43 protein-coding genes are annotated in these 47,139 nt (G+C 61.8%); 18 read left to right on the top strand and 25 right to left on the bottom strand.

The genetic code is table 11. From position 1 onward, the window contains the following. The 3 genes from AB4Y85_RS17545 to AB4Y85_RS17535 all read left to right on the top strand — a co-directional run. A partial coding sequence (locus AB4Y85_RS17545; protein ID WP_441986210.1) for a hypothetical protein occupies positions 1 to 593 on the top strand: 593 nt, incomplete at its 5' end. 147 nt (positions 594 to 740) lie between these two features. Beyond that, complete coding sequence (gene gspD / locus AB4Y85_RS17540; protein WP_441986209.1) at positions 741 to 2,795, top strand: type II secretion system secretin GspD; 2,055 nt, start codon at positions 741 to 743, stop codon at positions 2,793 to 2,795. A 120-nt stretch (positions 2,796 to 2,915) separates the two neighbouring features. Further along, positions 2,916 to 5,690 carry a cadherin domain-containing protein gene (locus AB4Y85_RS17535; RefSeq protein ID WP_441986208.1) on the top strand — a complete coding sequence of 925 codons (2,775 nt, stop codon included), beginning with the start codon at positions 2,916 to 2,918 and terminating at the stop codon, positions 5,688 to 5,690. Between the two features lie 41 nt (positions 5,691 to 5,731). Here the strand turns inward: AB4Y85_RS17535 and AB4Y85_RS17530 are convergent, their stop codons facing one another. From AB4Y85_RS17530 to AB4Y85_RS17460, 15 genes are all read right to left on the bottom strand, one after another. Next, a complete protein-coding gene (locus AB4Y85_RS17530) occupies positions 5,732 to 6,571 on the bottom strand; it encodes a hypothetical protein (protein WP_441986207.1) in 840 nt (279 codons plus the stop codon). Between the two features lie 12 nt (positions 6,572 to 6,583). Continuing rightward, on the bottom strand, positions 6,584 to 7,033 hold the full coding sequence (locus AB4Y85_RS17525; protein WP_441986206.1) for a hypothetical protein: 450 nt from the start codon (positions 7,031 to 7,033) through the stop codon (positions 6,584 to 6,586). After that, positions 7,030 to 7,587 (bottom strand): type II secretion system protein GspM, encoded by a 558-nt coding sequence (gspM, locus tag AB4Y85_RS17520; protein WP_441986205.1) that lies wholly within the window; start codon positions 7,585 to 7,587, stop codon positions 7,030 to 7,032. Before gspM ends, AB4Y85_RS17525 begins: the two co-directional genes overlap by 4 nt. Next, on the bottom strand, positions 7,584 to 8,636 hold the full coding sequence (locus tag AB4Y85_RS17515) for a hypothetical protein (RefSeq protein ID WP_441986204.1): 1,053 nt from the start codon (positions 8,634 to 8,636) through the stop codon (positions 7,584 to 7,586). Before AB4Y85_RS17515 ends, gspM begins: the two co-directional genes overlap by 4 nt. After that, positions 8,633 to 9,280, bottom strand: coding sequence for a type II secretion system protein (locus tag AB4Y85_RS17510; RefSeq protein ID WP_441986203.1), 648 nt, complete (start codon positions 9,278 to 9,280; stop codon positions 8,633 to 8,635). Before AB4Y85_RS17510 ends, AB4Y85_RS17515 begins: the two co-directional genes overlap by 4 nt. Continuing rightward, positions 9,280 to 9,669, bottom strand: coding sequence for a hypothetical protein (locus AB4Y85_RS17505; RefSeq protein WP_441986202.1), 390 nt, complete (start codon positions 9,667 to 9,669; stop codon positions 9,280 to 9,282). The genes AB4Y85_RS17510 and AB4Y85_RS17505 overlap by 1 nt, the downstream gene beginning before the upstream one ends. Further along, positions 9,662 to 10,111 (bottom strand): prepilin-type N-terminal cleavage/methylation domain-containing protein, encoded by a 450-nt coding sequence (locus tag AB4Y85_RS17500; protein WP_441986201.1) that lies wholly within the window; start codon positions 10,109 to 10,111, stop codon positions 9,662 to 9,664. Before AB4Y85_RS17500 ends, AB4Y85_RS17505 begins: the two co-directional genes overlap by 8 nt. Further along, positions 10,089 to 10,556 (bottom strand): type II secretion system major pseudopilin GspG, encoded by a 468-nt coding sequence (gene gspG / locus AB4Y85_RS17495; protein ID WP_441986200.1) that lies wholly within the window; start codon positions 10,554 to 10,556, stop codon positions 10,089 to 10,091. Before gspG ends, AB4Y85_RS17500 begins: the two co-directional genes overlap by 23 nt. Then, entirely contained in the window at positions 10,553 to 11,779 is a 1,227-nt protein-coding gene (locus AB4Y85_RS17490) for a type II secretion system F family protein (RefSeq protein WP_441986199.1), read from the bottom strand. Before AB4Y85_RS17490 ends, gspG begins: the two co-directional genes overlap by 4 nt. Then, the gene (locus AB4Y85_RS17485) at positions 11,779 to 13,500 is read right to left on the bottom strand and encodes a GspE/PulE family protein (protein WP_441986198.1); all 1,722 of its coding nucleotides are present in this window, start codon (positions 13,498 to 13,500) and stop codon (positions 11,779 to 11,781) included. The genes AB4Y85_RS17490 and AB4Y85_RS17485 overlap by 1 nt, the downstream gene beginning before the upstream one ends. Next, a complete protein-coding gene (locus AB4Y85_RS17480; RefSeq protein WP_441986197.1) occupies positions 13,488 to 13,979 on the bottom strand; it encodes a prepilin peptidase in 492 nt (163 codons plus the stop codon). Before AB4Y85_RS17480 ends, AB4Y85_RS17485 begins: the two co-directional genes overlap by 13 nt. 2 nt (positions 13,980 to 13,981) lie before the next feature. Continuing rightward, the gene (locus AB4Y85_RS17475; protein WP_441986196.1) at positions 13,982 to 16,288 is read right to left on the bottom strand and encodes an autotransporter outer membrane beta-barrel domain-containing protein; all 2,307 of its coding nucleotides are present in this window, start codon (positions 16,286 to 16,288) and stop codon (positions 13,982 to 13,984) included. Positions 16,289 to 16,763: 475 nt separating this feature from the next. Then, positions 16,764 to 17,177 (bottom strand): hypothetical protein, encoded by a 414-nt coding sequence (locus AB4Y85_RS17470; protein WP_441986195.1) that lies wholly within the window; start codon positions 17,175 to 17,177, stop codon positions 16,764 to 16,766. 171 nt (positions 17,178 to 17,348) lie between these two features. Continuing rightward, entirely contained in the window at positions 17,349 to 17,630 is a 282-nt protein-coding gene (locus AB4Y85_RS17465; protein WP_441986194.1) for a hypothetical protein, read from the bottom strand. A 171-nt stretch (positions 17,631 to 17,801) separates the two neighbouring features. Further along, the gene (locus AB4Y85_RS17460; protein ID WP_441986193.1) at positions 17,802 to 18,533 is read right to left on the bottom strand and encodes a Crp/Fnr family transcriptional regulator; all 732 of its coding nucleotides are present in this window, start codon (positions 18,531 to 18,533) and stop codon (positions 17,802 to 17,804) included. Positions 18,534 to 18,838: 305 nt separating this feature from the next. On the opposite strand from AB4Y85_RS17460, the gene AB4Y85_RS17455 reads away from it, so the two are divergent. The 3 genes from AB4Y85_RS17455 to AB4Y85_RS17445 all read left to right on the top strand — a co-directional run bounded on the left by AB4Y85_RS17455 (position 18,839) and on the right by AB4Y85_RS17445 (position 21,455). Beyond that, entirely contained in the window at positions 18,839 to 20,260 is a 1,422-nt protein-coding gene (locus AB4Y85_RS17455) for an amidase (protein WP_441986192.1), read from the top strand. Positions 20,261 to 20,491: 231 nt separating this feature from the next. Then, on the top strand, positions 20,492 to 21,247 hold the full coding sequence (gene trhO / locus AB4Y85_RS17450) for an oxygen-dependent tRNA uridine(34) hydroxylase TrhO (protein WP_441986191.1): 756 nt from the start codon (positions 20,492 to 20,494) through the stop codon (positions 21,245 to 21,247). Continuing rightward, positions 21,240 to 21,455 (top strand): SlyX family protein, encoded by a 216-nt coding sequence (locus AB4Y85_RS17445; protein WP_441986190.1) that lies wholly within the window; start codon positions 21,240 to 21,242, stop codon positions 21,453 to 21,455. Before trhO ends, AB4Y85_RS17445 begins: the two co-directional genes overlap by 8 nt. A gap of 35 nt (positions 21,456 to 21,490) precedes the next feature. Here the strand turns inward: AB4Y85_RS17445 and AB4Y85_RS17440 are convergent, their stop codons facing one another. Further along, on the bottom strand, positions 21,491 to 21,712 hold the full coding sequence (locus AB4Y85_RS17440; RefSeq protein ID WP_441986189.1) for an alkylphosphonate utilization protein: 222 nt from the start codon (positions 21,710 to 21,712) through the stop codon (positions 21,491 to 21,493). Positions 21,713 to 22,145: 433 nt separating this feature from the next. Between AB4Y85_RS17440 and AB4Y85_RS17435 the strand changes: the two genes are divergently transcribed. Next, positions 22,146 to 23,234: a TRAP transporter substrate-binding protein gene (locus AB4Y85_RS17435; RefSeq protein ID WP_441986188.1), complete on the top strand. Its 1,089-nt coding sequence runs from the start codon at positions 22,146 to 22,148 to the stop codon at positions 23,232 to 23,234. A 161-nt stretch (positions 23,235 to 23,395) separates the two neighbouring features. Beyond that, positions 23,396 to 24,394: an LLM class flavin-dependent oxidoreductase gene (locus AB4Y85_RS17430; protein ID WP_441986187.1), complete on the top strand. Its 999-nt coding sequence runs from the start codon at positions 23,396 to 23,398 to the stop codon at positions 24,392 to 24,394. Between the two features lie 249 nt (positions 24,395 to 24,643). On the opposite strand, the gene AB4Y85_RS17425 is transcribed toward AB4Y85_RS17430, so the two are convergent. The 6 genes from AB4Y85_RS17425 to AB4Y85_RS17400 form a co-directional block, all read right to left on the bottom strand. Continuing rightward, the gene (locus tag AB4Y85_RS17425; protein WP_441986186.1) at positions 24,644 to 25,480 is read right to left on the bottom strand and encodes an ABC transporter permease; all 837 of its coding nucleotides are present in this window, start codon (positions 25,478 to 25,480) and stop codon (positions 24,644 to 24,646) included. After that, the gene (locus AB4Y85_RS17420; RefSeq protein WP_441986185.1) at positions 25,477 to 26,421 is read right to left on the bottom strand and encodes an ABC transporter permease; all 945 of its coding nucleotides are present in this window, start codon (positions 26,419 to 26,421) and stop codon (positions 25,477 to 25,479) included. Before AB4Y85_RS17420 ends, AB4Y85_RS17425 begins: the two co-directional genes overlap by 4 nt. A 212-nt stretch (positions 26,422 to 26,633) precedes the next feature. Further along, on the bottom strand, positions 26,634 to 28,115 hold the full coding sequence (locus AB4Y85_RS17415; RefSeq protein WP_441986184.1) for an ABC transporter substrate-binding protein: 1,482 nt from the start codon (positions 28,113 to 28,115) through the stop codon (positions 26,634 to 26,636). A gap of 265 nt (positions 28,116 to 28,380) precedes the next feature. Further along, positions 28,381 to 29,130 (bottom strand): glucose 1-dehydrogenase, encoded by a 750-nt coding sequence (locus AB4Y85_RS17410; RefSeq protein ID WP_441986183.1) that lies wholly within the window; start codon positions 29,128 to 29,130, stop codon positions 28,381 to 28,383. A 159-nt stretch (positions 29,131 to 29,289) separates the two neighbouring features. Then, positions 29,290 to 30,762: an aldehyde dehydrogenase family protein gene (locus AB4Y85_RS17405; protein ID WP_441986182.1), complete on the bottom strand. Its 1,473-nt coding sequence runs from the start codon at positions 30,760 to 30,762 to the stop codon at positions 29,290 to 29,292. Positions 30,763 to 30,774: 12 nt separating this feature from the next. Next, the gene (locus tag AB4Y85_RS17400) at positions 30,775 to 32,385 is read right to left on the bottom strand and encodes an ABC transporter ATP-binding protein (protein ID WP_441986181.1); all 1,611 of its coding nucleotides are present in this window, start codon (positions 32,383 to 32,385) and stop codon (positions 30,775 to 30,777) included. A gap of 300 nt (positions 32,386 to 32,685) precedes the next feature. Between AB4Y85_RS17400 and AB4Y85_RS17395 the strand changes: the two genes are divergently transcribed. Continuing rightward, entirely contained in the window at positions 32,686 to 34,113 is a 1,428-nt protein-coding gene (locus AB4Y85_RS17395; RefSeq protein ID WP_441986180.1) for a coniferyl aldehyde dehydrogenase, read from the top strand. 15 nt (positions 34,114 to 34,128) lie between these two features. Here the strand turns inward: AB4Y85_RS17395 and AB4Y85_RS17390 are convergent, their stop codons facing one another. Beyond that, positions 34,129 to 36,204 carry a sensor histidine kinase gene (locus AB4Y85_RS17390; RefSeq protein ID WP_441986179.1) on the bottom strand — a complete coding sequence of 692 codons (2,076 nt, stop codon included), beginning with the start codon at positions 36,202 to 36,204 and terminating at the stop codon, positions 34,129 to 34,131. 107 nt (positions 36,205 to 36,311) lie between these two features. Here AB4Y85_RS17390 and AB4Y85_RS17385 point away from each other — a divergent pair, with 107 nt between their 5' ends. The 3 genes from AB4Y85_RS17385 (at position 36,312) to AB4Y85_RS17375 (ending at position 40,459) form a co-directional block, all read left to right on the top strand. Then, positions 36,312 to 38,123, top strand: coding sequence for an ABC-F family ATP-binding cassette domain-containing protein (locus tag AB4Y85_RS17385; RefSeq protein WP_441986178.1), 1,812 nt, complete (start codon positions 36,312 to 36,314; stop codon positions 38,121 to 38,123). Between the two features lie 103 nt (positions 38,124 to 38,226). Then, a complete protein-coding gene (locus tag AB4Y85_RS17380; RefSeq protein WP_441986177.1) occupies positions 38,227 to 39,192 on the top strand; it encodes a DUF6454 family protein in 966 nt (321 codons plus the stop codon). A 151-nt stretch (positions 39,193 to 39,343) separates the two neighbouring features. Beyond that, on the top strand, positions 39,344 to 40,459 hold the full coding sequence (locus AB4Y85_RS17375; RefSeq protein ID WP_441986176.1) for an NADH:flavin oxidoreductase/NADH oxidase: 1,116 nt from the start codon (positions 39,344 to 39,346) through the stop codon (positions 40,457 to 40,459). A 15-nt stretch (positions 40,460 to 40,474) separates the two neighbouring features. On the opposite strand, the gene AB4Y85_RS17370 is transcribed toward AB4Y85_RS17375, so the two are convergent. Continuing rightward, a complete protein-coding gene (locus AB4Y85_RS17370) occupies positions 40,475 to 40,693 on the bottom strand; it encodes a dodecin (RefSeq protein WP_441986175.1) in 219 nt (72 codons plus the stop codon). Positions 40,694 to 40,734: 41 nt separating this feature from the next. Beyond that, positions 40,735 to 41,754: a fumarylacetoacetate hydrolase family protein gene (locus tag AB4Y85_RS17365; RefSeq protein WP_441986174.1), complete on the bottom strand. Its 1,020-nt coding sequence runs from the start codon at positions 41,752 to 41,754 to the stop codon at positions 40,735 to 40,737. 70 nt (positions 41,755 to 41,824) lie between these two features. Here AB4Y85_RS17365 and AB4Y85_RS17360 point away from each other — a divergent pair, with 70 nt between their 5' ends. The 6 genes from AB4Y85_RS17360 to AB4Y85_RS17335 all read left to right on the top strand — a co-directional run. Continuing rightward, positions 41,825 to 42,913, top strand: a complete 1,089-nt coding sequence (locus tag AB4Y85_RS17360; RefSeq protein WP_441986212.1) for a TRAP transporter substrate-binding protein — start codon at positions 41,825 to 41,827, stop codon at positions 42,911 to 42,913. Positions 42,914 to 42,916: 3 nt separating this feature from the next. Continuing rightward, positions 42,917 to 43,918: an endonuclease/exonuclease/phosphatase family protein gene (locus tag AB4Y85_RS17355; RefSeq protein ID WP_441986173.1), complete on the top strand. Its 1,002-nt coding sequence runs from the start codon at positions 42,917 to 42,919 to the stop codon at positions 43,916 to 43,918. Positions 43,919 to 44,157: 239 nt separating this feature from the next. Further along, positions 44,158 to 44,658: a MarR family winged helix-turn-helix transcriptional regulator gene (locus tag AB4Y85_RS17350; RefSeq protein ID WP_441986172.1), complete on the top strand. Its 501-nt coding sequence runs from the start codon at positions 44,158 to 44,160 to the stop codon at positions 44,656 to 44,658. Beyond that, positions 44,655 to 45,281 (top strand): maleylacetoacetate isomerase, encoded by a 627-nt coding sequence (gene maiA / locus AB4Y85_RS17345; RefSeq protein WP_441986171.1) that lies wholly within the window; start codon positions 44,655 to 44,657, stop codon positions 45,279 to 45,281. Before AB4Y85_RS17350 ends, maiA begins: the two co-directional genes overlap by 4 nt. Before the next feature lie 86 nt (positions 45,282 to 45,367). Next, complete coding sequence (gene hppD / locus AB4Y85_RS17340; protein ID WP_441986170.1) at positions 45,368 to 46,483, top strand: 4-hydroxyphenylpyruvate dioxygenase; 1,116 nt, start codon at positions 45,368 to 45,370, stop codon at positions 46,481 to 46,483. 504 nt (positions 46,484 to 46,987) lie between these two features. Further along, positions 46,988 to 47,139, top strand: a 152-nt coding sequence (locus AB4Y85_RS17335) for a porin (RefSeq protein ID WP_441986211.1), incomplete at its 3' end; no start/stop codon positions are given.

Here is a 47,139-nt window from a genome sequence, read left to right as displayed (position 1 = left end):
GGGAAGGGTGGAGCTACACCTATACCGGCCTCGACGAGCTCGCCACCGCGACACCGCTCGGCACGACGGGCAAGGCGCAGAGCTTCGCTTACGACAAAGCGGGCAACATGACCGCCAACACCGGCATGGTTTATGCCTATCCCGGTCTGGACAAAGCGCACCCGCATGCGCCGACGCGCGTGGGCACCAAGACCTACAGCTACGACGGCAACGGCAACCTGTTGACCGGCGGCGACCGCACCTACACCTGGGATGCGGAGAACCGCCCGATCCGCGTCGATGTGGGGTCGGTTCGGACGGATTACGTTTATGCGCCTGACGGCTCACGCCTGAAGAAGATCGCCAGCGGTGCAGCGGGCGTGCGCACGAGCGTGTATCTCGGCCCCGATCTGGAGCGCACGCCGGAGGGCTTCTGGCGCAAATACCCGCATCCCGAGATCCGCCTGTCGACGGAGGGCGTGACGCGCAAAGTGCTGGTGCTGCACAAGGACCATCTCGGTTCGGTGCGCCTGATGACCAACGCGCTGCAGGTGGTGCGGCGCGATGCGGCCTACGACCCGTATGGCGAGACGGGCCTGACCACGATGACATAGCGTAAGCTAGAGCCGCCCATATCCCTCTACGAGCACCCCCATTCCAAAACAACCTGTGGATGACGTTGTCGGCCTCTATGCCATGCCCGGCCCTGCTACTGTAGGGATACATTAATACAAAATATATCTTTTGGTTGTGGGGCATTCATGAGGGGCAGGTTTTTGGCCATCGCTTTGGCGTTGGCTGCCTGTGGTTGCACATCGTCCGGCTCTTCCGACGTGGCGGGGACGCGCACGAGCATTCTTGGGCCGGGGGCTGCGTTCATCACGTCGGGGCGGCCCGAGCAGGGCTCGTCCGAGGCGCTGGCGAGCGATCAGGGAGATCGCCGTCGCGCGTTCACGGATATCGGCCAGGGCGGTTCTGCTGCGCCCACGGGTCCGGATTCCGGCGAGCAGGTGCAGGTTACAGACAACGGCACGAAGGTCATGCTCAACTTCGTGAACGTGGAGCTTCAGAGCTTCGTGCGCGTGGTGTTCGACGACATCCTCAAGGAAAACGTGATCGTCGATCCCGAACTCTCTGGGCGCATCACCCTGCGCACCACGGACCCTGTCTCGCGCAAGATGGCGATCAATCTCGTGCGCAACGTGCTGCAGCTCAATGGCGGCACATTGGCGAAGAGCGACGGCGTGTTCCGCGTGGCTTCGCGCGGTGCGGGCAATGCGCGCGGCCAGTTCGGCGAGAATATTCGCGTGGTCCCCGTGCGCTATCTCAACGCGGAGCAGGCGAGGGTGGCGCTGCAGCCTTTCTCGAACACGGGCACGGAAGTCACGGCCAACAACGAGGGCCGCTATCTCGTGATCTCGGGCATTCCGGGCGACCTCGATGCGATGACGCAGGTTCTGCAATCCCTCGATGTGGACCAGATGCGCGGCATGTCTTTCGCGCTGGTGCCGCTCAAAGATGCGAATGCCGCCTCCGTGTCGGACGAGATCGGCCAGATGTTCGCGCAGGGCGGCGCGCCGAACCTGAAGGTCATGCCGATCCAGCGCATGAATGCGGTTCTTCTCATGACCAGCGTTCCCGAAAGCCTGGACCGGGCGAAGTCCTGGATCGCGAAGCTCGACATGTCGGGCAACGACACCAAGCAGATCCGCGTCTTTCCGGTGCAGAACCGGCGGGCGACTGACGTCGCCGACATGTTGAGCGGCATCCTCGGCGGGGGAGGCGGGCGTTCAAGGAAAACGGACGATTCCCCCACCGCGCCCTCCCTGACCCCAGGCGTGGCGAGGAGCGATGCGGGTGGCGCGCGCGTGCAGGCCGCAAGCGTCAGTGACGCCACGGGTGCCATCGGCGATGAGCTCGGATCCGTGCTCGATGGCATCCATGTGCGCGCCGACGTTTCCACCAACTCCCTCGTAGTTCGCGCGGAGCCCGAGCAATACAGGCTGATCGAATCCACCATCAGGCGCCTCGATGTGCTGCCGACCCAGGTGCTGATCGAGGCGACCATTGCCGAGGTTTCCCTCAACGACGCCCTGCGTCACGGTGTGCGCTGGTATTTCCAGAACGGCCATCACGGCGTGGCGCTGAGCGATGCGGGTGGCGGCAATGCGTCGAGCCTGCTCTCCGGGTTCAATTATGTCTTCAGCGTTCCCAATGGCCGGCTGGTGGTGAACGCGCTGGAACAGGTGACGAACCTGGAGGTGATTTCCTCGCCCGCGCTCACCGTCCTCGACAACGAGACCGCCTCGCTGAAGGTCGGCGATCAGGTGCCCATCGCCACGCGCTCGGCGCGCACGGTGACGGCGCCGGATGCGCCCGTGGTCAACGATATCGAGATGAAGGATACGGGCATCATCCTGTCCGTGACGCCGCGTGTGAATTCCAGCGGCATGGTGATGCTCGATATCAGCCAGGAAGTCAGCGACGTGGTGGCGACGGCGACCTCCAATATCGACTCGCCCACCATCCGCCAGCGCAAGATCAACAGCTCGGTCGCCGTGCAGAGCGGCGCCGAGATCATCTTGGGCGGCCTCATCTCGACCAATCGCCAGAAAGGCAGCCAGGGTGTGCCTTTGCTGAAGGACATTCCCATTCTCGGTGCCGCTTTCACCAGCGATGCGACCAAGGAGCAGCGCCGGACCGAGCTGATGATCATCATCCGCCCGACCGTGATCGCAAACCGGCTCGACGTGGCCCGGGTGACCGAGGAGATCAAGGCCGGAATGGTCGGGATCTCTCAATCGCTGAGGCGCTGAGGTGCATGAAAACAGCCTGATCCGATACGGCTCACAGCCATTCACACTTCGCAAATCACGGGTGACGAGGCGTCGATTGAGCGCGGCCCGATTGCTTAAGAGAACTTGAGGGTGCTTACGATGAACATGAAGGTCGCAGACACATTTCTCCCGATGGCGGACCCCGAGCCTGGTACATCAGGGCGCGACAACATTCGGGTCACCGTAGATTTGCTCGAAGGGGCGACGCTGGATGGCGGGGGCGATATCGATACGCTGACCCTCGATGAAGGCGGCGAATTCGATTTGAGGACCGTCGATACCTTCGCCAATATCGAGTTCATCAAATGCGGCGGGGCGGACGACACGCTTGTGATGAATGTCGAGCAGCTGGACGGCGTCTTCACCATCGAAGGCGGCGGGGATGATAGCAAGCTTTTCCTCCATGGCGATGAGTTCGACCTGACGGGGCTCGTCATCAAGGATTTTGGGGAGATTCATCTGGAAGCGGCGACCTGGGGCGTGGAAGCGGACGTCTCCGACAAGGACACCGCCTTTCTTCTGCATCTGCATGGAGAGGGCGCGAAAAGCCTGACCCTTCGAGGGGATGTATTTTCTGAGGACGAGCGAAAGCAGCTCTTCGAGCGCGGCGTTACCACCATCATCGACGATGATGGCATGTATGAGAATAAATTGCCGGAACTGCAAAATCTCCCCGAAGCCGTCATGGTCGCTCCGGCCGGCTCGGTCATCCTCGATGCCGATGGGGACGCTCTCGTCGAGGACGACGGTGAGACACTGGCGTCGCTCAGCGTGGACCTGTCCTCGCTCTCCGGCGATGCGGAGACCGATAGTATCGGCATCACCTCGAACAATATCGTGGAGCTGCTGGGAGAGATGGAAATCGACACTGAGATCGAGGTTGACGGTGTTGTCATTGGAACAATCACCAACCTGACCGCGACCGGATTTTTCATCACCTTCAATGCGCAGGCCACTCAGGACCGGGTGTCCGAGCTGCTCCGGGTGATTTCGTACAAGAATACATCCACCGACACGGAATATGTGGGCCAATGTGCTGTCACGATCACCGTGACGGATCGCGGGCAGCAGAGCTCGAGCGTCATGACGACGGTCTCGGTGGCGCCTGTCGATGCGCTGGCTTTGACGGAGAACGAAGACCACCTGACGGGCACAGTTGCCGATGAAATGTTCATCGCGGATAGCCTGACTTTCACCGAAGACGACGTCATAGACGGCGGCGATGGAACGGATATCTTCCAGTCGCGCGGTGGGGATTTCGATCTGCGCTCCGCAGGAAAGCTCTCCAATTTCGAAATCCTGCGCGGTTCCAAAACCGCGGCGGATGCCATCACGCTCGATGCGGAGAGCGCGGGCTGGTTCAGTACGATCGATGGTGGAGGCGATATCTCCGAGAACACCCTCTTTCTCTCTGGCGCCGGCATCGACCTTCGCGGCAAGACCGTGCAGAACTTCCAGTCGATCACTCTGGACAGCGACACGGATGTGACGCTCGACAACAAGGATATCATTCTCCACCTTCAGGGGCATCTCAGCACAAACGACCACGTCATCCTGGAAGGCGACGTCTTCACGGAGGAAGAGCGGAACAAGCTGCTTGAGCAGGGCATCGACCAGATCACCGATGACAGCGGCACTTATTCCAATGACGTTCTGGCCGTCTCGGACCTGAACGGAGATGTCATCCGTACATTCTCGGGTCGTGTTGTCCTGATCGATGCGGGATCCAATGCCAGGATCTCCGGCGTCGTCCCTTTGGCGAGCCTCCTCGTGGAGATCACCCTGGGCTATAAGGATTCAGTGGACTCGCTCGGCCTGGACCTCTCGGGACGCGTTTCTCTCTCGAACGGGCTGCGCATCGGCAGTGACGTCCTGGTCGGCGAGACGGTGGTAGGGACCTTCGTCTGGGCCGAGAACGCAGGTTTCGAGATCGAGTTCGGCCCGGATGCCACGAGAGATCTGGTGCAGGATGTCTTGCGCGCCCTGACATACCGGAATGGCAATCCGGAAAGCACGCTTCTGAATGCCCATGAGGTGAGTATCACCCTGACCGGTCTCGATGGGCAGGAGGTCGTCTCCAAGACGACCATCGAGCAATATGTGTATCAGAAGCCGAGCCAGATCCTGCTTGATCGAAGCGATGTCAATGAGGCCTCCGTCAACGGCACCGTCGTCGGAACGCTGAGGGCAATCGATCCCGATCTGGGGGTGCAGGATACGTTCACCTATACACTGCTCAGCGATGCCGGGGGGCGCTTCGCGCTTCAGGGCGACCGTCTGGTGGTGGCCAACGGAAGCAAGCTCGATTTCGAGCAGGCCCAATCTTATTCCGTCATGGTCCGCGTGACCGACAAGGCTGGCCTGACCCACGATCAGCTTCTGACGATTACCGTCGGCGATGTTGCGAATGAGCGGGCCGTGGGATCCCCTGACAACGATCTCCTCATTGGCGGCTCGGGCCGGGACACGCTGGACGGTGGCCTGGGGAACGACACGCTCAATGGCGGCTTCGGCAGCGATGAGCTGACGGGAGGTGCTGGCGGGGATGTGTTCAACTTCAAGGACAAGCTATCCGCGAAGGAGAATCTCGACAGGATCGCGGACTTCAAGCCGCGTGAAGACAAGCTCTGGCTCGACAACGCCATCTTCAAGAAGCTCGGCAAGGCCGGTTCAGAGATGGCGCCTGCCAAGCTGAACAAGAAATACTTCAAGATCGGCACGCAGGCCGAGGATAAGGACGACTATCTGGTCTACAACAAGAAGACCGGCATCCTCTCCTATGACGCGGATGGCTCCGGCAAGGGCAAGGCCGTTGCCTTTGCGCAGCTTCCAAAGAACTTGAAACTGTCCGCTGCGGACTTCTTCGTGATTTGAGCCATCACACGGACAGGGGTGTGCCGGCACACCCCTGTCCGTCAATCCGCTGCTGGCCGGATGGATTTCCGCAAGACATCGCGCCACAGGATGATCCGAACCCGTCCCATGGCAGCGTCATGCAGAACCAGGGCCTCTCTTTCGATCTTGGTGTTCGCTCGAAGAACGCTTGCCCGGAGACGATAGATGGGCCGCTCTCCATCAAGGAGCGGGGAAAAGCGCGTTTTGATGGCCGACAATTCAGCGCCGGTCTTCTGTGTCTGACGTGCATTCGTGAGAGCGAGCAGATCAGCCTCCGTCATTCCTGGAACCTGGCGCAGGATGAGATCCGAGGCGGCGAGAGGGTCGATGCCTCGTGCGCCGGACAGGGTCGTGAAGATCTGCTCTAGGATCACGGCAATCTCATCGAACCTCTCTGCCGGATCGAGAAGAGCTTCCGTGGTCTCGATAATCCTGCCGTTTCTTCGAAAATCCGCCCATCGGGTCAGGAGGCGTTCCGCCTGCGCGCGATCCTTCACGGCGGCAAGCATGACGTTGCGCACAAGCTCCGGCTGACCGGAATTGAGATCGACCTTTCCCGCTTCACGGATCAGGCCGAGCTGGAGATCCGTGTCGGCGTAGCGCCACGAGACGGATGGCGCTTCCAGAAGGGATATGAGGAGAGGATCATCCTGACGCTCGATGGATGCGCGTATCCGGGCGATGCCTGCATCGGCAAGCGCGCGGGCTTCGATGGTTCCGACTTCCGTATCTGTGCTGCGTACATGCGCCCTCGTGACGATGGCCGCCGCGATGGTCAGAGCCGAGATGACAGCAGTCACGACGAGAACGGAGAGAAGCACGAAGCCATTCTGCGGGGAGGATGATGGAGCCGGGCGCATCGGGTCGCTGCCTCACTCGCCCTCGGAGGGCGGGTCCAGCGGATAGATCACGGCTTGTCCTTGGCTGGTGAGCGTCAATTGGCGCGGCTCGATGGCGGTGACGGCCCATCCGTCGATTTCCTCGCCTTCGCCGAGCCGTACGAGCGGCATGTCCGGGCGCTCGATGAAGGCGATCTTGGCGTCCTCGCTCAAAAGCACGCCGACCAGCCTGATGCCCGGTGCGGATGTTTCGGCCTGCGAAGAGGATGAAGCCTCGGGTGCGGTCGAGCCGGAATGGAAGAGGGGCCGCGTGAGGCTGGGCATGGCAATCTCCCGCGAAGGCAATGCGCCGTCGGAAGCAGCGGCAGATTGCCCGGCTTCCTTCGAAACGGGGAGAGAGGGCAGAGGCAGCCACAGGCAAAGGCCGATCAAGGCTGCGAGGGCAGCATTGATTCCGATCAGGACGGCGCGGGTTCTGGTCATGGCGCTGCCTTCTCGGGCAAGATCACATAGGCGCGGATGGTGCCTGTCATGGCCAGCGACGCGTCCTGAGGGCTCGTATCCTGCGTTGGCATGCCTTGAAGGCGGAGCATGTCGAAGAAGAGAGCAGGAGAGCCAGTTTCCAGCTGATGCAGGAGCTCGATGGCCCCGTCCAAGGGAACGCGAGCGCTGACCGAGGCCGTGAGAACTTGGAGCCCCATGTCCTGACTGCCCGCTGCCGGTCGAAAGACGAGGCTGTCGCCGCCTGTCGCTCGCAAAGCATTCAGGAGATATGTCTCAATCTTCCGGTTCGCCTCCGCAACAGTTGAGGCCGGGAGGAGGCCGGATTGCTCCGCATCCAGCTCTTGCGATGCTGGGAACGACGAAGCCGAAACGGAAGAGCGCTGAGTTGCCAGTTGCTCCAGCCGTTCGCGATAGGCAAGAATCTCGGCATGGTTGCTGAGGAGCTTCTGCGTCAACGGCCATACGAACCCGCCCAGGACGAACAGGATGGCGGCCGCCGAGACCGCGAGTGCGCGCGGGTCGGGACGTTTCATGGCCGGCCTTCCTCGATCTTGAACGTCACTATGATCGGCCTTCCTGCCTGAGCCGGAGCGAGCCTGATGTCCGACAGCGGCTCGGCGGCCTGAAGGGCTTGAAGAAGATCGGAAGCCTCCGCGCCTTCGATCGCCATCGAGCCCTTTTCGCCGGAAAGATCGAGGCTCGTTATGAAGGATGATCCGGGCAGTCTTTCACCGATGGCTCCGATGATATCCACCATGGCCGACTTGGCGTTGCGGTTGCGGGCGATGACGGTCTGGCGTGCGGACAGTTCATCCAGGCGCTTGCGCTCGGCATCCTCTTTTTTCCAAAGATCCAGTTCGTGCCGCAGGGAGCGCTGATAGAGCGACAGCTCCATGTTCTGTCGCCACACGAGAGCGCCCGGCAGAATCAGGATCAGCGCCACGGCGGTTGCCGCGAGAGCCATGTCCGTTCGGCGTTTCCAGGCAAGGCGCCTGCTCTTCGTTTGCGCAATCGGAGCGGACCATTCACCCGCCGGGTCGAAGACGATCCGGTCTGGCGCAAAACCCAGTTCGGCGGCCTTGTCGATCAGGGAGGAGACTTGCGATCGCAGGACATATTTAAGATCGACCGAAACCTGCTGACCATCGGACGATGCAATGCGCGCCGCGACCGCGACCTCATCTGGCGTGAAGGGACTCCAGGTCGAGAGGCCATAGGCAATGGCCTCCTGCAGGTTTCTCTTTGCGGCAAGCGGCAGGAGAATGCGTTGCCGAAGCACGAGATGCTCGGGAACCTGAAGGGATACGAGCATGTCGTGTGCCAAGGCTTGAAGCTTGCTCATGGCATCGTGTTCAAGCCAGTCGTGAAGATCCTGCGACCAGATTGCGTGGATGAGCCTGCCATTCTCGTCGTGCGAGGTCTGAAAGCGCAGCATCGATCCTTCTGCCGTGACGAGGATGTGCCGTTTCCTGAAAAGGGCTCTGACGCATCCGGGCACGAGAGGCTGCATCTCGCGCCACCACCACTGAAGCGCATTGAATGACGTTCGGGCCAAGTCATCGCCGGCAAGGGATATCTTCATGGCTGCCTCGCCGAGCAATGAATGCGATGGGGATTGCGGATGCATTCGACGGCCAGGTCGGCCCGCAAAGGCATGACGATTTCTAGAGGGGCCTGCAGCGCCGAAGGCCGCAGGGTCAGCCTGATCGCCTCCAGGTTCCTCGCTGACGCATCCCAGTTCGGCTGCCATGCCCTGACGCCGTCTCTCTCCATTGCGCCGAAATAGGCGAATTCCGCGCCATCGATGAGGCTGCCCAGCGCCTCGCGGCGCTCATGGCCGGTGCGGGTTTCCTTCCAGCTCAACACCATCCGTTTCCGCTGGCCCTCGTTCTCGCTCTTCAAGGTGAACAAGGCTGGGCGTGCAAGGCTCAGGACGCGCGGACCGAGGCTCGGTATCGTGAAGGCGGAAGCCGTGCCGTGAGGATGGATGATGCCTTCGGCCTCTCGCGGGGACAGATGGGCTTCCTCCGTCAGGCTGCGGAAAACAGATCCTATCGCGACGAGATCGTCATGGATCTCCACCTGGGCACGGGCGCGCTCGGCGTCTCTCTCGATAAAGGAGAAAAGCCCGATCAGAAGAGAACCGGCAAGGCCCGTGACCGTCATCGCGACGAGCATGTCAATGAGCGTGAATCCGCTCTCGTTTTCAAGGGTGCGAGCACTCATCACGGGGAAGGCCCCAGGAGAGTGCGAAGCGCGACAATCGAAGCTTCGTTATCCGGCCCGACACGAACCTGCACATCGAAAAGAGCGAGTGGATGCGCGGTTGCCGATGCGGCTTCGCCCCTATAGGCCTCGATGCGCAAGGACCATCGCCGCCCATTCGCGAGTGCGCCGTTTGAAATTCCAGCCTGCAGCGGGATATCCCGCCCAAGACGGTCGAGCAGCGAACGCGCTTCGATCATCGCGATCAGCTTGGCATGGCTTCTCGCCTGGGCTGCTCGCATCGCTCCGAGGAGGGAGAGAACGGAGGCGGTGACGCCGGTGAGGATCGCAAGCGCGATCAGCGCTTCGAGCACCGTAAAGCCGGATTGGTCGTAGAGGCGTCTAGTCACGGCGCGTACGTCCCGTTACCCAATCGACCCGAAGCCTGCTGCCATAGGGGCCACTTGCAATGGCAATCTCCGCTCCCGAACTCGATCCGTCGGGCAGAAACACCAATGCAGGACGTCGCGCAGTGCCGACCTCCTGCGCCGAGACGATGGTGATGCGCACATCCTTGGAGACGCCAAAGGCTAGCCGTGTTCCCTCGAGATGCACGCGATGGGCATCGAGATCGAAGGTGACGCGCCGAGCGACAGCGGAGCGGCGCGCCTCAGCCTGCGCCTCCACGAGAAGGCTGACGATGCCGGATTCCGTGCGCGTCAAGGCCGTGCGCTCCTGCGCGCCGGGAAGCGCGATGCCGACGATGGTGACCGCAAGGGAAAGGATCGTGATCACGACGAGAACCTCCAGCAGCGTGAAACCGGCTTCCTCATTCGGTCCAGTTCGTGACATCGCTGTTCTCGCTCTCGCCGCCCGGCTGGCCATCGGCGCCAAGGCTCGCGAGGTCGTATTCGCCACGGGTGCCGGGTGAGCGGTACTGATAGGGGTGCCGCCAGGGATCGGACAGGTTGGCTTTCGCCCGCAGGTAGGGCCCACGCCATGTGGCCGTGCCTGCGGGCCGCTCCACGAGCGCCGCCAAACCTTCCTGAGTGCTCGGCAGGCGGCCGACATCGATGCGGTAGAGATCGAGCGCGGTCATGATCTCCTGGATCTGAAGCCGTGCCGTGTCAGTTCTCGCGCGGCCGAGATAACCCATGAGCTGGATGGAGCCGAGGGTTGCCAGCAAGCCGAGGATCACCATGACCACGAGGATTTCGAGCAGGGTCATGCCCGCTTCGTCGGTGCTCAATCGTTTCAGGCGTGAGTTTAAAGAGAGTGTATTCGAGGTCGTGTTCATGGCTGCGAGGCGAGATCGTTGATGCTGAGGATGGTGGAAAGCATGGCGTAGATGATCAGGCCGGCCAGAAGGCCGAAGCCGATCGTCAGGACAGGCGTCAGAATGGTCGTCAGAGCCTTGAGGCGGCGCGCGGCTCGCCCTTCGTACAGGGTCGCCGTGCGGCTGAGCGCGGCATCGAGCTGGCCGGTTCGCTCGCCCATGCGGATGAGGCCGATGGCGTCCGGCGGGATCGTCTCGGATCGGGCGATGGCATCGCCGATGCCCGCGCCGATGAGAATGGCCTCGTGAGCTTCCCCAAGGCGTTGGCGCATGGCTCTGTTCGAGACGGCCTGTATCGCCAGCGGCATGCCGCGCGGGACGGTCACCCCGCCCTTTAGCATGGCTCCGAAGATGCGCGTGAAGCGCGCCGTCTCGATGGTTCGGACGAGAGGGCCAAGAACCGGCAGACGAAGCAGAAGACCGTGAAGTCGGAAGCGCCCTTTGTCGGTCTGCGCGAACGCCGTCAGGCCTGCGGTCAGGATGAACAGAGCGAGCAGCAGCACCAGCCCGTCTTCCCTCAGCGCATGACTGATGGCGATCACCATATGGGTTGCAGCGGGCAGGGTATCGTAGCTGCGTGGACCGAGCAGGCCCTCGAGATTGGGCACCACGACGACCAGCAAGGTGGTGATGCCGATAAATGCCGTGACGAGGAGAAAGGCCGGGTAGAGGAGGGCATTGCGGATATCCTCCATGACGCCTCTTTGCGCGGCAAGGTCATCCGCCAGCCGCACCAGCGTACTGCTCAACGAGCCGGATGTTTCGCCGGCCTGAACAAGGCTGACATATGTCGCCGGAAAGCAGCGGGGGTGACGAGCCAGCGCCTCGTATAAGGCGAGACCTTCCTTCACATCTTCCCGCACGCGCTCCAGAACGGCACGGGCCGGCGCGCGCGCGGTCTCGATCAGAAGACTTAGGGATTCCTCGACGCTGATCCCGGCTTCGAGAAGGCCCGCCCATTCCTGCGTCGTCGCGGCAAGCTGTGGGGCTGTCAGCGGCGAGCGGACGGAGACGTCCTGATTGAGGAAAGCCCAAAGGGCTGCAAGTCGGGATGTCTTTCGGATGCGGATGACGAACAGGCCTTTGGCCCGAAGCTCCGCAGCTGCATCCTGATCCGACGACGCATCGATCCATCCCGAGCTTCGCTCGTTGGCCGCTGTTGCCGCGAGGTACCTGAAGCGCATCACGAGGCTCCGGCCACGCGCAAGACTTCCTCGATGCTCGTCAGGCCGGACGCCGCCTTCTTCAGACCGTCCTCCAGCATCGAGACCATGCCGGCCTGCCTTGCAAGCGACGAGAGCTCGCTTTCATCCGCCTTCTCGATGAGGCGGCTGCGGATGCCATCGGTCATCGTCATGATCTCGGCAATCGCGATACGCCCCGCATAGCCCGTGCCCTGGCAGGCCTCGCATCCCATGGCCTCGTAGCAGGCATCGATATCCGCACCGCCATAGAGATGCCTTTGCCAGGGTGCGAGCGCGCTCTTGCGGCGGCAATGGGAACAGAGCTTGCGGACAAGGCGCTGCGCCATCGTGCCCCTGATGGTCGAGGCCAGGAGATAAGGCTCGACGCCCATGTCGACGAGCCGGGGCAGGGCCGCCGCTGCCGTGTTCGTGTGGATCGTCGCCAGCACGAGATGGCCCGTCAGCGCCGCCTGGTTCGAGACGGCAGCGGTCTCCTGGTCGCGGATCTCGCCGACCATGATGATGTCGGGGTCCTGGCGCAGCACCGCGCGAAGAGCGCCCGCGAAATCGAGCCCGATCTTTCGGTTCACCTGGATCTGGTTGATGCCGTCGAGCTGGTACTCGATGGGATCTTCGACAGTGATGATGTTCCGGTCCGGCGTCGCAATCGCCTGGAGCGCCGCATAAAGTGTCGTGGTCTTGCCGGAGCCTGTCGGTCCGGTGACGAGAAGGATTCCATACGGCTCGCGCAGGATGCGGTCGATGGAGGCGATATGCGGCTGCGAGAAGCCGAGTGACTCGAAATCGAGCGTGACGGAGGAACGGTCCAGCACGCGCAGGACGACGCCTTCACCGTTCATATGCGGCATGGTCGCCACGCGCAGGTCGATCTCCCGGCCACGCCATGCGATGCGGATGCGACCATCCTGCGGCAGGCGGCGCTCGGCGATGTCGAGACCGGCCATGATCTTGATGCGGGAGACGAGAGCCTGATGCAGCTCGGCGGGCGGCGGTTCCGCATCCCGCAGCAGGCCGTCGATGCGGTAACGGATCCTCAAGCCAGAGCGCGAAAAGGAGATGTGCAGATCCGAAGCGCCAAGCTCGATGGCACGGTCGATCAAGCTGTTGGCGATCCGCACTACCGGCGCATCGCTTGCCCTGTCGCGCAGGCGCTCGATATCGAGGGTAAGCGCGGTATCGGTTCCGGAAATGCCGTTGTCGTCCGGAGCGGCATTTGCTCGCCCGTAGAGTCTTTCGAAAGCCGCATTGAACTCACCGGGACGGGCAAGGCGGCGCGTCACTTTCAAACCCGTTTTCGCGGCAATGGCTGCGGGCGTGAAGACATCCAGCGCGTCGATGACGGCAAGGTCCAGCTCATCGCCCTTGCTGGCCAGGGGAAGTACGCGGGCATGAGCGAGAAAGCTTGACGCCAGGCTGTCGCGGAGGATGGGTTCTGCCGGATAATCCGTCGCTTCCGCAACCGGCAGGCCGGTCGTGCTCGCCCATGCCGATGTGAGGGCGTGGTCCGTGACGAGCCCCAGCTTGTTGAGCACCGCATCAAGCCGCTCATGGTTTTGCTCGGATGCGCGCCGTCCGCGGGTGAGGGATTGCGGCGTCAGGGAGCCATTTTCGATCAGGAGATCGATGACGCTCTGGACGATGGCCGAGGAATCCTGTCGGGCGATTGCCGCGCCGGTCTCGGAAGCCGTTAGAGCATCCATGGCGCGTCTCCGAATTCCTGCCAGCACCACACAGTCAGCGTGGCAAGGCTCAGGAAGGGAGCAAAGGGTATTCTGGTCGTTGGCAGGATCGGGGAGCCCTTCGCTTGCTGAAGGGCGGCATAGGCGAGGGCGGATGAAGATGCGGCGAAGATCAGCGGCGCAAGCCCCTGCCATCCGACCCAGGTGCCCGCGCCGATGATGAACTTGGTGTCCCCAAGACCGAGGCCGTCATAATGGCGGGCACGTTTGAACAGCGCGGCAAGAGTGAGAAACAACGCGCCGCCAATCAGGCCGCCGAGAATTTGGATGGGAAGCGAATGCCGCGCCGACAGCGCGGCGAAGGCCAACGCGCCTGCGAGGCTCGCCATGTTCGCCGCGTTCGGAACGATCATCCGCCGGATGTCGACCCAGGTGCAGACCAGAAGAACGACAGCCAGATACCCTGTGGCGAGAAGGGTGAGATGATGAGCGGTCATCATCGTCAGAAATTCCAGGTCAGGTTGCCTTTGACGGCATGTTCCTGCGTCCGCGCGCCCATTTGACCCTGATAGGCGACGCCGAAGCTGATGTCGGACGAGGCCTGCAAGTCTAGGCCGATTTCCGCGACGAGGGTGTCTTTCTCGAGCGCAAGGCCGGACGTGATGAAGGTGCTTGATCCGACCTGGGCGCCGAGCAGCACCTCAGGCGCCAGATCGCCATAGGCGCGCCGCCAGCCCAGCATCGCATTCAGCGTGATGGGCGCCTCCGGATTCGTCTGCGCTCGTAGGCGCATGCCGAGCGTCGATGTCAGCAGGTTGTAGTCTTCGCTGTATCCGTTCAGGGCCGAAGGGCCGCCATCTTCACGGAAATTGCCCATATGCAGACGCAGCGCCGATGCACCGGCGAAGGGCTCGACCTGGAAGTCCTCGGTGCCGAAAACGTAACCGGCCTCGCCGAACACCTGACGGGTGATGCCGTCATAGGATGTTTGCGGCACCTCGGTATAGCCGGGAAGGGTGACCGTGCGCTTGGCATCGATATCCTGATAGGCAAGCGACGCACCGAGGCTCAGCCGGAAGGCATTCCATTCCAGCTTGCCGTAGGCGATGCCGAACAGGCTTTCGTTCTCGCCGGATGAAGCTTGCATATCGATATCGTACTCGGAGCGGGAGAATCCGCCGGCGATGCCGAACGTGGTGAGCGGAGAAGGCCGCGCTTCCGCGCCGATCACGAAGCCGCCGATGGTTCGGTCGAGACTCGGCGCGCGGGAATCCCGGCGCAGCGTGCCCCAAGAGTTGAAGCTCTCGCCCCAAAGGCTCCCATCCGTGCCGGACCATTCCGTTTGATCCGTGGAGAAGCTGTTGGAGCGGGCCAGTCTTGAGAGGATCACTCCCTGCAGCACCGATGCATCGGCATAAGCGCTGGTGGCGGTTGAGCCGTGCAGATCCGCCATCGTGTTCTTCGGCACAAGCGTCAGGGTGACGGTCTTGCTTGTATATTCGAGCGTAGGTTCCAGGAAGGGGGGCAGAACCTCCTCGATCTTGTTGAACCTGCCTCTGATCCTCCTCTTGGATTTGAGAATGACATAGGGCACCGCAGCCTGAAACTGGCCGTCGATGAGAGACAGCTCCAGCGTCACGCGCGGCGAGATGCGGATGTAGCCGCTGGCCTGAATCCGGTCCGAGCGTCCGCTTCCATCGACATCGATCGCATATGTCGTGCGTCGGCCCAGAACGGCATCGCCTCGCACGGTAATCTGTCCGATAGCCTTGCCGGTGGAATTGCCTGGTGAAATCACTGAGCCGGTTTCCGTCAGCAATCCGCCGACGATTCCGTCGCCTGAGAGTCCTACGCCTCTGCCGATGGTCACGACAGATGACGGCAGGGCGCCATCGAGCATCAAATCGCCCGACTGAATGTAAGTCGGGCCGGTCAAAGGATGCGTTCCGGTGAGAGTCAGGTCGCCTTTCCCGATCTTCGTGAAGGTGCCGTTGCCGGAAAGAATGTTTTTGAACGTTCCATCCTCATTCTGATCGAGAATGAGATTACCCTGGTTGAAAATGTGGCCTTTGCCGAAGCTCTCGGGTGTGCCGATGAGTGTTCCGGATTCGATGGTCGTGCCGCCGGAATAGGTGTTTTTGCCAAGCAGAACGAGAAGGTTTCCGCCTCTGACCGTCAGGCCACCTTGACCGACGATGTTTCCGGACATCGTGACCGTGCCAGCCGTTGTCGTATCGACGATGGCGCCGGTATCCAGAAGTGTGACAGGTTGTGCAAACACGGTTGCCGTGGTGGGCCGAAGAATGCCGCCGTCGAAGACGATGAATTCGCCGCGGGCGCGACTGTCCGTCTCGACGAAGTAGGTCTTCGATTTGTCGATCCAGCATGTCGTCGTCAGCGCGATGCAGCCCGGTCCATCGAGCGCGAAGGTGAAGGGCGATGTCCCCAGGCTGAAGATGCCGAGATAGGAGTAGACGGCACCGGCCTTAAGGTGAAAGCTGACCGTCGTCGTGTTGCCGTTCTGGGTGAAGACGAGAAAGTCCGACAGGGGTGTTGCCGGCGTGCCCTCGGAGGGAGAGAACAGGTTTCTCAGGAGATAGATACCGTTCTGGATTGCCGAGCTTTCGAGGGTGGCCGTATAGACGCCGGATAAATTTACCGAAAAACCGCCCGTTATGTACTGGAAGGGCTCATCGCTATAGCCGGTGAAACGCGTGATGGGGGCGCCGATGGGAAAGACCGGCTCGGGCACGTTCGACATCGGCGTGTCGGCGTTGACGGAGCCGCCGATGGTTTCCGTATCCGCCAAGGCAGGGCCTGTCCCCATGAGGACTGCGAAAGCGCCGGCGAGGGCAATGGAAGTCCGCTTGGGATACGCAGAAGGAGGGACCCTGCCGGACCGGATGTCCAGAGTAGTTTTATTGGCTTTCGACACCACGGAATCGAATTCTCAGAGCACGGATCTGGGAGATCCGTGGAAGCGGAGGGAAACGCGAAACAAGCGAGCGGTGAGATTGTCGGACACGCATAAGGTGCGTGACTGATGCGACCTCAACCCTGCGTAGGATTAGGATCAAACGCGCTGCTTCGACAATCGTGCCTCTAGAACAATGTAACGATTTGGTGAGGGTGTCGTAAAACTACAACATATAGTTGCGTTGATGTCTCTCGGCCCACTTAATGGGCATTCATCCCAAAGGGGCAGCCCAATAGGGCGCCGCTAGACCTGCTATTGAAGGATCGGAAGCCTCTTTTCGGCTCCCGATCCTTTAAGCGCCGGCTCCTTAATCTGGAACAGCGGTACGCTCCGGCTCCGGCTGCGGAGTGAGATGTTCGATGGAGACCCAGTTGGTGCATGACCTCAGGATGGGGGCCAGGTAAGCCTTGCTGCCTTCGATCTCCACCACGCGGCAGGGATAAGCGCGCCGGTCTCCCGGCGGGCGATAGACGACTGTGGATCCTGGCTTAATCTCATCCGTCGCGATCGCTGGAGGCGCTGCGTCTGCATTGTCTTGGACGACGGTGCGGGGCTGAGAGGTGCGGAAGCGGTCGAGAGCTTCGATGGCAGCACGCGCGCGATCACGATAGCGATCCGAGACGACACGTAGGATGGACCCCTTTTCACGTCCTGGGTACCAAGCAACGCCACCGATCTTAGCAAGTTCTTCTGCGACAACTTCGATTTCTTCTTCGGTCATTGTCTTCATTCCCTCGGAATTAGGAATAACGCTCAGATCTTATGATGGTGAGCACTTAATCTGGTACTTATCGCATCTTGGCCCCAGTAATTCGATATTTATCCTTTAAGTCGATCTAATGTCGACTCTTGGTTGTCCATGCACCTCAAGATTGAGGGGAATGTTGTGTGATCACTTCCTTGAGACAATCTGTTCTTGCAGCATTGCGAGTTGCTGTAGATAAGGTTTGCGTCTCGCTTCATGTTGAAGGTTCAGCCTTTCAAGAACCCGAATTCTCAATTTGATGTCGGGAGAGGTTTTACTAATTTTCTCGCACTCGCATTCATAGGCAAAGTCTATGTTAGCCAACGTTGAAAGCAGAGATTGGAGGAGAGGCTGTAAAGATGAGGAATACATTCTGGCGGAAGGGCTTTCAGGGTTCTGCTTATTGTTATGCAATTCAGTATCGTTCATGCGCATCCTCGCAGTAACTTTGCATTAACTGCTCAGACGATACTGACGTAGGGTTACTCCGTCTGTTGGAAACCCGACAAAGCTACAAAATCTTTTTACGGTAGCCCTTTTGATCCGACGGTTGCCATCGCCTCAGGCTCGCGCATCCACCGAACGCGTCGGCGCGAGGCCTCAATGCGAGTTGAATGTTCCTGGAAGCAGGGACTCGTATCGTTCCCGAATCGTGCGGTAGCATTCGCAGGCTGTTTCTTCGAGACCATCCCGATCCGTGACGGTGATGACCCCGCGCCCCTGGCTGATGAGCCCCGCCATCTGGAGAGCACGGGTCACGCTGCTGACCGTGGATCTTTGAACGCCAAGAGTTTGCGCGAGAGTCTCATGGGTGAGGGGCAGCGCGTCGTGATCGAAGCGATCCCGCGTGCTGAGGATCCAGCGGCAGCAGCGCGCCTCGACGCTGTGCACCGCATTGCATGCAACAGCCAGCAATGTCTGCGTGAGGAGAGCTTCGGTAAAGTTCAGGATCAGCTGCCTGACCTTGATGCGCCCCAGGATGATCTCCGCGAACCTATCGAGGGAAATGCGCGATGCCGTGCCGGAAAACTGCGTCACGTAGCGGCCGAACGACTGGCGCGATACTTGCGCACTGACGTAGCCGAACACGCTTTCGCGCCCGAACGCCGCCATCTCGACCGAACCGCCATCCTGCAGAAGAGTCGTGAACGAGACGATGGTATCGTGCGGAAAATAGACGTGCCGGATGGTTTCTCCGACATCGTACACGATCTTGCCCTTGGCCAGTTCCACGAGTTCGAGATGAGGCTCGAACGCGGTGAAATCTTCCGGTTCCAGCGCGGCGAGAAGCCTGTTGGCCCGGTGAATTATGGCCTTCAAACCATATTGCATGGCAAGGTGCACCGATCCAAACAGCCCTGATCCTCAGGGCGACAACGCACAACTAAGGTTACACATCCAACCTTTGACCGTCGGTTTTGTTCTCTGTGTGAATACTATCTCAGGTTTAGGCGGGATGCGAGAGCTACATTCGACGGATACCCTCAAGTTTATCTGGCAGGGTTGCCCAGGAATTGCCGTGCGCTTCCACACATCGAAGACTCGCTAGGCCGATCCCGCTCAAATCCGTTTACCCCGAAGGAGGGATGGCGCAGCATGGAGCATCAAGCCGAATCCACCGCCTCCAGGAGCACCCTTTGAACGCGCAATCGTTGACCGGCCCCATCTCCGATACACCTGCCGACCTGGCGGATTGGAGCGGGGGAGCGCTTCTCGAAGCTTATGCCCGCAAGCAGGTTTCTCCCGTCGAAGTGGCACGAGCCGTCATCGCGCGGATCGAGGCTTATGAGCCCAGGCTTTGCGCCCTCTATGCCTTCGACCCGCAAGGTGCATTGAGCGCGGCGAAGGCATCCGAGGATCGCTGGATGCGCGGCGAGGCGAGGGCGCTCGATGGAATTCCCGCGACTATCAAGGAAAACATCGCCACCGAGGGGACGCCCGTGCCGCTGGGCACCGCGGCGCGGCCTCTCGACCCGGCGGTGCAGGATGCGCCTTCGGCCGCGCGCCTGCGCGAGGATGGCGTCGTTATCCTCGCGAAGACCACGATGCCGGATTACGGCATGCTCTCGTCTGGTCTTTCGAGCTTCCATCCGCTCGCCCGCAATCCGTGGGACCTGTCCAAGAACCCTGGCGGCAGTTCGGCGGGAGCGGGCGCGGCGGCTGCCGCGGGCTATGGCCCATTCCATATCGGCACGGATATCGGCGGCTCCATCCGCCTCCCGGCGTCCTGGTGCGGCGTGTTCGGGTTGAAACCCAGCTTCGGGCGCATCCCCATCGATCCGGCCTATTACGGACGCGTGGCCGGGCCGATGACGCGAACCGTCCGCGATTCCGCTCTCATGATGACGAGCCTCACCCGGCCCGACATGCGCGATCCCACGAGCCTGCCTTATCAGGATCTGCCCTGGCTTAATCTCGGCATCGACATCAAGGGGCTGAGGATCGGCGTCATGATGGAGGCGGGCATCGGGTTGGCCCTCGATCCCGAAGTGAAAGCGAGCGTCGAGGCCGCGGCCAAAGCCTTCACGGATGCGGGAGCCGTCGTCGAAGAGGTGAAGCCCTTCATCACCCGCCAGATGCTGGATGGGCTCGACGATTTCTGGCGCCAGCGCGCCTGGTCGGATATCGGGCCGCTGAGCGCTGAAGAGCGCGCCCGCATTCTTCCCTACATCCTGAAATGGGCGGAGGGCGGCAAGGCGCTGACGGGCACCCAGGTCTATAACGGCATGAACCAGATGATGGTGATGCGCCATGCGGCGGTCGCCGCCACCCATCGCTTCGACTTCGTGCTCTCGCCCGTGGCCCCGAATGTCGCCTACGAGGCGGAGCTGGCTTCGCCGATCCACGACCCCGAAAAGCCCTTTGAACATATCGGCTACACGGTCGCCTTCAACATGTCGGACCAGCCGGCGGCCTCGGTCAATGCGGGCTTTACGAAAGCCGGGCTTCCCATCGGCCTCCAGATCATCGGGCGGCGCTATGATGATGTGGGGGTGCTGCGGCTCTCGCAGGCCTGGGAGGAGATGTGTTCTGACAAGCGGCCCTGGCCGAGGCTTTGACTGCTGCACATTCTCTGCGTTTCCAACCCTTTGCCCTCATCCTGAGGAGGTTGCGGAGCGACCGTCTCGAAGGAGCGTCCAGAGACCACTGGAGCCTCCTTCGAGACGCCGCTTGCAGCGGCTCCTCAGGATGAGGTGAGAGAGTTGGATGTAAGAAGCTGTTGACCGGAGCGACACCGAGGATCGTTGCACCGGGTTTTCCCGCGGGCCGCGTGCTGATAGAGAGCGTGCATGACCTACAAAGTTGCTGCCCTCTATCAGTTCGTCGCGCTGCCCGACTTCCGGGATTTGCGGGATCCGCTCCATGCCATCTGCTCCGACCTCGGAATCAGGGGTTCGCTGCTGCTCGCGCCGGAGGGCATCAACGGCACCGTGGCCGGAACGGAGGAGGGCATCGCCGCCTTGGTGGCTGAGTTGCAAGACGGCCCGCTCTTTCATGGTCGCCTCAACAATCTGGAGCTGAAGTTCTCAGGTGCAGCCGAGATGCCCTTCAAGCGCATGAAGGTGCGCCTCAAGAAAGAGATCGTGACCCTCGGCGATCCTGAGGCAGACCCGACCAAACAGGTCGGCTCCTATGTGTCGGCGACGGAGTGGAACAAGCTGCTCGAAGACCAGGATGTGGTCCTGGTCGATACCCGCAACGATTTCGAGGTGGAGATGGGCACCTTCAAAGGCGCGGTGGACCCACGGATCAAGAAGTTCAGCGAGTTCAAGGAGTTCGTGCGCAACGAGCTTGACCCCGCCAGACACAAAAAGGTGGCCATGTTCTGCACCGGCGGTATCCGTTGCGAAAAGGCCAGCTCCTACATGCTGAAAGAGGGCTTCGCCGAGGTCTATCACCTCAAGGGCGGCATTCTGCAATATCTGGAGGATGTGCCGGAAACCGAGAGCCGCTGGAATGGCGGCTGCTTCGTGTTCGACGAGCGGGTTTCCCTCGGCCATGGCCTCGTGGAGCGGCCGCAGGACAAGGGGCTGTCCGATGAGTGACGACGTCAACGCGCGCCTGGAGGCGCTGGAGATCCGCGTCGCCTATCAGGAGCAGGTGATCGAAGATCTCAACCAGACCGTCATCGACCAATGGAAGAAGATCGACGTCCTGCGGCGGCAGTTCAACGAATTGCTCGACCGGGTTCAGGAAGCCGCGGACAACTCCGGCTCGCCACGTGCGCCGGAACCTCCTCCGCCGCATTATTGAGACTCGAGGGCAGGTCGCGACAGAGCGCTCCCGGCTCAAACCTTCTTCACAAACTCGGTCTTGAGCACCAGCCCTTTGATCTGAGCCGAACGGCACTCGATCTCGCCTGCATTGTCCGTCAGGTGGATGCTCTTGAACACGGTGCCGCGCTTCAGGGTCGTCGAGGACCCCTTCACCTTCAGGTCCTTGATGACCTGAACGGAATCGCCCCCATTGAGGATGGCCCCGTTGCTGTCCCTGACAACCATGTCGCTCATATCGATCTCCTTGGGCGCGCTTTTTCGCCTTCGGAAGAGGGCATAGCGCCCGTGGCGATACGTTGTCCATTGGGGCGCTCATGATGGGGCTTTGCGCCTCGCCTCGCTGCACCAAAAATCTTCGCATCTCGTCCTGAACAGACCGGCTGGATTGCCAAAGGTTGTATGCATGAAAAGCAGGAGGCGCACGCGTGCAGATCATGGCGCTGCGCAACGAGAAGCAGCCAGTTCCTGCATTGCTGCCAAGCTTAATGAACTCGTCCTCTATAATTACAGGCACTTAAGATGCGTAATTACATGACGTCATGATCGGGACACGAACGTGTGATGCCATACATCTGTGGCCTCGCCCGACTTTCGTCTAGGTTTACTTGGGTCGTGACGCATTCTGTCTGCAAGGCATCGATATGTCTCCAACAGGAGTGGGCCCTTCATGAAACGCCGCAATTTTCTCGCAACGGCTGGTGCCGGCATTGCAGCCGGTGCAATCGCAAGCCCGGCCATTGCCCAAAGCAATCCGGAAATCCGCTGGCGCCTGACGTCGGGCTTCCCCAAATCGCTCGACACCATCTATGGCGGCGCCGACTTCCTGGCGAAATACGTGTCCGCGGCCACCGAGGGCAAGTTTCAGATCCAGCCGTTTTCGGCCGGTGAAATCGTCGGTACGTTCCAGGCAGCCGATGCTGTCTCGTCCGGCACGGTCGAGATGGCCCACACGGCAGCCTATTACTATGTCGGCAAGGACCCGACCTTCGCAGCCGCCGCAGCGGTGCCGTTCACGCTCAACGCCCGCCAGCTCAATGCCTGGCAATACCATGGTGGCGGCATCCAGCTCGTCAACGACTTCATGGCCAAGCACAACCTCTATGCTCTGCCGGGCGGCAATACCGGCACCCAGATGGGTGGCTGGTTCCGCAAAGAGATCAAGACCGCTCAGGACCTGCAGGGCCTGAAGATGCGCATCGCCGGCATCGCCGGTCAGGTCATGCAGAAGCTCGGCGTCATCCCGCAGCAGGTGGCCGGCGGCGACATCTATCCCTCGCTCGAGCGCGGCACCATTGACGCCGCCGAGTGGATCGGTCCCTATGACGACGAGAAGCTCGGCTTCCAGAAAGTCGCGCCGTATTATTACTATCCCGGCTTCTGGGAAGGCGGCCTGACACTCCACTTCATGTTCAACAAGGCAAAGTGGGAGTCGCTCCCGAAGAACTATCAGGCGATCGTTGAAGCGGCCTGCATGGCGGCCAACCAGGATATGCTAGCCAAATACGACGCCAAGAACCCGGCGGCCCTGCGCAGCCTCATCGGAGCCGGCGCTCAGCTGCGCCCGTTCTCACAGGAAATCCTCGATGCCGCCTACAAGGCGACCAACGAGGTCTATGCGGAAATCTCCGCCCAGAACGCCGACTTCAAGAAGGTCATCGACTCCATTCGTGCCTTCCGGAACGAAGAGTACCTGTGGTTCCAAGTGGCCGAATACGCCTTCGACACCTACATGATCCGCGCCCGCACCCGCGGCTAATCGCGGATTTAAGGTCTGACGATGAGAAGCCCGGTGCCCTGCGCCGGGCTTTTCCCGTTACTGCAGGGCTGGTCTGCCCTCAGGGGAGGGCTTTGTGCCTTGCACATGGGAGCTTGAGTGCTGATCTGAAGGCAACCTGCCGTCACAGATAAAGAGTTGCCATGCCTGTCCTCTCCATTCTCGACCTCGCGCATGTTCCGGAAGGCTCGACGCCCTCCGATGCCTTACGCAACTCGCTCGATCTGGCGCAGCACGCGGAACGATGGGGCTACAACCGCTTCTGGCTCGCCGAGCACCACAACATGGTCGGCATCGCCAGCGCCGCGACGAGCATCGCCATCGCCCATGTGGCCGGCGGCACGAAGACCATCCGCGTGGGTGCCGGCGGCATCATGCTGCCGAACCATTCGCCTCTGGTGATCGCCGAGCAGTTCGGCACGTTGGACGCGCTCTTTCCGGGTCGCATCGATCTCGGCGTCGGCCGTGCGCCGGGCACCGATCAGCGAACCCTGCGCGCGCTTCGCCGCGATCCGATGAGCGCCGATACGTTTCCGCAGGATGTTCTTGAGTTGCAGGCGCTGCTTGGCCCGCTGCAGCCGGATCAAGCGATCCAGGCCGTACCGGGAACGGATTCGAACGTGCCCATCTGGATTTTGGGTTCCAGCCTCTTTGGCGCGCAACTCGCCGGCATGCTGGGCCTGCCTTATGCCTTCGCCTCGCATTTCGCGCCCAATGCTCTGCTTTCGGCCTTGCAGGCCTACCGGCAGCGTTTCGAGCCATCCGCGCAGCTCGACAAACCCTATGCGATGGTCGGCGTGAATGTGATCGCAGCCGACACTGATGAGGAGGCACGCCGTCTCTTCACCTCGTCGCAGCAAGCCTTCATCAACATGTTCCGCGGCACGCGCGGCAAGCTCCAGCCGCCTATCGACGATATCGAGACCTATTGGACGCCCGCCGAAAAGGCACAAGCCATGAGCATGCTGGCCTGTTCGTTCGTCGGTTCCGCGCAGACCGTGCGCGAGGGACTGGAAGGATTCATCGAGCAGACGGGAGCGGACGAGCTGATCGTCGCTTCAGCGGTCTACGATCATTCGGCGCGCTTGCGCTCGTATGAGATTCTGGCGGATGTGCGCGAGACGATGGGGAAGGCGGCTTAGAGCCCTCGCAAACCCTTCCCCGTCATGGCCGGGCTTGTCCCGGCCATCCACGGCTTTTGCGCTTCTATCAATCTCTACCCTCATCCTGAGGAAGTCGCGCAGCGACTGTCTCGAAGGAGGCTCCAGAGATCACTGGATAATCCTTCGAGACGCGAGCAAGCTCGCTCCTCAGGATGAGGTTTGCTTGTTGGAAACGAAGGCGTGGATCACCGGCACAAGGCCGGTGATGACGTAGGAGTGCACGGACGTCTATGCCGCCGCTCCACGCGCCTTCAGCGTGGGATCGAGCGCATCCCGCAACCCATCGCCCAGCAGGTTCAACCCCAGCACCGACAGCGCAATCGCAATGCCTGGCGCGATGGCGAGGTGAGGGGCCTGCGAAAGATAGGTTTGCGCATCGCTCAGCATGCGGCCCCAGCTGGGGTTGGGTGGGCGCACACCTAAGCCCAGATAGCTCAGGCCTGCTTCGGTGAGAATGGCCAGCGCCAATTGAATCGTCACCTGCACGATCAGCGCGCCCGCGATGTTGGGCATCACGTCTTCCCATGTAATGCGCAACGGATGCTTGCCGATGGAGCGCGCGGCAGCGATGTAATCGAGCGTCCAGACCTGAAGCGCGACGCCGCGCGTGACGCGGGCGAAGACGGGAATGTTGAACACCGCAATCGCAAGAATCGCCGCAAGCGGCCCGGAGCCCACGAGCGCACCGAGCATGATGGCGGAGAGCACCGCCGGAAACGCGAATACTACGTCGGAGACACGCATGGCGATCTCGTCGGCAATGCCTTTCCACGCAGCCGCCGCACAGCCGATGGCCGTGCCTATGGCAGCGCCGAGAAGAACGGCGGGCCATGCGATGGCGAGCGAGTTCCAGGCCCCCACCATCAGCAGCGAAGCGACATCGCGCCCGAAATGATCGGTGCCGAGAAGCCCCGCTTCCAACGGTCCCTTCAGGCGAAGGGCCACGCGCACCCGCGTCGGCGGCTCCGGCGTCCATACAAGCGAGACGAGGGCTACGATGACGAGCAGGGCGGTCAGGATACCGCCAACCACGAGGGGCGTATTGAGGCGAAAGCGTTTCATCAACGGCCCCTCAGGCGTGGGTCGAGGATGGAGTAGCCGATATCGACTAAAAAGTTCACGACGATCACGAGTCCGGAAAAGATCAGCACGATGTCCTTGATCACCACGAGGTCGCGCTGGTTGAGCGCCTGATAGGCAAGCCGCCCGAGGCCCGGCAGGTTGAACACATTCTCTACCAGGATCGCGCCGCCGAAGAAGAACGATAGCTGGAGTCCCAGAATTGTGGTGACGGGAATGAGCGCGTTCGGCACCACATGACGGCGAAGCGTCGCGCCCTTGTCGACGCCTTTGGCGCGCGCCGTGCGCACGAAGTCCGCGCCGATCACCTCCAGTGTCGCCGAACGCGTCACGCGCGTCAGCACGGCGGCCTGGGGCAGGGCGAGGGCGATGGCGGGCAGCAGCAGCGCCTGGAAGGCAGGCCAGAAGCCCGCGCTCCAGCCGGGAAAGCCGCCTGCGGGAAACCAGCCGAGCCACGTGGAGAAAAACAGAATGAACAACAGGCCGATCCAGAAATTCGGCACCGCCACGCCCAGCTGACTGAACACCAGCACGGCGCGGTCCACCGCAGTGTCGCGCCGCGCCGCCGCCGCTACGCCCAGCGGCAGGGCGAGGGTCGTCGAGATGAGGATGGCGAGAAGGCTCAGCGGCAGCGTCACGTCCATGCGTTCGGCGACGAGTGTCGAGACCGGCATCTTGTAGGTGATCGACGTGCCGAGTTCGCCATGCAGCAATCCGCCGATCCATTGCAGGTAGCGCACCAGCGCAGGCTGATCGAGCCCAAGCTCCTGGCGCAGGGCCGCGAGCGTATCCTCCCGCGCCGAAGTGCCGAGCATGATCGCCGCCGGATCGCCGGGGAGGACCTCAAGGATGAGGAAGATCGCCAGCGAAACGCAGAGCAGCGTTACGGTCAGGGAGACGAGTCGGGAGATGATGAAACGCAGCATGAAACCTGATTTACAAACCGTCTTCTCACTCATCGTCACGGACAGAGAGCGTCCGACTGGATGAGAGAGAAGACGAATGACCTCTCCACGTCATGGCCGGGCTTGTCCCGGCCATCCCGATCGGAAAGGCACGGCGCCTCACAGCATCGAGATCACCGGCACAAGGCCGGTGATGACGTGCAAGAGCACGGATACGCATCATTGGTGGCGCGTCACTCCGTCCACGACGCCTCCGTCACATCGTTCGACGGAATGGGGGAGTTCTCCCACAGGCCCTGCAGCTTCGCGTTCCACACGCCGAGCTTCGGCAGCTGGAAGAGGAAGAGCGCGGGCACTTCTTCCGCGAGGATCTTCTGGGCTTCTGCGTATTTCGCGTAGCGCGCCTTCTCGTCCGTGGTCTTGGCGGCGTCCGCGATCAGGGCCTTGAACTTGTCGTTCTTGTAATTGAAGTAATAGTTGTCACGCGCGAAGATATCGATGTCGAGCGGCTCGGCGTGGGCGACGATGGTGACGTCGTAATCCTTCGCCTTGAACACTTCCTCGATCCACTTGGCCGGGAATTCGGTGGGGATGATCTTCATCTCCACGCCGACTTCGGCGAACATGGCCGAGAGCAGCTCCGCCGAGCGGCTGGCATAGGCCATCTGCGGGGTCTTGATGCTGATCGACAGCCCGTTGCCATAGCCCGCTTCCTTCAACAGCGCCTTGGCCTTCTCAACATCGTAGGGAATGACGTTCGTCATATCCACGAAGGCCGGGTTGTTGGGCGAGAAGAAGCTGCCGATGGGCTGGCCGAAACCGGAATAGGCGCCCTCCACGAGCGCCTTGCGATCCACCGCATGCATGAGGGCGCGGCGCACGCGCACGTCGTCGAACGGCTTCTTGCCGCTGTTGAGGCCGGCGACGACCTCACCCTCCGTGTTGCCGGCAACGGCCTTGAAGCGAGCATCCTTCTGGAACTCGGCGAAGAGTTCGGGTGCCGCGAGGTTCGGGAAGGCATCCACGTCGCCTGCGCGCAGGGCTGCCACTTGGGCCTGCGAGTCGCTGATGAAGCGGAAGGTCACGGTCTCCAGCTTGGTCTTGTCCTTCTGCCAGTAATCCGGGTTCTTCACGAGCTCCACCCGGTCGCCGCGCGTCCAGGACTTGAACTTGAAGGGGCCGGTGCCGACCGGGTTCGCTGCGTTGCCCGAAGCCGTTTCCGGCGCCACGATCACCGCATCGCCCCAGCCGAGATAGGTGAGGAAGTTGCCAGAGGTTTCCTTCAGCTTGATCACGACGGTGGCCGGATCGGGCGTCTCGATGGCCTCGATAGGTGCGAAGATCTGCTTCTGGGCGTTGGTGGATTTGGGGTCGCGGGCGCGGTCGAAGGCGAATTTCACATCCGCCGAATCGAAGGTCGAGCCGTCGTGGTACTTCACGCCTTCCTGAAGGCGGAAGGTGTAGGTGAGGCCGTCCGGCGAAATCTCCCAGCTCTTGGCGAGCAGGGGCTGAACCTTGCCGGAGCGGTCGATGCGCACGAGGCCTTCATAGAGATTGGCCCAGGTCACTTCGCGGATGGCGACCGGCGCCGCAATCGTCGGGTCGAGGCCCGGGGGCTCGATGGGCATTCCAATGACGAGCGAGGTCTTGGCGGCAAGAGCCGGCAGGGCGCTGACGGACAAGAGCAAGGCGGCGGCCAGGAAGCGCTTCGACATTAGGCGGATCTCCATCCGGTACAGGGAGCGAAAGGTCGCGATGGGGACCAGCTTACGCAGTGCCGCGCCGGATGGAAGATGAACTTTGCCGATTTTTAACGGGCCGGTGCGGTTGCGAACCCCTAAATGTCGGGAATGCCGCCCCCTGGGTCATGGCCGGGCTTGTCCCGGCCATCCCGATGCGAAGAGCGCAACGCCTCAAACAATCGGCATCACCGGCACCAGGCCGATGATGCCTTGGGAAGAAGGCTGATCCTTCTTCAGATCAGATGCAGCGCCCGCCATCGACCTCTAGCACGACGCCGGTGATCATGCTGGCCTCGTCGGACGCGAGGTAGAGCGCCGCGTTGGCGATATCCTGCGGGGTCGAGAAGCGTCCGAGGGGGATCGAGTTTCTGAAAAGCTCGCGCTTCTGGGGCGTGTCCTCGCCCATGAAGGTGGCGAGCAGGGGCGTGTCACCCGCCACGGGAGCGAGAGCGCAGACACGGATCTTCTCGGGCGCGAGCTCCACGGCCATGGACTTTGTCATGGTGTGCACGGCGCCCTTGGTGCTGTTGTACCAGGTGAGGCCGGGGCGTGGGCGCAGGCCTGCCGTCGAGCCCACATTGATGATCGCGCCGCCGCCCTGTTTCTGCATCAGCGGAACGGCGGCCTTGGCGAAAAGATAGATCGATTTCACATTGACCGCGAAAACCCGGTCGAACTCGTCTTCCTCGACCTCCAGCATCGGACGGTTCCGATGGCTGATACCTGCGTTGTTGACGACGATGTCGAGCTTGCCGAAAGCAGCGACGGTCTTTTCGACAGCCGCGTTCACGTCGGCGGCCTTCGCCACGTCGGCAGCGAGGCCGATGGCCGATGCGCCGATCTTCTCGGCGGCGCTTTTCGCGGCGGCTTCGTTAATGTCGATGACGGCGACCTTCGCGCCTTCACGGGCGAATGTTTCCGCAATTCCCTGGCCGAAGCCGGAGCCTGCGCCCGTGATCAGCGCCACCTTGCCTTCGAGGCGATTCATGTTTTCTCCCTTTTCAAAAGCCAGTCTGTTTCATCCTCACCCTCATCCTGAGGAAGCGCGTAGCGCTGTCTCGAAGGAGGCTCCAGTGATCTCTGGACGATCCTTCGAGACGCAGCCTACGGCTGCTCCTCAGGATGAGGGCGGAGGGAATTCCTTCAGCTACCCGTGAGCAATGACGATCGTGCGTGTCGTCGTAAACTCGACCAAACCCTCCAGGCCCTTCTCGCGGCCGTGGCCGGAGCGGCCGAAGCCGCCGAAGGGCAGCTCGACGCCGCCGCCTGCGCCGTAGCAATTCACGAAAACCTGTCCGGCGCGCATGGAGCGGCCCACGCGAGTGGAGCGCATGGCGTCGCGGGTCCACACGCCTGCGGCAAGGCCATAGGCTGTGCCGTTGGCAAGGCGGATCGCGTCAGCTTCGTCGTCGAAGGGCGTGGCGACGAGGACGGGGCCGAACACCTCCTCCTGCGAGAGGAGGCTTTCATGCGGCACGGGCGCGAGGAAGGTTGGCGTGACGTAGAACCCACCCGCCGGCGCGTCGAGCGCCACGACGCCTTCGCCGATGACGGCGAGGCCCTCGTTGCGGGCGCGCTCCAGATAACCGAGAACGCGGCGCTGCTGCGCCTGGTTGATCATGGGGCCGAGATCGGGCTCGCGCTCCGGATGGCCTGCGCGAAGCGCGCGGAAGCGCTCGGCGATGGCGTCGACCACATCGTTGAAGATGCCGCGCTGGATCAGGAGGCGGCTGCCTGCCGAGCAGGTCTGACCGCCGTTCTGGATAATGGCGTTCACGAGCGTCGGCATGGCGCGTTCGAGATCCGCGTCGTCAAATACGACCTGTGCGGATTTTCCGCCGAGTTCGAGGGTCACGCCCACATGGTTCTTGGCGGCTGCCGTCTGCACGGCGGTGCCGGTTTCGGGGCTGCCGGTAAACGACAGGAAGTCGATGCCGGGATGGGCGGCGAGCGCCGCGCCCGCTGAACGGCCAAGACCCGTCACCACATTGAGCGCGCCATCCGGGAAGCCGACCTCGCGGGCAAGCGCCGCAACGCGCAGAATGGTAAGCGAGGCATCCTCCGCAGGCTTCACGACCGTGGCGTTACCGGCGGCAAGGGCCGCACCGACGGAGCGCCCGAAGATCTGCATCGGGTAGTTCCAGGGCACGATGTGGCCGGTCACGCCATGCGGCACGCGCTCGACGCTCACGAGATGGGTGTGAAGGTAGGGAATGACGTCGCCGTGCAGCTTATCGGCGGCGCTGCCATAGAACTCGAAATAGCGGGCGAGCCCCATGGCGTCGGCTCGTGCCTGGCGCAGGGGCTTGCCGTTGTCGCGGCTCTCGAGAATGGCCAGCTCGTCGGCCTTGGCCTCGACGGCCTGGGCGAGCTTCATCAGCAGGCGGCCACGCTCTGTTGCGGTCAGCTTGCCCCAATCGCCCTCCAGGGCCTTGCGGGCCGCGGCGACGGCGGCGTCGATGTCCTGGGGCGTGCCGGCGGCGATACGGGCAAGCAGGGAGCCGTCTATGGGAGAGAGAACGTCCAGCATCATGCCGTCGGAGGCTGCAACGTTACGGCCGCCGATGAGGTTCTGAAAAATCATATCCGGGGCAATGGATGGGCTGACTTGGTCGTTCACGGAGCCTTCTCCCTAAAACATTCTGTTCATTCCCGGCACGGCAGCCAGGAGCTGGCGCGTATAGGCGTCGCGCGGATCGGCGAAGAGTTGCGCTGTTTCCGCCATTTCCACAATCCGACCTTTTTGCATGACAGCCACGCGGTCGCATATCTGGGCAGCGACCCGCAGATCGTGGGTGATGAACAGGATCGCAAGTCCAAGCTCCTCCTGAAGACTCCGGATGAGTTTCAGGATCTCGGCCTGGACGGAGACGTCGAGGGCGGAGACCGCCTCGTCCGCCACCAGCACATCCGGCCTCATGGCGAGCGCGCGGGCGATGCCGATGCGCTGGCGCTGGCCGCCGGAGAACTCGTGGGGGTAGCGATCCACGGCTTGAGCGGGCAGGCCGACCTTCTGGAGAAGAACGCGGGCTTCCTCCACGGCTTTGGCCGGATCCTCGCCTTGCGTGATCGGCCCCTCGGAGATGATGCGGCCAACGGTGCGGCGCGGGTTGAGAGAGGCGAAGGGGTCCTGGAAGACCATCTGGATGCGCCGCCGGTGCGGGCGCAGGGCAGCTTGCGAGAGGGCGCTGAAGGGCAGATCTCCGATCTCGATCCTGCCGCCGTCCGGCTCGATGAGGCGCAGCACGCAACGCCCGACCGTGGACTTGCCGGAGCCGGATTCACCCACGAGCCCCAGGGTCTCGCCGCGCCGGATCTCGAAGCTCACCGCATCCGCTGCTTGGACCTCGCGCTTCTTCGTGAAGAAGCCGCGCCCGCCATAGGTCTTGGTGAGCGCATCGACCTTGAGCGAGATCGGCTCGCCAGTCAGCAGCTTGGGCTTGGGCGGCGTCAGCGAGGGCACGGCGGCGAGAAGGCGCTTGGTATAGGGGTGCTGCGGATTATGCAGCACTTGCTCAGCGGGGCCTTCCTCCACCAGTTCGCCCTGCTGGAGCACGGCCACCCGGTCGGCGATCTCGGCCACCACGCCGAAATCGTGGGTGATGAAAAGAACGGCTGTGCCCTTCTTGCGGCGCAGGTTGTCGATGAGCTTGAGGACCTGCGCCTGGGTGGTCACGTCGAGGGCGGTCGTGGGCTCGTCGGCGATGAGGAGCTTGGGCTCAAGCGCGAGCGCCATGGCGATCATCACGCGCTGGCGCTGGCCGCCGGACAATTCATGCGGATAGGCTTTCGCGATCAGCTCGGGATTCGGCAGGTTCACCTCGGAGAGAAGTTCCAGCACCCGGCGGCCGCGCTCCGCCGGGCTCAAGACCCCATGGGCCCGGAAGGTTTCGGCGATCTGGTCGGCAACCCGCATGACCGGGTTGAGGGAGGTCATCGGCTCCTGAAAGACGGTGCCGACCTCCCGCCCGCGCACATCGCACCAGCCGTTCTCGTCGAGGCTCAGCAGCTCGCGGTCCGCCAGCTTGATCGAACCGGAGAGCACATCGACGCCCGGCGGAAGAAGGCCGATGGTGGCCATGGCGGTCATGGATTTGCCGGAGCCTGATTCACCCACGACGCAGAGCGTTTCGCCCGGCCTGATCGTGAGCGACAGGCCTTGAATCGCATGCTTGCGGTCCGCAAGGGCGGGAAGGCCGATAGCCAGGTTTTCGATCGACAGCACGGGGGAGGGGCTGCTCAATGATGTTCTCCTAAGTCCACTCATCCTCGCCATCTCCGCCGCTCCGTCAATCCGTTCATGAAAGTGGGCCAGCATTCGTCCCGTTTCGATGACAGCCGAACTGCGCTCATTCCCTCCCCCTTGTGGGGAGGGTTAGGGTGGGGGTGGCGGCGGCAGACCTTGATAGACTATCGCCGCCACCCCCACCTCCAACTCCTCCCCACAAGGGGGAGGAGAGCTTCAGCGCCGAATTTCAGAGAGCGTTGAGAATGCTCACGCCTCCGCCATATGCTCACACGATTACAGGGAGTGCTTCAATCCATGCACGATGCCGTTTTTCACACTGCCGAAAGCAGATTGCACGAATGCTTTGCCTTGCAGAAGCGTGTTTGGGCAGAGCAGGGAGCTCTCTCCGAAAAGCGGCGCGCCCAAGGTTTGAGCGATCTTGCCGATGTGCTGGTGCGCCATGCAGACGGCTTCGCGAAAGCCGTCAGCGAGGATTTCGGGCATCGATCCGTGCATGAAACCAAGCTCTCCGATCTCTATCCCGTCATCGCGGGCCTGCGTCACGCACGGAAGAACTTCCGCCGCTGGATGAGGCCGCGCCGCCGCCCGATCCGGATGATGTTTCAGCCCGCCTCGGGCCGCGTCTTATATCAGCCTCTAGGTGTGGTGGGCATCATGAGCCCTTGGAACTACCCGGTGCAGCTGACGCTGGCGCCCCTCGCGGGTGCGCTCGCCGCAGGCAACCGGGTGCTGATCAAACCCTCGGAGCTGACGCCTCGCACCTCCATCCTGCTGCAAGAGGTGCTGGCTCAGGTCTTCGATGAATCCGAGGTCGCGGTGATACAAGGCGGCGTCCGAGAAGCGCAAGACTTCTCGCGGCTGCCTTTCGATCATCTGTTCTTCACGGGATCGACGGCGGTCGGACGCGAGGTGATGAAGGCGGCAGCAGACAATCTCGTGCCGGTCACGCTGGAGCTCGGCGGCAAGTCTCCCGCGATTGTCGCGTCCGATTTCTCGCTCGAAAAGGCAGCTGAAAGAATTGCGGTCGGCAAGCTGTTCAATGCTGGGCAGACCTGCATCGCGCCCGACTACGTGCTTGTGCCGCAAAGCCAGGAGGGGGCTTTCGTCGCGGCTTATCGCGACGCTGTTGCGCGGCTCTATCCGACCCTTGCCGAGAATCCCGACTACACCGCCATCGTCAATGCTCATCACCACGAGCGTATCCGCAGCCTTCTAGACGATGCCAGGGCGAGCGGCGCGACAATCCATGAGATCAACCCGGCTGCCGAGTCATTCGACGTAACCAAGCGAAAAATTCCGCCTGTCGTACTCACCGGCGCCCCTGATCACGCGCGCATCATGCAGGAAGAAATCTTCGGACCGGTTCTTCCCGTCATTTCCTATGACACGATCGAAGCGGCCTGCCGCTATATCGGCGACCGCCCGCATCCGCTGGCGCTCTATCTGTTCAGCCATGATGGACGAACCATCGAGACCGTACTCGAAAAAACCCAATCCGGCGGTGTCGCGATCAACGACACGCTGCTTCATTGCGTGCAAGAGGAGCTGCCTTTCGGCGGCGTGGGCGAAAGCGGCACGGGAGCCTATCACGGCGAGGCGGGATTCAGGACTTTCAGCCATGCCCGCTCGGTTTTCCGGCAATCGCGGTTCAATGGGACGGGCATGACGAAGCCGCCCTACGGCAACCGCATCAACCGGCTTCTGTCACTGCTCATGCGTTAAAAACACGGTTCGCATTCACCGATGCATCGCCTCCGTGAGGCGGGGATCGCCCATCAGCGGGACGGAGATGTCGTAGGACACGCCCTCGACCGCGAAGTTGAGCACCATGTTGCCTTCCAGCTCGCCTTCGATGCTGCGCTTGATCAGGCGTGAGCCGAAACCCTGGCGCTTGGGGGGCGAAACGGGCGGCCCGCCCGATTCCGTCCAGTGAAGGCGCAGGTGCGGGGCCCGGTCCTCGGCCGGCACGATGGACCACAATACGTCGAGATGACCGGAGGGCACGGACAATCCGCCATATTTCGCCGCGTTCGTGACGAGTTCATGCACCACGAGGCCCAGATTGATCGCATATCGAGCGGGCAGGTTCACCTTCGGACCGTTGATGCTGACGCGTGTGTCTCCCGTTTTGCGATAGGGCGCCAGCTCCTGTTCCACGATCTCGCGCAGATCAGCCTCACGCCAGGATTTTCGGGTGAGCAGATTGTGGGTTTTCGAAAGCGCCAGCAGACGTCCCTCGAAAGCCTCCTTGAACTGTGCCGTGTCGTTGGTGGAGCGCAGTGTCTGCGCGGCGATGGATTGCACGGTGGCGAGCGTGTTCTTCACCCGGTGATTCAGCTCGTCGAGGAAGAAACGCTGCTGGTCATCGGCCTGCTTGCGCTCCGTGATGTCCTGGAAGATGCCGATGAAGAACACTGGCTCGCCCTGCTCATCGAATGTGACGCGGCCTCTCGAATTGATCCACCGGATCTCGCCGTTCGGGCGCCTGATCCTGTATTCGTCCTCGTAATTTCCATTGCCGCGCACCGCGTTGCGCAGGTTTTCGAGTGAGCTTTCCACATCGTCCGGATGGACGATCCCGCGCCAATCCTCGACGCTTGCCGTAGTCCTCGCCTCGGGCAGGCCGAGCAGTGTGGCTGCCTGGCTCGACCAGCCTCCCGTCCTTTTCTGAAGATCGTACCACCATGTGCCCATGTGGCCCGCTTCGAGCGCCAACCTCGCGCGTTCCTCGCTGGCACGCAGGGCCTGCTGGCGCTCGGCGACATCATCCATGAGGTCGTTGAAGCCTTTCGCCAGGAGGCTGAACTCGCCGGCATTGCGGGGCAGGTCGATGCGGGCGCGGTAATCGCCGCGCCGCCAGTCGCGCAGCGCGCCGATCATGATGTCGAACGGCTTGGTGATGAAGGCCCGGCTTGCCAGCCAGGAGAGCGACAGGGCGAGGATGAGGGCTGCCGCGATCAGCATGAACCCGCGCCGCGAGGCCTGATTGATCGGCTGGAAGCTCGCCTTCGTCGACAAACCGGCGGCAATGAATATGCCGACAGGCGGCACCTGAAGAGGGATGTATCCGATGACGCGCTCGACACCGTCGATGGACACGGCCTCGTAGGAGCCGGCCTTGTCGCGCCAGAAATATTGAACGGCGCTCTCGGGCAGATTCCTCCCTACGAACTTTTCCGGAAACGGCTCCCGAGCGAGGATGACCCCGTTCCGATCGGTTATGGTGATGGCGCCGTTCGGCGGGAGGGTGCGCTCCTTCAGCTTGAGATCGAGCCAGTTCAGATCGAGGGCGCCGGCGATGACGCCGATGATGCGGCCTTCGCTGTCGCGGATCGGCATGGCGAGAGGAAGAACGGGCTGAGCCGGCAGGCCGCTCTCGACGAAGCCCGACGTGAAGTCGCCGATCACGAATTGACGTTTCGCCAGGGCCTCCTGGAAGTAAAAGCGGTTCGTGAACCGTAGGTCTGGGTTGGAGGGTTTCCCGCTGGTGCAGCGGACCTGGCCTTCGAGATCCAGGGCCACGAAGCTCCGCACCTGGGGCATCTTCTGCTGCAGAGACTTCAGATAGGGGCTGCAGATGGGAGTATCGAAACCCCGGATGGACCGGGCCTCCTCGAGGGCCGTGAGCAGGCTTTGAATGCCGTCGAAGATCCGCTCCAGCTCCGACCCGGCGAGCTGGGCCTGACGAATGACCTGCTCATGGATTTCCGCCTCGCGGGCGCGCCTTAGGGAGACCTCCGTGTATGTCCAGATGACGATCGCCGGCAGAACCGAGATCAACGCCAGGAGGAGCAAACGCCGCGCCAGTGTCATTCATGCGTCCAGCTTATTCCTTAACAGGGGACCACAAAGAGCGCCGATCGTCCACTGCGGCGAAGGTGGCCTTGCATTGGCGGCTCTGAGGTGTCAGGGGAGCAGGAATGGCGCTTCCTCCTCTTCTCCTCCTCCAGGACATCGCTCTCACCTTCGGCGGCACGCCGCTGATCGAGAGCGCCGAACTCTCCGTCTCGCCGGGCGAGCGGGCCTGCCTTGTGGGCCGCAACGGCTCGGGCAAGTCGACGCTTCTCAAGATTGCCGCGGGCCTCGTGGAGGCCGACAAGGGCAAGCGATTCGTGCAGCCGGGCGCCACCGTGCGCTATCTGGCCCAGGAGCCCGATCTCAGCGCCTTCCCGAACACGCTGGCTTACGTGGAATCCGGTCTCGGCCCGGGGGATGATCCGTATCGCGCCCGCTACCTGCTGGAGCAGCTGGGCATGACGGGCGAGGAGAAGCCCGCCGATCTCTCCGGCGGCGAGGCCCGCCGCGCGGCGCTCGCCCATGTGCTGGCGCCCCAGCCCGATATCCTGCTGCTTGACGAGCCCACGAACCATCTCGATCTGCCCGTCATCGAATGGCTTGAAGGGGAGCTGAAGAGCCTGCGCTCCGCCCTCGTCCTCATCAGCCACGACCGCCGCTTCCTGGAAAGCCTGTCCCAGGCCACTGTCTGGCTCGACCGGGGCCGCACCCGCCGCATGGACCAGGGCTTCGCTCATTTCGAGGAGTGGCGCGATCAGGTGCTGGAGCAGGAAGAGGCCGAGCACCACAAGCTCGGTCGCAAGCTCGTGGCCGAGGCCGACTGGCTACGCTACGGCGTGACCGCCCGGCGTAAGCGCAATGTGCGCCGCCTCGGCAATCTCCACTCCATGCGCCAGCAATATCGTGATCGCAATCGGGCGGTCGGCACGGTCAGCATGACGCTCGCCGAGGCCGAGCAATCCGGCACCCTCGTGGTGGAAGCGGAGGGCATCTCGAAGTCATACGGCGACCGTCCCATCGTCTCGAACCTGTCCTTGCGCCTTCTGCGCGGAGACCGCCTCGGCATCATCGGGCCGAACGGCGCAGGGAAAACCACGCTCATCAACATGCTCACCGGCAATCTCCAGCCGGATGAGGGCCGGGTACGTCTTGGCTCGAATCTCCAGATGATCACCCTCGACCAGCGCCGCGCGAGCCTCGACCCCAATGCCACCGTGGCCGAGACGCTGACCGGCGGGCGAGGTGACACCGTCACCATCGGCGGGCAGACGAAGCATGTGATCGGTTATATGAAGGACTTCCTGTTCGCGCCCGAGCAGGCCCGCACCCCCGTGGGCGTGCTCTCGGGCGGCGAGCGCAACCGGCTGATGCTGGCCCGCGCCCTGGCGCAGCCTTCGAACCTTCTGGTGCTCGACGAGCCGACCAACGATCTCGACCTCGAAACCCTCGATCTGCTTCAGGAGATGATCACGGATTATTCCGGAACCGTCCTCCTCGTCAGCCACGACCGCGACTTCCTCGACCGCACGGTCAGCTCAGTACTGGTCTCGGAAGGCGAGGGACGCTGGCTCGAATATGCGGGCGGCTATTCCGACATGGTGGCCCAGCGCGGCCAGGGCGTTCAGGCGCGGTCGGTCGAGAAGGAGGCCAAGTCCAGAAACTCCGACAAGCCCGTCGCCGCGAAGACGGAGCAGGCCAAGCGCAAGCTCAATTTCAACGAGCAGCATGATCTGAAGACCTTGCCTTTGAGGATGCAGGAGACCGAGGCCAAGATCGCCAAGGTCCAGGAAATCCTCGCTGATCCCGAACTCTATTCCCGCGATCCGGCCCGCTTCCAGAAGGCCATGGACATGCTCGCGCAGCTGCAAGGCGAGCTGCACGCCGCCGAGGAGCGTTGGCTGGAGCTGGAAATGCTTCGGGAGGAGCTGGAGGGATAGAGTCAGAAACTCGTTCCCTGTCGAATTGCGTAAATCCCAGGCGCGACACTAAAGTGACATCACCCGCTCGCTAGAAGCGGATCGTTACTGACGGAGGAACGCCATGGATTGCTTTTCGAGACGTTGCCTGACCACGACTCTGACGCTGCTCTGCCTCGGAGCTGCGCCTGCGGCCCTCATGGCCGCAGAGCCTGACCGGGCCGCTCTAGCGGACCGGGTGACGAAGTTGTCTCGCGGTACGCAATGGAAGCCTGTTGAGGCCATTCCGATCAACTTCCTGACCCATCATCCTCAGGGCATGGTGAAAATCGGTGACACGCTGTTCGTGTCGTCGGTGGAGATCAAGCAGCCAACCAAGCGCTTCCCGCAGCCGGTAGACGGATATGACAGGGATACGGGTGAGGGCGCAGGCCACCTCTTCAAGATCGACATGAAGGGCAATCTCATCGCCGACATCACGCTAGGCGAAGGCTCGATCTATCATCCGGGTGGAATCGATTACGACGGCAAATACATCTGGGTTCCGGTGGCCGAGTATCGACCGAACAGCAAGTCCATCGTCTATCGGGTCGATCCCGAGACCATGAAGGCCGAGGAGATGTTCCGCTTTGCGGATCATGTCGGTGGCGTGGTTCATGACACCGACAGCAAATCCCTGCACGGCGTCAGCTGGGGCTCACGCCGGTTCTACAGCTGGGCGCTCGATGATAATAGCAAGCCGACCAATGCGAATGAATCTCCCGAGAAGCTGCGCAAGCTGAACACCTCTCACTACCTCGATTATCAGGACTGCAAATATGCAGGTAGCCAGCGCATGCTGTGCTCCGGCGTCACCGAGATGCGGGTCAAGCCCGATGCCGCTCCGTTCCGGCTCGGCGGTCTCGATCTTGTCAGCCTCGCCGACGGCCGCCCGATCTTCCAGACACCTGTGCTGCTATGGGCGGATTCGGGAATGGACATGACCCACAATCCGGTCTGGATGGAGACGAGTGCGGCGGGCATTCGCGGCTACTTTATGCCCGAGGACGACAAGTCCACGCTCTACATCTTCGAGGCTGAGGTGAAATAGGGGAACAGAGCGATTGCCACGGACAGTTGCGGGAGGCCGTTCTCATCGGCTATCCGCAGCTGCCCGTGTCCGGACCCGATCTTTTCGGCCCGTGGCGCGTTTTGGCCCAGTGATGCAAGATGCGACATCACCATCAACCGAGAGATATCCCATGGCACAAGCGAAACTGTTTACGCCCTTCCGGGTGGGAGGCCTCGAACTGGCCAATCGTATCGTGATTGCGCCCATGTGCCAGTATTCGGCTGAAAATGGATGCATGACCGACTGGCACACGATCCATTTGGGTCAGCTTGCCCTGTCGGGTGCCGCACTTCTCACCATCGAGGCCACTGCCGTCGTGCCCGAGGGGCGCATTTCTTACGCGGATGTGGGCCTCTATTCGGATGAAACCGAAGCCGCCATGAAGCGCGTCCTGGACAGCGTGCGCCGCTGGTCCGACATGCCGATTGCGATCCAGCTCGCCCATGCGGGGCGCAAGGCTTCCACCGATGTGCCCTGGAATGGTGGAAAGCAGATCGCGCCGGATCATTCCAACGGATGGCAGACGGAGGCGCCTTCGGGGGTTCCTTATGCCGAGACTGAGAATGCTCCCACGGCTTTGACCAAGGAGCGCATGGCGCAACTGCGCGACGCATTCGCCAAGGCGGCCCGGCGCTCCGCGCGGCTCGGCATCGATGCGGTGCAGATCCACGCCGCTCACGGCTATCTGCTCCATCAATTCCTCTCGCCCCTGTCCAACCGGCGTGACGACGAATATGGCGGCTCGTTGGAAAATCGGATGCGTTTTCCGCTCGAAGTGTTCGATGCCGTCCGCGCGGCCTTCCCGGCGGATCGCTCCGTCACGGTGCGTGTTTCGGGAACCGACTGGGCGGAGGGCGGCTGGACGATCGAGGAGACGGTGGAATTCGCAAAGGCTCTAGAAGCGCGTGGATGCTCGGGAATCCACGTTTCGAGCGGCGGGCTGACCTCGGCGCAACGGATTCCGGTGGGGCCCAATTATCAGGTGCCGCTGGCTCGCGCCGTCAAGCAGGCCACCACGATGCCGGTCATCGCGGTGGGTCTCATTACCGATTTCGTGCAGGCGGAGGCCATCCTCGCCACGGGCGATGCCGATCTCATCGCGCTGGCGCGTGCCATCCTCTACGATCCCCGCTGGCCCTGGCACGCAGCCGCGCATTTCGGCGCAGCCGTGAAGGCGCCCAATCAGTACCTGCGCTCACAGCCGCACCAATTTCCCAGATTGTTCGACATGCGGGCCGACGATTGAAGGCTGCGGGGAATTCTACTCCCCGCTCTCATCCAAGGTGAAGCCCGCCTTCAGGACGACCTGGTAATGGCGCACCTCGCCATTCTCCACATGCCCTCTCGTCTGCATGACCTCGAACCAGCGAAGGTTGCGCAGCTTCTTGCTGGCGCGTTGGATCGCGGTTTGAATGGCGTCCTCGATGCTCTTTTCCGAAGAGCCGACGAGTTCGACGACCTTATAGACGTGATCGTTCATCAGATGCTCCATGCGTTGCGGACGGTTCGAGTTCGAAGGGTCTATTCGGCTCGCCGATACGCCGTCACTTCCTGCTCGATGGCGCCGAAGATCGAGTGCCCTGCCTTGTCCTTCATCTCGATGCGGATCGTGTCGCCGATGCGCATGAAGGGGGTTCTGGCCCCTCCATGCAGGATCGTTTCCACCGTGCGTTGCTCCGCGAGGCAGGAATAGCCGACGCCGCCCTGGGCGATGGGTTTGCCGGGGCCTCCGCCCGCGTCCTTGTTCGAGACGGTGCCGGAGCCGATGATCGTACCGGCGCCCAGTGGGCGGGTGGCTGCCGCGTGGGCGATCAGGGTGGGGAAGTCGAAGGTCATGTCCACGCCCGCATTCGGCTTGCCGATGAGCTGACCGTTCAGGCTGGAGCACAGGGGCAGGTGGAGCTTGCCGCCATCCCAGACATCGCCGAGTTCGTCCGGCGTCACAGCGACCGGCGAAAGGGTGGAGGAGGGCTTGGACTGGAAGAAGCCGAAGCCCTTGGCCAGCTCGTTCGGGATCAGGTTGCGTAATGACACGTCGTTCACCAGGACCACGAGGCGGATCGCTGCGGCTGCCTCCTCCCGGGTCGCTCCCATGGGAACCTCGTCGGTGATCACGGCGATCTCCGCTTCAAAATCGATCCCATGGGCCTCATCCATCACGAAAACCGGATCGCGCGGGCCGAGGAAGGAATCCGAGCCGCCCTGGTAGATGAGAGGATCCGTCCAGAAGGAAGCGGGCATCTCTGCCCCGCGCGCTTTACGCACCAGCTCCACGTGATTCACGTAAGCCGAACCGTCCGCCCACTGGTAGGCGCGGGGCAGGGGGGAGGCGCAGTCATGCTCATGGAAACGGAAGGAGGGCACGGACCCGTGCTCCAGCTGCTCTGCGAGGTCGCGCAGGCGAGGCTCGACTTTTTCCCAATCGTCCAGGGCTTGCTGTAGCGTCGGAACAATGAAAAATGCATCCGTCGCGCGGGTCAGGTCCCTCGAGACGATCACGAGCCGGCCATCACGGCCTTGTTTGAGCGAAGAAAGCTTCATAGCCACCGACCTTGTTGATGTGGTTTATAGGGCTGCAACGAGAAAAGTTTCGGGAAACGCCATGACGACGATGAAGAGAAGAAACTTCTTGAAGGGCGCGGGCCTTGCCGCTGCGGCCACCACCGTGGCCGCGCCGGCGATCGCGCAGTCGATGCCGGAAATCCGCTGGCGCCTGACCTCGAGCTTCCCGAAATCGCTCGACACGATCTTCGGCACCGCCCAGACCTTCGCGAAGTACATGTCCGACGCGACAGACGGCAAGTTCCAGATTCAAGTCTTCGCGCCGGGCGAGATCGTCGGCGGTCTCCAGGCCATGGATGCGGTGCAGAACGGCTCGGTCGAATGCGCTCACACGCCCCTCTATTACTATATCGGCAAGGAGCCCGCGCTCGGCATGGGCACGGGCCTGCCCTTCAGCCTCAATGCGCGCCAGCTCCATTCCTGGTGGCATTTCGCCGGCGGCAAGGAGATCATCAACGAGGTGATGGGCAAATACAACTGCACCTCCCTCGTTTGCGGTAATTCCGGCGCTCAGATGGGCGGCTTCTTCCGCAAGGAAATCAATACGGTCGATGACCTGAAGGGCCTCAAGTTCCGCATCGGCGGCCTGGGTGGGCAGGTTCTCGCCAAGCTCGGCGTCGTGCCGCAGCAGATCGCGCCCGGCGACGTCTATCCGGCTCTCGAGCGCGGAACGCTCGACGCGGCGGAGTTCGTCGGCCCCTATGACGACGAGAAGCTCGGCTTCCTGAAAGTCGCGAAGTACTACTACGCCCCCGGCTTCTGGGAGGGCGGCGCCATGCTGCACCTCGTCGTCAACCAGCAGAAGTGGAACGAGCTACCCAAGCATTACCAAGCGATCATGGAGCACGCCACCGAGGCCGCGAACAACTGGATGCTGGCGAAATACGACGCCGTCAACGGCCAGGCGCTGCGCCGCATGGTGGGCGCGGGCGCGGAACTGCGCACCTTCTCGCAGCCGGTCATGGAAGCCAGCCTGAAGGCGGCCAACGAGCTCTATGCCGAACTCTCGGCCAAGAACGCCGATTTCAAGAAGGCCTACGATTCCATGGTGGCCTACCGCAACGATGTGCTGCCCTGGTGGCAGCTCAACGAATACGCCTTCGATACCTTCATGATCCGCACGCGCGGCAAGGCGTAATTCGTGCATAAAGCGTACGATCGGGGTCGAGCCAAGGCTCGGCCCTTTCACTTTATTCGAGGTGTGATTGTCTATGGGCTGGCCTTGCTGCTCTGCCTTGCGACTCTTGCGAGCTTTTTCGGCTCCTGGTCCTGGCGTCTCGACCTTCTGGCTCACTTCCGCCCACAACTCACTCTCTTCGGGCTTCTCTGCATAGCCGTGGCTATTCTGGCGCGCGTCCGCACAGCACTCGCGTTGAGCCTCGTCGCAACTCTCGTCAATGCGGCTCCCATTGCGCCTTATCTGTTCGGGCAAGACGGGGGTATCGCTAACGCGAGTCAGGTTCACGTTCGGGTTATGACCTTCAATATGCAGGGTAAAAGCTCGGATCAGGCCGCCTTGCGCATACTGATCGAAAAAGAAAATCCAGATGTCGTCTTGCTTTCGGAAGTTCCGCGCAGCGCCAGTGTCCTTTTGAGTGGCTTGGAAAGCCGGTTTCCTTACAGAATTGTGGAGGAGAAAGGCATTCCGCTGGATATCACCTTGCTCAGCCGATGGAGAATGAGCCGATCCTCCGTGGATAGGGAAGCTGCACAGTTCCGTTCTGTCCTGACAATCGGATTGTGTGACCCGGATGCCGGCACGCATTGCTTCACGCTGATCGGTATGCACGCCGCCCAGCCTTTTGCCGAAGAATTTATTATCCAAAAAAGGCAGATCGAGATCGCCGTGCGGGAGGCGAAGGCTGCTTCGTCTCAGCCTGTGGTGCTTTTGGGTGACCTTAATCTCACCCCCTGGTCGCGGGTATTCCGCGGGCTGCTTGAGGATGCCGCTCTTTTTGATAGCGGCTTGGTGCGTGGGTTGACGGCAACCTGGTCCTCGCGCTCGCCCCTTCTGGGATTGCCCATCGATCATGTGCTCGTGAACGGCAAGTTCAAGGTTTTGGACAATAGAGCAGGGCCCGATCTTGGATCGGATCATTTCCCTGTCATAGCGGACATCGCCTTCGATATTTCCGGGCGATAGCAGATCGGGAGCAGGGCCAGTTTCAAAAGAGCGGAGTCCAAGGCTACGCCTTTGAATATTCATGATCTGCTCTTGAGAACAGATAAACCCTCTTAGACGTCCAGCGCATCCACCGGCGTTTTCCTACCCCGGAGCCTGTGACCACCATCCTTGATAATCCATGGATCGGCTCTCAAATCTGGTTGCTTGTGCAACGAATTTAGCATATTAGTTGCACAAGCAACGGTTTATGTCTGGCAATGGCACCTCGTTCCGCTATCAAGAAGAAAGAAGCGTCCAGCCCTCTGGTGATCCTGGAGCGCTTCCTTCCCTATCGCCTCAACGTTCTGGCCAGCCTGACCTCGAATGCATTGGCGCAGATCTATGCCGAGCGCTTCGGGCTTTCGATCCCGGCGTGGCGGGTCATCGTTACGCTGGGACAATATGAGCACCGAACAGCACGGGATATTGCCGCCCACGGCGTCATGCACAAATCCACCGTCTCGCGTGCCGTCTCCGCGCTGGAGCAGCGCGGCCTGATCGTTCGCAAGCCCAATCTCGACGACCGGCGGGAAGAATGGCTCGAACTCACGGAGGAGGGGCGCGAGATCTATGTGGAGCTGGCGCCCGAGGCGCTGGCCTTCGAGGAACGCTTCATTTCCGTGCTGACTGCAGAAGAGCAGAAAATCCTCGTCGCCCTCATCGAGCGCCTGAGCGGCCATGCCCGGCTTCTCACCCCTGAAGGGGAGAGCGAGGGATGAAGCTTTATACATACTTCCGTTCCTCCGCAGCCTATCGCGTGCGGATCGCCCTTAACCTAAAGGGCGTGCCGTTCGAGTCCATTCCGGTCAATCTGCTGAAGAGTGAGCATCGCGACGCGGCCTACAGCGCCGTCAATCCGCAGATGCGCGTGCCTTCCCTCGATATCGGCGACGCGACGCTCATCCAATCCGGTGCGATCCTCGAATATCTCGATGAGGTCTATCCGGAGCCGCCGCTCCTTCCCATGGGTCCCGTGAACCGCGCGAAGGTGCGCGCCGTCGCCAACATCATCGGCTGCGATATCCACCCGCTCAATAATTCCGGCTCCATCGGCTATCTTAAAAACAAGCTGGGTCTTGATCAGGCCATTGCCGATGAATGGTATGCCCATTGGGTGCGCGAAGGGTTCGATGCCATCGAGGCCCTGATCGAGCCAGGTCCTTACGCCTTCGGCTCACGGATCACGCTCGCGGATATCTATCTCGTGCCGCAGGTGTTCAATGCCCGGCGCTTCAAGATCCCTCTCGATTCCTATCCGAAGATCGCCGCGGTGGACGCGGCCTGCGCCGAGCATCGCGCCTTTCGGGATGCCGCTCCGGAAAACCAGCCGGACGCAGCGTGAGATGCAACGCATCCGCGTGCCATGCGGGTGCGTTGTCTCGTCAAGCAGGCCCCTCGACGGGCCGACCAGATAACAGGAGGAAAGCCATGGGACCGTTCCCGCACGATGCGCCGCCGCCGGCCATATCCGAAGACAACCCGATGGGAACCGACGGATTCGAGTTCGTCGAGTTCTGCCATCCCGACCCACAGGAGCTTGATCGTCTCTTCAAACTCATGGGCTTCTCCCTGGTCGCCAAGCACCGCTCGAAGAACGTCCTTCTCTACCGGCAGGGCGACATCAACTTCATCGTGAATGCGCAGCCTGGCTCCTTCGCCGAGCGCTTCGCCAGCCAGCACGGACCGTCGGCGCCTGCCATGGCCTTTCGTGTGGTCGATGCGAAATATGCTTATGACCGCGCTCTCTCCATGGGCGCCAAGCCGGTGCAGACGGAGAGGGGACCGAACGAGCTCGAGATTCTCGCCATCGAGGGCATCGGCGGACTGCACATCTATTTCGTGGATCGCTATGGCGAGAAGGGCTCGATCTACGACGTAGATTTCGAGTGGCTGGGCGAGAAGGACCCCAAGCCTCAAGGCGTCGGCCTCTACTACATCGATCACCTGACACATAACGTCTATCGCGGTCGTCTCAACGAATGGGCGGGCTTCTATGAGCGCCTCTTCAACTTCCGCCAAATTCGCTATTTCGACATTGCGGGAAAGCTGACCGGCCTCCATTCCCGCGCCATGACGAGCCCTGACGGCAAGATTCGCATCCCGATCAACGAGGATGCCGGCGAGACCGGCCAGATCGAGGAATATCTGCAAGAGTATAAGGGCGAGGGCATCCAGCACGTGGCCCTGGGCTCTCTCGATCTCTATGAGACGATCGAGACGCTCCTCGATGCCGGGCACGAATTCATGCCCGAGCCCAACGAAATTTATTACTCCCGCGTCGACAAGCGCCTGCCCAGCCATGGGGAGCCGATGGAACGCCTGCAGAAGAACGGCATCCTCATCGATGGCGAGGGCGTGGTCGAAGGCGGCTTCACGAAGGTGCTTCTCCAGCGCTTCGGCAAAACCGCCATCGGGCCAATCTTCTTCGAGTTCATTCAGCGCAAGGGCGATGACGGATTCGGTGAGGGCAACTTCAAGGCACTCTTCGAATCCATTGAGGAAGATCAGATTCGAAGGGGCGTCCTGAAGCCGAAGGTCGCCTGATTCATCCTCGTAATCCACGATTCGAGAGAGGTCGGTCTCGTCCGGCCTCTTCTTTTTGGGCTGGAGCCGGGAGGTTTCGCCCAATATGTGGACAGACTTATTCACAGGCGCACGGCATCGTGAAAGCCGATAAACCTGAGTCGGGCACCGTTCCAGACCGTAAAACTTCGCTCTCAACCGGTTGAATTTTAAGGATTTGTTAGGAAAGAGCCTCGAATCCTAACGAAGCGTAAACGCCGGCATGTTCAAACGTTGCGTTTGTGCAACATGGTCCTGAAAAGCCCCGTTACGTGCCCATTTTACGCCTTCATTCGGTTGCTTGACGGGCCGCGCTGGCTAATGTGGCTCCAGCGACGGGGGCACCCCAGTCGTCATTTGTAGGCTCAGCCAGCTGGCGGGGCCACCAAGTCACTAGGGGAAAAGGGACGTGTTTGGAGCTTCGTTGAAGTCTTCGAGGCACTAAAACCCGGCCCCCCAAGGGTCTCAAAACTTTGGAGGTCAACCATGAAGCTCGTTAAGAGCCTTCTTCTCGGATCGGTTGCGGGTCTCGCCGCCGTTGCCGGAGCTCAAGCCGCCGATCTTCCCGCGAAGAAGGCCGCTGCAGTTGAATACGTTCGCGTCTGCTCCACCTACGGCGCAGGCTTCTTCTACATACA

The sequence above is a fragment of the Microvirga sp. 2YAF29 genome (assembly GCF_052114605.1).
In the GTDB taxonomy this organism is placed as follows: domain Bacteria; phylum Pseudomonadota; class Alphaproteobacteria; order Rhizobiales; family Beijerinckiaceae; genus Microvirga.
The sequence above is the reverse complement of the archived record's forward strand: the minus strand, read 5'-3'. Positions and strand labels throughout refer to the sequence as shown.

Coding starts and splice junctions, on each gene's coding strand:
- gspD (WP_441986209.1), top strand. CDS start 741: ATGAGGGGCAGGTTTTTGGCCATCGCTTTGGCGTTGGCTGCCTGTGGT.
- AB4Y85_RS17535 (WP_441986208.1), top strand. CDS start 2,916: ATGAACATGAAGGTCGCAGACACATTTCTCCCGATGGCGGACCCCGAG.
- AB4Y85_RS17530 (WP_441986207.1), bottom strand. CDS start 6,571: ATGCGCCCGGCTCCATCATCCTCCCCGCAGAATGGCTTCGTGCTTCTC.
- AB4Y85_RS17525 (WP_441986206.1), bottom strand. CDS start 7,033: ATGACCAGAACCCGCGCCGTCCTGATCGGAATCAATGCTGCCCTCGCA.
- gspM (WP_441986205.1), bottom strand. CDS start 7,587: ATGAAACGTCCCGACCCGCGCGCACTCGCGGTCTCGGCGGCCGCCATC.
- AB4Y85_RS17515 (WP_441986204.1), bottom strand. CDS start 8,636: ATGAAGATATCCCTTGCCGGCGATGACTTGGCCCGAACGTCATTCAAT.
- AB4Y85_RS17510 (WP_441986203.1), bottom strand. CDS start 9,280: ATGAGTGCTCGCACCCTTGAAAACGAGAGCGGATTCACGCTCATTGAC.
- AB4Y85_RS17500 (WP_441986201.1), bottom strand. CDS start 10,111: ATGTCACGAACTGGACCGAATGAGGAAGCCGGTTTCACGCTGCTGGAG.
- gspG (WP_441986200.1), bottom strand. CDS start 10,556: ATGAACACGACCTCGAATACACTCTCTTTAAACTCACGCCTGAAACGA.
- AB4Y85_RS17490 (WP_441986199.1), bottom strand. CDS start 11,779: ATGCGCTTCAGGTACCTCGCGGCAACAGCGGCCAACGAGCGAAGCTCG.
- AB4Y85_RS17485 (WP_441986198.1), bottom strand. CDS start 13,500: ATGGATGCTCTAACGGCTTCCGAGACCGGCGCGGCAATCGCCCGACAG.
- AB4Y85_RS17480 (WP_441986197.1), bottom strand. CDS start 13,979: ATGATGACCGCTCATCATCTCACCCTTCTCGCCACAGGGTATCTGGCT.
- AB4Y85_RS17470 (WP_441986195.1), bottom strand. CDS start 17,177: ATGACCGAAGAAGAAATCGAAGTTGTCGCAGAAGAACTTGCTAAGATC.
- AB4Y85_RS17465 (WP_441986194.1), bottom strand. CDS start 17,630: ATGAACGATACTGAATTGCATAACAATAAGCAGAACCCTGAAAGCCCT.
- AB4Y85_RS17460 (WP_441986193.1), bottom strand. CDS start 18,533: ATGCAATATGGTTTGAAGGCCATAATTCACCGGGCCAACAGGCTTCTC.
- trhO (WP_441986191.1), top strand. CDS start 20,492: ATGACCTACAAAGTTGCTGCCCTCTATCAGTTCGTCGCGCTGCCCGAC.
- AB4Y85_RS17445 (WP_441986190.1), top strand. CDS start 21,240: ATGAGTGACGACGTCAACGCGCGCCTGGAGGCGCTGGAGATCCGCGTC.
- AB4Y85_RS17440 (WP_441986189.1), bottom strand. CDS start 21,712: ATGAGCGACATGGTTGTCAGGGACAGCAACGGGGCCATCCTCAATGGG.
- AB4Y85_RS17435 (WP_441986188.1), top strand. CDS start 22,146: ATGAAACGCCGCAATTTTCTCGCAACGGCTGGTGCCGGCATTGCAGCC.
- AB4Y85_RS17430 (WP_441986187.1), top strand. CDS start 23,396: ATGCCTGTCCTCTCCATTCTCGACCTCGCGCATGTTCCGGAAGGCTCG.
- AB4Y85_RS17420 (WP_441986185.1), bottom strand. CDS start 26,421: ATGCTGCGTTTCATCATCTCCCGACTCGTCTCCCTGACCGTAACGCTG.
- AB4Y85_RS17415 (WP_441986184.1), bottom strand. CDS start 28,115: ATGTCGAAGCGCTTCCTGGCCGCCGCCTTGCTCTTGTCCGTCAGCGCC.
- AB4Y85_RS17410 (WP_441986183.1), bottom strand. CDS start 29,130: ATGAATCGCCTCGAAGGCAAGGTGGCGCTGATCACGGGCGCAGGCTCC.
- AB4Y85_RS17395 (WP_441986180.1), top strand. CDS start 32,686: ATGCACGATGCCGTTTTTCACACTGCCGAAAGCAGATTGCACGAATGC.
- AB4Y85_RS17390 (WP_441986179.1), bottom strand. CDS start 36,204: ATGACACTGGCGCGGCGTTTGCTCCTCCTGGCGTTGATCTCGGTTCTG.
- AB4Y85_RS17385 (WP_441986178.1), top strand. CDS start 36,312: ATGGCGCTTCCTCCTCTTCTCCTCCTCCAGGACATCGCTCTCACCTTC.
- AB4Y85_RS17380 (WP_441986177.1), top strand. CDS start 38,227: ATGGATTGCTTTTCGAGACGTTGCCTGACCACGACTCTGACGCTGCTC.
- AB4Y85_RS17375 (WP_441986176.1), top strand. CDS start 39,344: ATGGCACAAGCGAAACTGTTTACGCCCTTCCGGGTGGGAGGCCTCGAA.
- AB4Y85_RS17370 (WP_441986175.1), bottom strand. CDS start 40,693: ATGAACGATCACGTCTATAAGGTCGTCGAACTCGTCGGCTCTTCGGAA.
- AB4Y85_RS17365 (WP_441986174.1), bottom strand. CDS start 41,754: ATGAAGCTTTCTTCGCTCAAACAAGGCCGTGATGGCCGGCTCGTGATC.
- AB4Y85_RS17360 (WP_441986212.1), top strand. CDS start 41,825: ATGAAGAGAAGAAACTTCTTGAAGGGCGCGGGCCTTGCCGCTGCGGCC.
- AB4Y85_RS17350 (WP_441986172.1), top strand. CDS start 44,158: ATGGCACCTCGTTCCGCTATCAAGAAGAAAGAAGCGTCCAGCCCTCTG.
- maiA (WP_441986171.1), top strand. CDS start 44,655: ATGAAGCTTTATACATACTTCCGTTCCTCCGCAGCCTATCGCGTGCGG.
- hppD (WP_441986170.1), top strand. CDS start 45,368: ATGGGACCGTTCCCGCACGATGCGCCGCCGCCGGCCATATCCGAAGAC.